We start from the raw sequence: 57671 nt of genomic DNA on the forward strand, positions 1-57671 counted from the left end.
CTAACTGCACCATCGGCCGCAAGTCGGGGGGAATCACCGGAATCACATTGAGCACCATCCAATCGGGTTGAGAACCCGTAGCGATGAAGTTGTCAATTACCCGCAAGCGTTTAATTAACTTTGCCCGTTTTTGACCTTTAGCATTGGCAATATCTTCCCGCAACTTTTCCGCTTCACTTTCTAGCGGAATATTTTGCAGCAAAACTTGCAAAGCTTCAGCACCAATCCCCACTTCTACACCTGTGAGTGTGGAATCTTCGCTGTAAAGTTCGTCTTCTATTTCCAGCCAAGCATCTTCTGTGAGCAATTGCTTGTATTGCAGCTTTTCTGCATTACCTGCATTTAGGACCACGTAGGCATTGAAATAAACGATTTGTTCGACATCTCGGAGCGGCATATCTAACAGAATTGCCATGTAACTCGGGATACCTTTGAGATACCAAACGTGAGCTACGGGAGCCGCTAATTTGATAAATCCCATGCGATGGCGGCGGACGCGAGATTCAGTGACTTCAACACCGCATCTTTCGCAAACAATGCCTCTATGGCGAACTCGTTTGTACTTCCCACAATGACATTCCCAATCTTTTGCAGGCCCAAAAATGCGCTCGCAAAACAAGCCATCCATTTCAGGTTTTAACGTGCGATAATTAATTGTTTCTGGTTTTGTCACCTCTCCAGTTATCTGACCGTTGGGTAAAGTCCTCTCTCCCCACTGTCGAATTCTTTCGGGTGAAGCTAACCCGATCTTGACGTAATCAAAGCGTTGTTCTATTTTAGCCATTCTTGACTCCAATTGATAATTTACAGTAGATTATTTGGGGTGGTTTATCTTTTTTCTGTGCTTGTTTTAGGTTTAAATCACTCTTCTACTCCTTTATATGTGATATTATTTTTAATATCATAGATAACACTTGAGGATACTTTTAAGTCATCAGCTATTTTAGAGATTGATTCTCTATCTCTAATCCTTTTTCGTACCTCAAGAGCTTGCTCGAAAGTCAATTTTCGATCAAGATATCCACCCATGCGAGGAACTGGAACCTCTTCGCCTGCTTCCTTCCAAGTGACGTGATATTTAATATCGTGTATGGTTTTGCGGCCGACACTGTATTCCTGTGCTACATCCTTCATCCTCTCTCCTGCTGCTAGCTTTTGTCGAATTTCTCGCACCTTTTCCCAATCTAATTTGGCATTGGAAAGAGGATGACTTTTTCCTTGAGTGCGTCCTTTCTTAGAAGCATCTAACAAATTTTGAGTGCGAGTACCTGCCCAAAGGTGTTCTGGATTGATGCAACTGGGATTGTCGCAGGTATGACAAGCATCCATCGAAGTCGGAAGTTCATATCCTAATTTCTCGGCTAAAACAGCACGGGTAACTGATTTTAATTTCCCATTTTTCCAGTATCTGCCATAACCTTGACCATCCTTTCCACCTGAGAAAATGATGCAGCCGCTGTCTTGAATTTCTCCTAAAAAATTGGGTGAAACTGTAGTGAAGTTATCGGGAATATTTGTCTGAAGTATCTTAGTAATAGTTTCATGTTGTACTCCATACTCTTTTGCTAGGTGGTTCTTGATGGTTCCAGATAAATATTTAGTCTGAATTTCCCGTAGTTGTGCGATCGATAGTTTACCAATACCGGGAATACTTTTGCGTCTGGGAGTTTTGCGATCGCGCCCAATCATCTGCCCGGTATTCTCAGCAGCAGTACCTACTACCAGATGTGCCGGGTTGATGCAGCTTCGATTGTCGCAGGTATGGCAACCAAAATAACCGGAACCGAGGAACCCTGCTATTTTCGATTCGAGGACTAAACGGTGGACTAATACTGTTTTGCCATCGATCCACTTGCGCGCGTAACCGTTGCCAAACTTGCTCCCTTGCCAATTAATACAGCCCGTCGCCCGGTCAACTTCTCCTTGAATTCCTGGGACAACTGTTACAATATTCATGTTCAGCGTCTCTCCTGTTTAGAGCGTTGATTCGCCTCAGCAGTGTTCGTACCACTGCTGAGGCATTTTAATTTGAGATTGCCGATTAAAGATTAAAGAATTGAATGCTGTCAAAAAATCTTTAATCTTTAATCTAAAATCTTTAATGCCTAATCCTCGTCCAGTTCGTCACGAGAAAGCGATTCGTAAGTAGGCCGGGAGGGCGATCGCTTGCCCCCAGCATCTGCCATCAAATCCACCTCAACGTGCTCGCTGCCCTCGTCGGACGTATTCACCTTGTGCACAGCAATATCCAAGCACAAAGACTGCAACTCCCGCATCAGCACCTTGAAAGATTCCGGCGTACCGGGGCGCGGAATAGCTTTGCCTTTGACGATCGCATTCAGCGCTTCATTCCGCCCCTGCATATCGTCCGACTTCACAGTCAGCAACTCTTGCAAAGTATAAGCGGCGCCGAACGCTTCCAGCGCCCAGACTTCCATTTCTCCGAACCGCTGACCCCCCTGCTGCGCTTTGCCGCCCAAAGGCTGCTGCGTTACCAGCGAGTAAGGGCCTGTGCTACGGGCGTGGATCTTATCGTCTACCAAGTGAACCAGCTTCAGCATATAGGCGATGCCGACTGTGATCGGGCGATCGAACGGTTCCCCAGTTCGGCCATCGTAGACAATAGTCTTACCGGGGTGCTTTTCATTAAACACCCAAGGCTTGCCGGTTTTTTCGCGTGCCTCCTGTAGCTTGCCGTGTACGGTTTCGCGCGACTTTTCAGCGCCGTGCATTTCATCAAAAGGCACCATCTTGAACCGCATCGACAGATTTTCGCCCGCCCATCCCAGCAAGCACTCAAAAATCTGACCCACGTTCATCCGCGACGGCACGCCCAAGGGATTGAGCACTATGTCAACGGGAGTTCCGTCGGGCAAATAAGGCATATCCTCCATCGGCAAAATCCGGGACACAATACCCTTATTTCCGTGGCGGCCGGCCATTTTGTCGCCGACTTGAATCTTGCGCTTTTGAGCTACGTAGACGCGGACGACCATGTTGGCGCCGGGGGGCAGTTCGTCGCCCTGTTCGCGGGTAAACACCCGCACATCCACCACGCGGCCTTTTTCGCCGTTAGGGACGCGGAGGGAATTGTCGCGCACGTCGCGGGCTTTTTCGCCGAAGATTGCCCTCAGCAGTTTTTCTTCCGGCGGTTGGTCGGATTCGCCCTTGGGGGTGACTTTGCCGACTAGGATGTCGCTGGCTTCTACCCAAGCACCTTTGCGGATAATCCCCTGTTCGTCTAGCTGACGCAGCGCGTCTTCGCCGACGTTAGGAATTTCGCGGGTGATTTCTTCGGGGCCGAGTTTAGTTTGACGGGCTTCGATTTCGTATTTTTCAATGTGGATCGAAGTGTAGACATCTTCGTACACCAAACGCTCGCTAATTAGCATCGCGTCTTCGTAGTTGTAGCCTTCCCAAGGCATATAAGCTACGAGGATGTTGTGGCCCAGAGCGAGTTCTGCCCCTTCGGTGGAGGAACCGTCGGCGAGCACTTGACCTGCTACAACTCGATCGCCCTCATAAATCAGCGGACGCTGGTTTAAACAAGTATCTTGGTTAGAGCGCTGATATTTTTGCAGTTCGTGTTCGATGCAGCCAGCATATTTTTGCTTCCAAACCGAGGGCTGTTTGACTTTGAGATCGTCGTATTCCTTAATCAGGAAATGTTCTTCGCTGGAATTCGATTCGGCATCTACAGCCAGGGGTTTGACAATAATCCGGGTAGCGTCGATGTAAATCACCTCGCCGTCGATCCGGGAAACCACAACCATCCCGGAATCTCGGGCGGCCTGAGCTTCTAAGCCCGTACCGACGAGGGGCCGTTCTGGTTTCAGTAGCGGCACAGCTTGCCGCTGCATATTCGATCCCATCAGAGCTCGGTTGGCGTCGTCGTGTTCCAAGAACGGAATCAGCGATGTCGCTACGGAGACGATTTGCACGGGCGAAATCGCCATGTAGTCCACCTGCATCGGAGTGGTGGTAGTAAACTCTTGGCGGTAGCGGACGGCTACTGTTTCGCCCAAGAGGTTGTTGTTTTCGTCGAGGCTGATGTCTCCGGGCGCCACGCGCAAATCGTCTTCTTCGTCGGCTGTCATGTAAACAGGGGCTTTGTCGCGCAGCACCCGTCCTTTTTCTACTGGATAAAAAGGAGTTTCGATGAAGCCGTAGGGGTTGACGCGGGCGTGGGTTGCCAAGGAACCGATCAGACCGGCGTTGGGGCCTTCTGGTGTTTCGATCGGGCAAATCCGGCCGTAGTGGGACGGGTGAATGTCCCGTACTGCAAACCCGGCGCGCTCGCGAGTCAGACCTCCAGGGCCCAAGGCCGAAAGCCGACGTTTGTGAGTCAGTTCTGCCAGAGGGTTGGTTTGATCCATGAACTGCGATAGCTGGGAGGAACCGAAGAATTCCTTGATTGCTGCTACCAGCGGTTTGGGGTTGACCAGAGAAGCGGGGCTGAGGGAGTCGGCATCCGAGACGGTCATTCTTTCGCGGATGATCCGTTCTAAGCGGTTGAGTCCGACGCGCACTTGGTTTTGCAGCAGTTCTCCGACACTGCGGACGCGACGGTTGCCTAAGTGGTCGATGTCGTCGGTGGAGCCGATGTCGAATTCGAGGTTAATTAAGTAGTCGATCGCCGTCAAGATATCTTGCGATGTCAGCACCCGCGTGGTATCGGGGACTGTCAAGCGCAATTTTTTGTTGAGTTTGTACCGGCCGACTCGGCCCAAATCGTAGCGTTTGGGGTCGAAAAAGCGCGAGTTGAGGAGCTGTTCGCCGCCCGCCACGGTGGGGGGTTCACCGGGACGTAGTTTGCGGTAGAGCTCCATCAAAGCTTCTTCTTCGCCGAATTGTCCTTCTTTCTCGATCGTTTTTTGGAAGTATTCCGGGTGGCGGAGTGAGTCGTAGATTTCGCCGTCTGTGAGTCCGAGGGCTTTGAGCAGCACTTGGGCTGAGAGTTTGCGGGTTTTGTCGATTCTGACCCAGACTAAATCGTTTTTGTCTGTCTCGAACTTGAGCCACGCGCCACGGTTAGGGATGAGCGAGGCGTTATAGGAACGGCGACCGTTTTTGTCGGTTTCCGATTTGTAGTACACGCCGGGGGAACGCACGATTTGGTTAACAATCACCCGTTCGGCGCCGTTGATAATGAAAGTGCCGCGCTCGGTCATCAGGGGCAAGTCGCCGATGAAGACTTCTTGTTCTTTGATTTCCCCTGTTTCTTTGTTAATTAGGCGGGTGGGGACGTACATTTGCACCGAGTAGGTGCTGTCCCTGCGCTTTGCTTCGTCCACATCATATTTGGGGCGCTTGAGTTTGAAGTCTTTGCCCATGAAGTGGAGTTCCAGCTTGCCCGTGTAGTCTGTAATCGGGGAGAAGCTGTCGAGTTCTTCGATCAGCCCGGCTTCTAGAAACCAGCGAAAACTTGCCCGCTGGATTTCGATCAAATCGGGCAAGGTGAAGGCGAATTCTGTGTAATCTTTAGTGGTCATGGGTGTCCTTTTTCCGCAGTGGCTCTAGCTTTTTACATGGCGCCAAGGCTGGGCTTTTTTACCTTGTTGCGTTTTTTTGATGGATTGTGTGAGAGAATTTATATGATGTTTTCGATCGCCTGCCAACTGATGCAACGGTTATTTTTGCTGGTGGCTCGCAGTATTTTTGTGCGGATTTTAGTTTCGATCGAGATGCTTTTAGCTCTGATCTCGTGGTATCCCGGGGTTAATTCCCTACACTTTTGACTCCTAAAATTGACTTGACAGCTATTGCCAAATTGCTGAGGTTCCAAGTTTCTTCTGATGTGTAAGTTTGAGTGTGTAAGTTTGAGGTATTGCGTGAAGTTTTGACCGATCCCGAAGGTTAGCGTACTCGCGTTGTGTTGGTAGTTTCCGGGCGACATCGCAGTCGTGGAGACTAAGCCAACGCCCGATCGGTCGGTTCTTTTTATTATAGGACGCAAATCCGATCGCAACAGGCAACGCCAAAAGAATCTCCAATAAAGGATGAATCCGGTTTTTCTGGCAGGATATAAATGGGATTGTCCCGATCGCTGGCTCCTAAATCAACCTGTTTTCCTCGTTTCTCTGTTCTGCTATAACTAAACAGAAAAGCCGAATAGCTGACAGGCATTTTCGGTTGTCTGCTGGGACAGAGTTAAGAGAGAAACTCCTCTCAATTTAGCAACTTGCTCGGCTACGTAGTAGACGTAGGCTGGTTCGTTGCGTTTTCCCCGCTGGGGTACGGGGGCGAGAAAAGGGCAATCTGTCTCGACTAGGATGCGATCGCTATTTACCATACAAGCTGATTCTTGTATTTGCAAGGCTTTTTTAAAGGTGACTGTTCCGCTAAAACTAATGTAGAAACCTAGGTCTAAAAACCACTGGGTTTCTTCGGGTGTGCCTCCCCAGCAGTGCATGACCCCGCGCACTGGCCCGCGTGTTTGCCAAAAGTTCCTCAGCATTTCGGCCATTGGGGCGGCGGCGTCGCGACAGTGGATAATGACTGGTTTGTCAAGTTCCTGGGCGATTTCAAGCTGTGCCTCAAACACTTTAAACTGGTGTTCTCGATCGTCAGCTTTATAAAAGTCCAGTCCGGTTTCGCCGATCGCCACTACCCTAGAGTCCGAACTTGCTAATTCCCTAATCTTGCTGGCAGTCTCGTCTTTCCACTTCTCGGCATCTAGGGGGTGGAGTCCAACCGCAAACGACACTTCTGCAAACTGGTTGGCGATTGCTTGAATGCCGACAAACTCTTCTGGCTCTACACAAGAATGAACCAGCCGAACTACACCAGCTTCGCGCCAGCGTTCTCGAATGGCTTCTAACTCAGATTTGTAGATTTCAAAGTTGATATGAACGTGAGTGTCGATGAGCTGCATGGGGGAAGCAGATTAGAGGTGATACGGGAGAGTCCTGGTGGGATAGGGCGAGGGGGGAGTGAAAGAGTCTGGGAGTGGGAGTGGCAGAGAGTGTGCGGGAAAAATCTTCCGTCTTCTTTCTTCCTTCTTCCTTCTTCACGCTTGACTTCTTCACGCTTGACTTCTTCCCTCAACATCCATCCCTTCAATCTTGTACACTGCTTCGTTGCAGAACTTTCTGCTTCCTTAAGACGCTACCGAGGATGTTTCGTGTGGCTTGAGGGTTCTTGCCAAGCGGGACTTTTTACGAGCGCCGTTGTTGCGGTGGAGTACACCTTTTTTGACAGCTTTGTCAATTTTGCTGTATGCCTCAGACATTCGCTGCTGGACTTCTTGCATTAATTCCGGGCTCGGAGCTGCGGCGTACTTGTCTACGGCCGCGAAATACTTCTTCATCAAAGTTTTGACCGCTGACTTGTAAGATTTGTTGTACAAGCGGTTACGTTCGGCGATTTTGACTCGTTTGACGGCGGACTTAATATTTGCCATAGTTCAGTTGCTGGAAGTAGGTATTCATTGATACACCCTAGTCTCAAGACAGTCCCAAGACACGGGGATTTTGAAGGACAACCTTTTCGGGAGCTATCCGCAAAAAGCTTGATTTTTAATGGCGGAGTGAGACAGCCACTCTCCCTTGGCTCAGATTGAGCTGAGTCTGTGGCTACTTTTTGGCGACGCCCGCGCAATAATTTTTTATTGACTCATTTAACTGCCTGTTCTTTACCCCTGACAATACCCAAAGGTATGACACGGGTTTTACAGAGGCGTTTTGCGGTGTTTCCACCGTCACGAGTTAAAGTCACGGTTTCTTGCGCGCAATTTTCAAGTATACAATAATTTGGCGTTTTTTTATAAAAAAATTATCAGGTGTTGGAAAAACTAATATAGCACCTATTTTGCTTAAAATCCAATTCTCTGAAAAATCCAAGTTAAGCTATAACAAAGAATACGGGTTATTTGGGCTTCGGCAAGAAGCACTTACCGAAGGTAGAAGGTAAAAAGCTGAAGGTAGAAGGTAGAAGGTAGAAGACAGCCGGATCAGAAGGTAGAAGGTAGAAGGCAGAATCAAAATTCTCCCCCTCGAACACTCTCCCTCTCGGATATTATCGGGGTCGGACACTCTCCCCCTCTGCGTTCGAGCCCTCTCCCTCCGCAACCGGTTCTCTGGCGGGCAATTCCTAGAGTTGGACTTGCATAGCCAAAAAGTTTACTAAAATTAGTCATACTTAACTTGAATGGTTAACATTCGGGGCGGTATGATTACATCAGTGCCGAAAACAAAGGCTTAATTATCTGGGAGAGTAAACCAGCGTGCAAGTCAAAACTGACCAGCCTATTACAAGGTCGAACGGGAGTCCGCGTTTCGTTAAATGGGTTGAAAATATTGGATGACTCATGGCTAAAAGCTTCAACTAAAATTAACTCAATTAGGGTGGGCTACACCCGAATTAACGCCTGTGGACAAGAAGGAGCCGACTCCCTTGGGTGAAACAGGAAGCAGACCCTTCAGGAGCAATCCTGATTGAATGGTGAGACTTAAATAAGTTTAGCCAAGTTTTGTGTAGCAGAAGGTTGTGACTTGTCCTCAGTGTTGCAAAATCCTCGACAGAGATTTAAACGCTGCACTGAAGCCTTGGAAAATGCCGCGGCTATCGCGGTTTAAGCTTGTGGACTGGTGGTGGCCTACTTCTCTAGGAGATAGCCACAAAAATCCCCAATTGTCAAGCAAATGTTAGTGAAGTTATAGACGGCATTCCTAATCTCCATGCTGCGAATCATTACTCAGTGGGTTGAGGCACAAGCTGAACTGCGACGGATCTGCGATCGCACCCATGACGAACTTGTCGTTCACAAAGAAGCCACCGTGCGGGAGGTGCTGCAAGCTGTAAGGCGCAGAGGCGATCAGGCTGTGCTGCACTACACTGCTGAATTTGACCGCATGACCCTAAATGTGGAAGATTTACGGGTGACAGGCGCCGAATTGGATGCTGCTTACCAGCAGGTGTCAAAAGAATTATTAAATGCCATCCGGCTGGCTTGCAAACAGGTAGAGGCGTTTCACCGACAGCGCGTACCCAAGTCTTGGGTGCAGTTTGGTGATGACGAGATTGTTTTGGGCAAGCGCTACACGCCGGTCGATCGAGCGGGAATCTACATTCCTGGCGGTCAGGCGTCCTATCCAAGCTCGGTGATCATGAATGCGGTTCCTGCGAAGGTCGCCAAGGTGCCGAGACTGGTGATGTGTACTCCCCCCGGACAGGAGAAGAAAATGAATCCTGCGGTGCTGGTAGCGGCTCAGGAAGCGGGAGTTGATGAGATTTATCGGGTAGGCGGGGCGCAGGCGATCGCGGCTTTGGCCTACGGTACGGAAACTATTCCGAAGGTGGATTTAATTACTGGGCCGGGGAATATTTACGTCACCCTGGCTAAAAAACTGGTTTACGGGACTGTGGGAATTGATTCTCTGGCTGGCCCGTCGGAAGTGTTGATTATTGCGGATGGTTCGGCAAATTCTGTACACGTGGCTGCGGATATGTTGGCTCAAGCTGAGCACGATTCGATGGCGTCGGCAATTTTGCTGACGGCGGATTCGGTGCTGGCTAGGAAGGTGGTGGCTGAGGTAGACAGACAGTTGGCAAATCACCCGCGCCGAACTTTAACAGAAAAGGCGATCGCCAACTATGGTTTAGTCGTGGTAGTTGACTCGCTCAAAGCGGCGGCGGAACTCTCTAACGAGTTTGCGCCCGAACACTTGGAATTGCAAGTTGCAGATCCCTGGGCTTTGCTCGACCAAATTCGCCACGCTGGGGCGATTTTCTTGGGCTGCTCGACGCCGGAAGCTGTAGGTGATTATTTGGCTGGCCCGAATCACACTTTGCCGACTTCTGGGGCTCCGCGCTATGCGTCGCCGCTGGGTGTCGAAACTTTTATGAAGCATTCGAGTTTGATTCAATATTCGCCTGCAGCACTTAAGAAGGTGAGTAGGGCGATTAATGTTTTGGCCGAAGCAGAGGGGCTTCCTTCTCACGCTGATTCGGTGCGGCTACGGACTGAAAATGAGGGAAAGGGTGAGTTTTAGATGGTAAATTTGAGATGGGCGATCGGCAAAATACATAGGTAGTCAAAAGCGAGTGAAATGCAATGAAAGGAAGCAATTCTCTTGCGATTATGGTAGCTTTACATTCTGTGACAAGCGACCCAGTTTATTTGCACCTACCGAGTTACGCACTGCGGGCTTAAGAAACCCGGTTTCTTCCAGAATCTTGCTGAAATGACGCAATTATGTTAAGAAACCGGGTTTCGGGGTAGGTAATAATGATGTTGGTGGGAAGCGCGAAATTGTCGAAAGTAGGCGACAATCAACGAAAAATTTAAAGTCTAAATATCTGAAATTTAAAGGTGCATGGTATTGAATACTGTTTTGGTAGCGATCGACAATTCAGAGTTAGCGACTCAGGTATTGCAAGTTGTAGGACAATTTCAGCTAGAACCGGCGGCAAAGGTGATTCTAGTTCATGTTGTCAGTTCTGGTAGGTCGGATTTTGACGCGGTTGTCGATCGACCTCACGCTCAGGGAGATGAGATTGCTTACCGAGAGGTGGAGAAGTTACTGCAATCTTATCAGGAAAAGTTGCCTTGCCAGAGCGAATTGGAGATTGTTTCGGGACAACCTGCAGAAGAAATTGTCCGTTTGGCTCATATCTATAAGGCGGATTTAATTGCGATCGGCTGTCGGGGTTTGACTGGTTTAAAGCGCATTTTGGAGGGTTCGGTGAGTGCGGAGGTTGTGGCTGAGGCTCCTTGTTCGGTGTTGGTGGTGCGGGCGAAGTAAGTAGGCTGGTAAATGCGATCGACTATTGCATTTACATAAATCAAGATATAGCCTTTCGATCTCTCATATGAGGTACTATCCGGCATAGGGCATAGGGCATAGGGCATAGGGCATAGGGCATAGGGCATACCTCACTTTTTTGAGAAAGGCTATAGCTATTAATATCATTTGTTAGTTGAATGTAAAAATTAACGACTTATCAAATATATGCTATTTGGTCAATTTACCGACCAACGGAAAAATAAAAAACTTCCAGTAAGCGATCGCTTGTAACCGCAGATTAACGGGGCTACAAAAAGGGCGAGTCACGATCGGGATAGCTCCGCTTCAGGCTTCTTTGATGAATTGATATTATGATAGACAAAGAACCAATGGCTAAGCATTATCATCTATGCCTCCAACTGCGAATTGTCTAAAAATTCCTCTGCGCGGTGTTCTTGTTGTTCCATTTGTTCTACAAATCTTTACAGCAGTGAGCTTAACAGGTTGGCTTTCCTTACGTAATGGACAAAAAGCGGTTAACGATGTGGCGGCTCAACTTCGTCAGGAACTAATAGCACGCATTGAAGGAGAACTCAAGCAATATATCAACAAACCTCATGATATCAATCGTGTGAATTCAGTCGCTTTTGCACAGGGCCACATGGATCTGGCGAATGGCCGCAACGCTAAGCAACTTTTAACCCAAGTGCAAATCTCCCCTTTTGTTTTTTCATCCTATTGTGGCGATGCTCAAGGATATTATCTGGGTGCGACTCGTCGAGGGTCAAAAATCGCGATGACTGCGAGTAATAAAGAAACAAACTATCATTTTTCTTTTTATGAAATGGATAATTGGGGCGATCGGCAAAAATTCCTAGAACAGGTAAACTCTTCTTACGATCCTCGCCAACGCCCCTGGTATCTTTCTGCTGTGAAAGCAGGGAGGCCTACTTGGAGCAATATTTTTGTGAATATTGTCAACAATGGTAAGCCTGCAATTACTGCCAGCGAACCTGTCTATGACTCAGAAGGTAAACTTGTGGGTGTCTGTGCCACTCTTGTTGTCCTCTCAGAAAGTTTAAGGGAATTTCTGGGAAGTTTGTCTATTGGTAAAACAGGTAAGGCTTTTGTGATGGAGCGATCGGGTTCAATGATTTCTAGTTCCACCAAAGAGCCACTAATCAAAGGAAAAGGTCAAGCTCAGAAGATGATTGACGCCGTGGAAAGTAGCGAACCATTTGTGCGGGAGACAGCTAAATATTTGCAGAAATATTTTGGTAACTTTGACCAAATTCATAAATCAGAACAGTTAGAATTTACCCTCAACAGTGAAAGGCAGTTTGTTCAGTTGCTACCGCTGAATGATGGTAGAGGCATGGATTGGCTAATTGTAGTCGTCGTGCCTGAATCTGATTTTATGGAGCAAATAAATTATAATAGAAATACGACGATTATCCTTTGTCTGTTATCACTGGTAATCGCAACAGGATTAGCAATTATCACTTCACAATGGATAGCTAAACCTATTCGGCAATTGAGTCAAGCCAGTCAGGCGATCGCCGGTGGAAATTTCGAGCAAAATGTTTCCGACACTCTCGTAGAGGAATTGGTAAGTTTATCAGTATCTTTTAATCAAATGAGTCACGAATTAAAGAACTCTTACCAAACCCTTGAACAAAAAGTAGAAGAACGCACTCAAGAACTACGGGAGACTCAAGCCCAACTCATCCAAAGTGAGAAAATGTCATCTCTGGGGCAACTGGTAGCCGGGATTGCCCATGAAGTGAATAATCCCGCGAATTTTATTCACGGTAATTTATCTCATCTTAGCCAATATACCCAAGATTTACTAGAGCTAGTACAGCTTTATCAAAAGTATTATCCCCAGCCGGTATCGGAGATTCAAGCCAAGTCGGAAGATATTGAGATAGAATTTTTGAGCGAAGACTTATCAAAACTGCTCAAGTCTATGCAAGTAGGTTCTGAACGTATCCGCGATATTGTTAAATCTCTACGGAACTTTTCTCGATTGGACGAAGCAGATATCAAAGCAGTCGATATCCATGAAGGCATTGAAAGCACCCTGATGATTCTGCAAAATCGTCTCAAGGCCAGACACACACATCCAGAGATTGAAGTGATCAAAGAGTACGGTAATCTGCCGCCGATCGAATGTTATGCAGGACAGCTTAACCAGGTATTTATGAATATTCTGACAAATGCTCTGGATGCTTTAGATGAGCGAGATCGGGTGGAGAAAAAGACAATTCGGATTAGTACGAGTCTGTATAACTCAGAAGTGGTCAGAATTTGTATTGCTGATAATGGGTGTGGCATCACAGAAGAAGTCAAAAAACGGCTATTTGACCCATTTTTTACAACCAAACCCGTAGGAAAAGGTACGGGGATGGGGATGTCTATTAGTTATCAAATTGTGATCCAAAAGCATAAAGGTAAACTGTGGTGTACATCAGAACCCGGAGAAAGAACAGAGTTTTGGATCGAAATTCCCCTCAATCAAAGTGTTATTTAGTTGAGGATATTCGCGAAGTGTGGCATTATCTTGCCGAACCCCATGAATCGGGTCTATCGATTTTAGATTTTAGATTTTAGATTTTAGATTGAAGCATGGACCCCACGGATAAATTCGGGGGCAAGTTTATCGGATAAGCTGTCGCGCATTTAAATTGTAGGTTCAGGGCGGGCGGGACGCTAGGGCCCCTACTCCCCACAATAGTTTGATTATTTTTTGACATACAATTTAAATGCAGAACAGCTTACAGGTTTTTTATTTCTCCGTCCTGAGTCGGCGAAGGAATGAATCCGGGGGCTTGTATCCTGGATGCTTTCGGTCACTTCAAAGCTGTGGAACCTTCAATTTTGATTTTTGATGGCCCGTTTGCCGATATCACCGAACCGCGCGAGATGAGCGGGAAAACCGCACAACCGCTGCAATCTGTAGAGTAGATATTAACCCTATTGCTGCAATCCCTTACTGTGCAAATTCTGCTCGATGTGGTGCATATCCTTCATATCCTCACCCGCAACTATCCCGTAAATTTCCGTGTAGATTTTCCCGTATTTAACCTTCTCTAAAGCCGACAGGATTATCAAGTCCTTGCGATCGAGTTCTGGTTTCAGGGTGACAAGAATCGATTCCAAAGTCCCATCCATTCGCCAGTCACTGGAATATTTAGCCACCTCCTTTCCCAGCCCCAGTAAGGTATGGCGCTGCACACAAAGCGGAGTCGAGCCATTAACTCGGAAATTGGCATCAATGGCATACAACTCTCCCTCCGAGTCTTCCAGCACGTCGAAGCCAATAACGCCGAAATAACCCTGTTGGTGAGCATATTTACCAATAGCGGCAATCATCTCAAAAAACCTACTCATGTCGGTTTCGCGGTAGTGAATTAGTCCCCCTAAATAGCTGCCCTCTGGAGTGACAAGTTGGCCGGTAGTGCCGATAAGCGTGATATTTCCCGTTTTGCTTACATAGAACTGCACGCAATAGTTCTGCACTTCATTCTTGACGAATTCCGAGACAATAATCGTATCCAGCAACTTAATATCGAGATATTTCCTCACTTCCTGCAAGCAGTAGTTCAGATCGCTGGCGCTTTTGATAATATAAGTGCCTTCTCCAGAAAGTCCGTGGGATGTTTTAATCAAGTAGGGGAATTGCTCTGGTAACTGAATGCTTTCGAGATTGACTTCGTGCAGATTGTAGCTTTCGTATTTCGGACATTGCACGCCTAATTCTGCTAGCGTGGCTTTGCTGAGCAAGTGGTAGTGGATGTCGGGATGGACGGCGTGTTTTTCTGGTTTGAGATTGTCGAAGGGAAATAGAGTCAGGAGTTTGTCAAAGCGATCGCTTACGCTGAGATCTTCGAGATAAGTTGAGCAGTCTATCATCTCCATACTGCTGTTGCTGAAGCCCAAATGCTCCCGCCAATAGTCCATCAGCGAGTTCGGCGGCTGATTAATCACAATTCCTGGGATGGCATCGCCTAACACAGCCAGATTTTTCCAAGGTTCCTTCTGACCAATCTTGTCGAAAGAAGTTTTGGTGGCTTCACTGCTGCCGTCTTGAATAAAGTATTTTTCCCTGTTGGGGTAAGCAGCCCAACTGGCAGTTGCAGGATAATTTAGGATGAACGCATAACGTCCATCTGTGATGTCGGGACCAAACAAATCGGAAAGAGAATTACCCTGAAAGTAAGGAAAGTCGTATGTTGAGTTCATAGAAACATCCAAGTCTAGTTTGAATTGAACTGTTTTTCCGGCCACTAAGTAGCTCGACATAATTAAAAGTAGGGTGGGCAATGCCCGCCCTACAAATTGAAAAAATGTTTATTGATGTCCAGCTAGTTAATACCTAGGAAACAAGATATTAGTTGCGGAATTTTAACTCTCTGCAACTAGAGAGACTTTAACCTCAATAATTTCAACGATGGGCGAGTTGTTTTTTCTTAGTGAACACAGCCACCTTGTCCATTTCTGAGGTTCTATAAGCACAAGCCATGTCGGTTGAGTTATGCGCCCAGCCAACCCGCCCTTGAGGGTCTATGATGACGCACCCAGCTTCTCCTGCTACCTTAGATGCCAGAGTCTCAATTGCCATCTGCGCTGCTTCGTCTGGGTGCTTGCCGGACGCTAGAATGTCGATCGCCGTCTTAGCTAGAACTACTGGCATAATGGACTCGCCATCGCCTGTTGTCGAGCAAGCGCCCTGTACATTTTCAGCAAACAAGCCTGAGCCAATAATGGCGCTGTCGCCGACGCGACCGGCGGGCTTATTCATAGTGCCGCCTGTTGAGGTACCGGCAACTAAAGTGCCACTACTATCCAAAGCTACACAACCAACGGTATTGGGGCGGTCAATAACTTCTTTTTCCTCCTCCCACTCTTCCTGTTGCTCATCTGCGATTAAGTCTTCTTTTGTACACATCTCGGCTCCACTTTCTGCAGCAAAATGTTCTGCATGATCCGCTACTAAGAACATGGGTTTTTTATCCATAATCTTTCGCGCCACAGATATGGGATGGCGCACGCCTTGAACATTTGCGATCGCTCCCCAAGCTAATGAACCGCCTTCCATCATCGCTGCGTCTAGCTCTACTTCTCCCTGGTTGTTGAGAACCGATCCAAAGCCTGCGTTAAATGTCTGGTCAGTTTCCAGAACCCGGATAGCTGCCTCAACAGCTTCTGCTGCCGTACCCCCGCTTGTGAGCACTGACCAACCGGCTTCTGCTGCTGCGGTACAGCCTGCATTGTTGGCTGCAACCTTCTCTTCTGTGATGGTTTTTGCTCCACCGTGAACAATAATACTCAATACCATAAGTGGCCTTTTTTTTATCTTAATATCTACTTAAAAACTTATTACATTAATCAAGTTTTAAGTAGTTTTTTCTCGCTCATAGTTTTATAGATTAGCGGTGTTTAATTGGGGGTTCTTCTATCTTCAGAGATAATTATTTGTGTCGAGGTTTGTGTTCCTTCAGACTTAGCTCTTTACGAATTCTTAATAGACATCTGACCCAAGTTATGTCAATAGTGTGAGGCAATTTGGCTGCGAGTTAGTTAAGGAAATTGAAAGATTTAGGGAGTAAAGAGGGGGTAAAATTTAAGACGATGCACTACACATTAACAGGCAAAATGGGTAAGCCTGAAGAATGAGACTTTGAGAGAAAATAAGTGCGATCGGGCTTCACATCACTCTGAGCCTTTCTGCTTACCCGCCAAAAACCCCCGCAGCCGCAACAAACTAGCCGTTTCACCCAAATTCAGCCGTAGCAGCGGCACTCCCGTGCGATCGCTAATTCGGCGGTACTGTTATTGCTGTGCGAAAATCGCTACTTTTACGGTTAACAAAAATTGCAATCTTTTTTTTTAAACCCCAAGTAAAAGCAGATAAACGCATAGGCAAATTACCCTTAATTCAGTTAGCTTACTTTCCTGAAAGTCAGGTTAATTCTTGGTTCAGTAACTTTGGCTGCTTTCGGGATTTGGTGTTGCCAAAAATGCTGGGTTACTCCTTTCATCAGCAGGAAACTTCCAGGAGTTAACTGAATATCTAATTTCATTTGTTTTTGGTATTTGTGCCTGAGCATAAAACGACGAGTAGCCCCAAAACTTACAGAACCGATCGCGGGGTTTTCACCAAGTTCTGATTCATCATCACTGTGCCAAGCTACACTATCTTTGCCGTCGCGATATAGATTAAGCAACACGCTGTTAAACAATGTACCTGCTATTGCTTCTATTTTAGATTTGATTGTTATAAGTGTAGGTGTCCATAGATTAGGCTCCATTTTTATTTGGGAGTAAGTGTAAGATTTACCTGCATCTCCGTACCATGCGCTAAGTCGCGGTATAGCGACTTGCTTGCCAAAAAGCAGGGCCACCTCTTGCTTCCAATTAATAGTGCTGTACAATTCCGCAAATATCTGGTTGCTCTCATTGTTATTGAAGAAGTCGCGGTACATGATTATTTCGGCATCAGGCAGAGATAATTGCTGACCATGCTTCTGGTTTTCTGCTTTTGGCTCTTCCCACAATGAAAGTTGACTATACATAAATCTCCTCGCTGATTACCTGTTACTGAAATTTATAAATATACAGTTGTTGACACAAGCACGGTTCCGCTTTACTATTAATCATGTAAAGCTAATTTTAGCATTTTAACAAGACAAGGATAATTACTTTTTGTAACCTACATAAGTTTTTATGTGTTCACCAACCCAATCCTGAATCGGGATTAAAGATTTGGTTGGTGTCAATTAGCTATAGCAATCCTAAATCAGTTTCAATAACTGGTTAACTGGTTCCCAAGCTCTGCCTGGGAACCGATGTCCAGAGGCTCTGCCTCGGCTGCGACAATCGAGGCAGAGCCTCCGGATATGCGTTACCAGGCAGAGCCTGGTAACGAGTATAATCATTTAGGATTGCTATATGTACTATGAATTGCTTTCAAATAATTAAATCTGTTCTTGATGAAGCTTATGTCCAAATTCCAGGAGATGAAGCTAAAAAGGATGAGGTAATTAATAACGCACTAGAATACCTGCGAGGAGAATATTCTCACCTATGGCAGGAATGTAACATAGATTCTAGCGACCCGATGTTGACGGGGTTGTCACCCCGTCAAATGAAAATGATCTCCCCCTGCAACAATGTAGCGATCGAGCTTTGGACTTTTATCATTAATCTAAATTGTGTAGCCTGTCTTTGATTTTTGTGCCATTTCTTAAAGTAGACTGACAGCGTTCCCAATAAATTTTAGCGACGGCATCGCCCGGATTCTGACGCCAACACTCTTCAAAAAGCCGCGCCGCTTTAGCTAACTTCCCTTCCGAGTAAATTTCCAAAGCTTCTGCAAACAATTCCAACGTAGCTAACTTGCCCTCTTTAATTTCTGGCGGATCAGCATCAAAGACCTCATAAACTGTTACTAATTCAGATTTTCCCTTGACTTTTACCGTATCGAGGGTGCGGATTGCGTACTCGGATGGATTTTCTAAGCGCGAGTAAGTTTCCTGGGTGATTAACAGCGACACCCCATAATTTTTCGTCAAACTTTCCACGCGAGAAGCTAAATTCACCGCATCGGAAATTACTGTGCCCTCCATGCGATTTTGACCGCCCACCGTTCCCAGCATCAAAGTTCCAGTATTAATTCCAATCCCAATCTGAATCGGGCCATAGCCAGAATTAGCGCGGTGTTGATTATATCCAACAAGGCACTGCAGCATAGCAATTCCCGCTTTCACCGCATGATCCGCCTCGCCGCTAAACAGCGCCATAATCGCATCGCCAATATATTTATCAATAAACCCGTTATTTTCATTAATAACGGGTTCCATGCGAGAAAGATAGGAATTGATAAATCTGAAATTGTCCTCCGGTGTCATACTTTCCGAAAGCGTGGTGAAGTCGCGAATGTCGGAAAATAGCACCGACATTTCTAACTGCACTTGGTCGCCCAATTCCACATCAATAATGCTTGATTTATCTAAAAACTGAAGGAATTGATTGGGAACGAAGCGCTCGAAAGCTTTGTTGAGTTGGAACAATTCATCGGTAAATCTGATGCGCTCTGTTTCGGCTTTTTTACGCTCTGTGATATCTTGAAAGGCTACAATTGCATAAGAAATCTTGTCCTTTTCATCATAGATGGGAGTACCCCAAGCCTCTATCGGAATAATCTTGTCGCCTTGGTGGATTTCCATATCCTCAGCGGTGGCACTTTCGCCCTTCAACGCTCGCACAATTGGCAAGTCACCATAGGGATATTCCTGCTCTGTTCCCGCTTGATATACTTGATAAACCTCTGGTATTTGCTCGCTGGCGACTTGAGGAATAACTCCTTTACCTAATAATTGAATAGCAACGCGATTACTATAGTAAAATTTGCCAGAAGCATCAAGCACTGACACCCCGACTGGAATTGCTTCTAAAAATTGAGCGAGTCTGTTCTCACTTTCGCGGACTTCTGTATAAAGCTTAGAATTTTGGATTGAGATAGCCGCCTGTCCAGATAACACTTTTAATAGTTCCAGTCTTTCTGGCGTAAAAGCTCCGGCTGTGAGATTGTTTTCTAGGTAAACAATACTAATGATTTGAGATTGATTAATCAGTGGCACACATAAAATTGATTTGGGCTGATGCTTTTGGATGTAGGGGTCGTTGGTAAATTGTCCCTCTCGGACAGCATCATCGAGTACCACGCTTTCTTGAGTGCGAGCCACATAATTGATAATTGCGGAGGAAAGTTCCTGACAATTTTCCACTGAGATTGACTGCAACACGGTGACTTGTTGGGAATTTATTGTGCCTTCAGCTTCAATTAATAGCTTTCCCTGGCTTGATAAAATTAAATAGCCTCTTTGCGCTCCTGCACTTTCCATCAAAATTTTCATCAATTTAGACAGTAATTTATCCAGCAGGATTTCGCCAGAAATGGCCTGAGAAGCTTTCATTACTGTGGTGATATCTAAGTGAGAACCAGAACCCTTGGTCGTCACTGAGGCCGTAGTTGTAGTTGTTTTTATTCCCGGTTGGATTGGCGCCAATAACTGCGGATATCGCGTTTCTAAATCCGTTACCTTAGCAGTTGCTCCCCATTGAACATAACAATAATATGCCTCAATCATGTAGGTTTGAGCAAGTTTTTCTTTGCCCCATTCCCAGTAGAATTTGGCTGCTAGTTCGTTAGCTAGTGCTTCTTCGTTGAGGAATTTATTTTCTTTGGCTCCAGAAATGGCGCGATCGTACATTTCAATCGCCTCAGCTTTATTGCCCAAAACGCGATGTTTTTCGGCCTCAACTAAATACCATTTATGCAGATAATTCATGGGAGCATTTTCCGCCCACTGTTGTAAAGTGGTTTGATGTGTTTGTACCTGAGCGAGAATTTCTACTTGCTCAATTTCTAGCTGTGTGGGAAATAGCGCCAAGTGTGTTAGGGCGGCATAGAAAGGGAAAATGGGAAAATAAACACTTCCCGATACTGCCATCAAATACGAATTAACTTGGCTAATGTGGTATGTGGCAGCCGAATAATTCCCAAACGAGTAAGCAAGAAGTAGTTTGTTGATGTAGATAAAAGCGAGCGCTGTGAATTCATTGTTCTGATAGCGCTTAGGAATAATTACAGTTTCATCGTATGCAGTTCCTATTAAGCAATCCGGTTGACTCACACATTCCGTCAAATTCTGCACCGTCTGCCGCATCATATCCAAATCATCCTGAGCAGAATATTGCTTCACCCGATCTAAGGCAGTGCTGTAATCTGCTAGTTCGGCTCCCCAATTGTCTAGTTCTACCCCACCGAAAAAGTTGGCATAAAAGTAAATAGTTATGTTGTAGCCAGCGTATAGAAAATCGCCCGTTTCCATGCCCGCCGTGTAGCCATCTTTCAGCGTCGGTACCGTTGCCCAGAGAGCTTCTTGGTGATGCTGAATAAAGCAACTAAACACAAACAGAATCATGGACTTTAATTCGGGCACATTGAACCGATCGAGCAATGAAAGTGCCAATTTACCAAAGGCATAACCCGTTTCCCCCTTTCCTAAAAAGGCACACAGAACCATCCCGTGCATGGCATACCCCACCGTCGATGCGGGTGCATTCCCAAAGGAGAGCGATAAACTCACCATCGTGGAGGTAACTAGGGGCAGCAAACCGGGCATTGCTTGAAAAACGGGTGCACCTAACATTCTTAAGAGTTGCATAGCTGCCCGATTCTGTGGATTTGTCATCAAAGGCAAGTCAAGCAGTTGCTCGATCTGTCGGCCCTGAAGTTGGCTAGCCAGGGCTTGCAGCGCTTTACCAATCGTGGCTTTGTCAGGTTCGCTGGGGAGATCGATCCCCAGTAGTCGCAGGGCATCTCTACCCACTGCGATCGCTTCTAGCATCTGGCTCTGGGCTGTATGGGCGACGATTTGAATTTCGTAAATTTTAACTTTGTCTACAATTGTTTGGGCTTCTTGTAAAACCTTTGCTGCCATCTGTTCCATGCCATCAAAGTCACCATTCAAATAGGCAGCTTCGGTAGCAGCAATATAGAGATTCAGCGTCAATTTATACTGACTTTCCCAGCAGTTGGCCCTCAGTAGCTCAATCCCTGTTTGCAGATAGATATTTGCGGCTGCGTAGGCGGTAGAATTTCTAGCCTTACGTCCAGCTTCTAAGTTTAGTTGGGCTAAGGCTTCTCGTTCGCTTAATTGATTGATAAACTCAATTCCTTGATTCAAATGCCCCACAATATCAAATAGTTTTTCTTCTCTTTCTATCTCCGAATAATTTTGTAGCAGTAACTGTCCTATTTTGAGATGAGTGGCTGGTTTTTGGTTGTCAGGAATCAAGGAATAAGCCGCTTGCTGGACGCGATCGTGCAGGAACTTATAAGTGGGATTGGTAATAGACTCAGTATTGGATTGAGCATCTGTTGGAATGAAGCATTTATAGCCTTCTGTAATGGGTAAAATGAGTCCTTCTTGCAAGGCTTTCCATAGTGCTGATGCTGTTTGTTCGGGTAATTCTTCACTGACTATTGCCAAGGTATCTAAATCAAACTGCGCCCCAATGCAGGCGGCAAGTTTGAGAACATCCTGAGTTTGGGCAGGCAATTTCTGCAATTGCGCCGCCATAAACTCCACCACATCCGAGGCGTGGGTAAGTCTAGCTTGAGCAATATCGCACTGCCAATGCCCTACATCCCAGTCAAAGATAATTTGACCATCTTCATACAGCGACTTGAGGAATTGAGTAGAGAAAAAGGGATTACCTTTGGTTTTTTGATAAACCAGTTCTGTCAATGGCCCGGCAAAGGATAAATTACAAATCAGTGTATCTGCTACCAACTGATTGAGATATGCTAAACTCAACGGTTGCAAGGTAATCGTATTCACTACTGCCCCAGACTTCACAATCTCATCCACAGTCAACATAAACGGATGAGCCGGTGATACCTCATTATCCCGATAAGCACCCAATACTAACAGATGCCCCGTATCTTCCATCAATAGTTGTAATAACTTCAAAGATGCTGAATCTGCCCACTGCAAATCGTCCAGAAACATCACTAAGGGATGTTCTGCTTGGGTAAATACTTGCACAAATTTCTGCATCAGCAGATTGAAGCGATTTTGGGCGGCACTCCCGGACAATTCTAGTGCAGGACTTTGAGCGCCAATGATGTGTTCTAACTCAGGAATCACCTCAATCAGCACTTGCCCACTCTCGCCTACTGCGGTGAGAATCATGGTTTTCCATCTGTGTAACTGAGCGTCACTTTCTGATAATAATTGTCCCATCAATTCGCGAAAAGCTTGTACAAATGCAGAGAAGGGAATATTGCGCTGAAATTGGTCGTATTTGCCTTTGATAAAATAGCCACGCTGTCTGGCGATCGGCTTGTGGACTTCATTTACTACTGCGGTTTTACCAATCCCTGAAAACCCAGCTACCAGCATCATTTCGGCGCTACCTGTACTGACTCGTTCAAACGACGCTAATAGTTTATAAACTTCACTTTCTCTGCCGTAGAGTTTTTCGGGAATCAGGAAACGGTCTGTAATATCTCGCCTTCCCAAGTCAAATTCTTCTATGCTGTCGGTTTGTTGTAATTGCAGCAGACACATTTCTAAATCATGCTTGAGCCCCAAGGCAGTTTGATAGCGGTTTTCGGCATTCTTCGCCATCAATTTACTGACAATTTGCGAGACAATTAGGGGGATTTCTGGGTCGATTTCGTGCGGGGGAACTGGCTGTCTGGCAATGTGGCAGTGAACTAGCTCTAAAGGGTCTTCTGTTTCAAAAGGCAGTGTTCCTGTCAGTAGTTCGTAGAAGGTGATGCCGAGGGAGTAAAAGTCAGTCCGGTAATCGAGAGTGCGATTCATTCTCCCCGTTTGTTCCGGCGAGATATAAGCAAGGGTTCCTTCCAGAACGCCGGGGTTTTTCAGGGTTGGCGTTTCTCGCGTTAACTGAGTAGAAATACCAAAGTCGATAATTTTTAATTGTTTTGTTTCGGGGTTGTAAACAATATTCGAGGGGTTAATATCTTTGTGGATGATGTTGGCGCTGTGAATTTGCCCTAAAATTTCTGTAGTTGCGATCGCAATTTGCAAAAATTCCTCCAGAGTAAACTTTCGCTGCTGCATCCAAATTGTCAAGGATTCCCCGCCAAAGTCCTCGACAAACATCACGAGGCTGTTTTGGTATTTTTGCAAGTCATAGACTCGCACGACTCCCGCCTCTTTCAACTCTTGGGTGATGCGGTATTCGGTGCGGTAGCGCACCAATTCTTGAGGTGTGGGGTAGTTTTCTTTAAGCAGTTTGAGGATAATGGGCTGGCGAGCCGCTTCCCGAATCGCCCGGTAAATCAGAGAGTTGACACTTTCGTAAAGCAGCGTCTCGACAGCAACGCCTGGAAGAGAGAGCATATTGATTTTTTTTCTAAAAATTAACGCTAAGTCAAAAGGCACCAGCTTTGTGTATAGAATAGCACGTTAGAAAGGTAATTTTTTTTTGTAACAAATGTTTAGTTTTTCATGTAGCGATCGAGCTTTGGACTTTTATGATTAATCTAAATTGTGTGGCCTGTCTTTGATTTTTGTGCGATTTCTTAAAGTAGACTGACAGCGTTCCCAATAAATTTTAGCGACGGCATCGCCCGGATTCTGACGCCAACACTCGGCAAACAGCCGGGCCGCCTCAGCTAACTTCCTTTCCCAGTAAATTGCCCTCGCTTCTGCAAACAATTCCAGCGTAGCTAACTTGCCCGCTTTGATTTCTGGCGGGTCAGCATCAAACACCTCATAAAGGTCACATAACTCCCATGCCATCAATCATAGCTGACTGAATAATTGTATAAGCCTCTACCCAAGCTTTCTCAGTTTCAGGTGTCCACTCTAAACCCATCTGCGCTTTCAGGGATTGAATGAGTGCATTGGCCACAACAGGAAAATGTTCTACTGAAACGCCATATTTGGCATGAGTTGCACCTAATCCTTTAGCAAAAACATTAATTAACTTAGGTTTCCGTAAATTTTCAATAATGATTTCTAAGCTTTGCCAAAGCTTTTCTTTTTGCTGTGCCATTCTTGTATTCATAAAAAGAGCTTTAATCTGAGAAGACTCATTAAAAAGTATTTCATAAAAGTTACTTACAAATTCATCAGAGTGAGGTTTTATTAATGCTAAACTTCTCTCTAAGAGTTCGATGTTTAAACTGATAGTTTTTTGTTCACACCAATCCCAATAAATTTGAGCAACTTGATCCGAAGGGCAGAGCTCTAAACATTGAGCAAATAATGCTGTGGCTTCGATAAATTTCTGTTGCCGATATAAGCTCAAAGCTTGATTAAATAAATCTTTTGTTGCTAATTTTCCTCGCTTTGTTTCAGGAATATCTGCCTCAAAGACTTCATAAATTGTAGATAAGTCTACTTTTCCCTTCACACTAATTTGAGCAATCATGCGAATAGCATAGTTGCTAGGATTAGCTAACTTATTAAAAGTCTGCTGTGTAATCAGTAAAGCAACACCATAATTTTTTGTTAATCCTTCCACACGAGAAGCTAAATTCACTGCATCACTAATTACCGTCGTATCCATGCGATTTTGCCCGCCCACCGTGCCTAACATTAAATTCCCAGTATTAATGCCAATGCCAATCTTAATCGGGGCATAACCAGAATCAACCCGCTCTTGATTGTATACTTGAAGTTGATGCAGCATGGCAATACTGGCGTTTACTGCATTATCAGCATTACCGCTAAATAGCGCCATAATCGCATCACCAATATATTTATCAATAAAGCCATGATTTTCAATAATCGCTGATTCCATCCGAGATAAATAAGCATTAATGAACTGAAAATTATCCTCCGGAGTCATACTTTCCGAAAGCGTGGTGAAGTCGCGAATATCAGAAAATAGCACCGACATTTCTAACTGCACTTGGTCGCCCAACTCGACATCTACAATGCTTGGTCTCTCTAAAAAATGGAGGAACTGATTGGGGACGAAGCGCTCGTAAGCTTTGTTGAGTTGAAAAAGTTCATTGGTGAACCTGATCTGCTCTGTTTCGGCTTTTTTGCGATCTGTGATATCTTGAAAGGCTACAATTGCATAAGAAATATTGTCATTTTCATCATAGATGGGAGTAGCCCAAGCCTCTATCGGAATAATCTTATTACCTTGGTGAATTTCCATATCCTCAGCGGTGGCACTTTCGCCCCTCAGCGCTCGCACAATTGGCAATTCAGCAGAGGAATATTCCTGATCTGTACCAGCTTTATACACTTGATAAACCTCGGATATTTGTTCGCTGGTGCCCTTACAAATAACTCCTTTACCTACTAATTGAATAGCTGCGCGATTACTATAGTAAGGTTTGCCAGAAGCATCCAGCACTGACACCCCCACTGGAATTGCTTCTAAAAATTGAGCGAGTCTGTTCTCGCTTTCGCGTACTTCTGTATAGAGTTTAGAATTTTGGATCGAGATCGCCGCCTGTCCAGATAACACTTTTAATAGTTCCACTCTTTCTGGGGTAAAAGCTCCGGCTGTCAGATTGTTTTCTAGGTAAACAATACTGACGATTTGAGCTTGGTTAATCAGCGGCACGCATAAAATTGATTTGGGCTGATTTTTGTGGATGTAGGGGTCGTTGGTAAATTGTCCCTCTCGGCAAGCATTATCTAGTACCACGCTTTCTTGAGTGCGGGCCACATAGTTAACAATTGCGGAGGAAAGTTCTTGACAATTTTCAACCGGGATTGACTGCAACACGGTGACTTGTTGGGAATTTATTGTCCCTTCAGCTTCAATTAACAGCTTTTCCTGGCTGGACAAAATCAGATATCCTCTTTGCGCCCCTGCACTTTCCATCAAAATTTTTATCAAGCTGGACAGTAGGTTATCTAGTAAGATTTCGCCGGAAATCGCACTCGTGGCTTTCATGACTGTGGTGATATCTAAGTTAGATTCCGACGAACCTGTTGTCGTCACTTTTGCCGTAGTTTTAGTGGTTTTATTTTTCCGTTGTATTGGTTTTAATAACTGTGGATATCGCGTTTCTAAATCCGTTACCTTAGCAGTGGCTCCCCATTGAATATAACAATAATACGCCTCAATCATGTAGAGTTGGGCAAATTTTTCTTTATCCCATTCTAGGTAAAATTTGGCTGCTAGTTCATTAGCTAATGCTTCTTCGTTGAGGAATTTATTTTCTTTGGCTCCAGAAATGGCGCGCTCGTACATTTCAATCGCCTCAACTTTATTACCCAAAACGCGATGTTTTTCGGCCTCAACCAAATACCATTTATGCAAATGATTCATGGGAGCATTTTGCGCCCACTGTTGCAGAGTCGTTTGATGGGCTTTGGCCTGAGTAATAATTTCAGCTTGCTCGGTTTCTGGCTGTGTGGGAAATAGCGCCAAGTGTGTTAGGGCTGCATAAAAATGGAAAGCGGGAACAACAACCAATCCCGATAATGCCATCAAATACGGCTTGACTTGGCAAATATGGTTTAAGGCAGCCGGATAATTGCCGCCTAAGTAGGCAAGCAGCAGTTTGTAAATGTAGACAAGAGCGATCGCCGAGAGTTCATTATCCTGATGGTGCTTAGGAAGCATCACTGTTTCATCGTAGACAGTTCCCATTAAGCAATCCGGTTGACTAACGGCTTCAGTCAAGTTCTGCACCGTCTGCCGTGTCATATCCAAAGAATCCTGAGCAGAATACTGCTTCACCAGAGCCAAGGCAGTGCTGTAATCTGCTAGTTCTGGTTCCCAAGTCTCTAGTTCTACTCCACCCCAAAAGTTGGTGTGAAAGTAATTGATTATGCTGTAGCCAGCGTTACCAAAATCGCCAATTTCCATCCCAACCGTATAGCCATCTTTCAGCGTTAATATCGCGGCTCTCATAGCTTCCTGATGATGCTGTATCAAAGCCCCAAAAATCATCAGAATGATGGAATTGAATTCCCGTGAAGTGAACCCCTCCAGCAAGCTTAGTGCCAATCGACCAAAGCCATAGCCTGTTTCTACCTCTCCCAAAAAACCACACAATGCCATCCCATGAATTGCATACCCCACGCTTGATGCGGGTGCATTCCCAAAGGAGATCGATAAACTAACCATCGTGGAGCTAAGTAGGGGCAGCAAACCGGGCATTCCCATGAAAATCGGTGCCGGTAACATTCTTAACAGTTGCATGGCTGCTTGAGTCTGGAGATTTGTCATCAAAGGCATATCCGCCAGTTCATCAATTCTTCGGCTCTGAAGTTGGCGGGCAAGAGTTTGTAGCGCTTTGCCAATCAAGGCTTCGTTGGGTTCAGTGGGGAGTTCAACCCCCAGTTGTAAGAGTGCATTTCTGCCGACTGCGATCGCCTCCAACAGCTTGCCCAGGCCTGTCTGGGCGGCGATTGAAATTTCGTAAATTTTAACTTTTTCTAAAATCGTCTGAGCATTCTGCAATACCTGTGCTGCCATCTGTTCCATGCCATCAATATCAGCATTCAAATAGGCAGCTTCGGCGGCAGCAACATAGAGATTCAGGGTCAATTCATACTGACTTTGCCAGCAGTTGACTGTCAGTAGCTCAATTCCTGTTTGCAGATAGACCATTGCCGCAGCGTAGGCGGTAGAACTTCTTGCCTTACCTCCGGCTTCTAAGTTGAGTTTGGCTAAGGCTTCTCGTTCGCTTAATTGATTGATTAACTCAATTGCTTGATTAAAATGCCCCACAATATCAAAGAGTTTTTCTTCTTTTTCAATATCCGAGGATTTTTGTAGCAGTAACTGCCCAATTTTGAGATGAGTGGCTTGTTTTTGGTCGTTGGGAATCAATGAATAAGCCGCTTGCTGAACGCGATCGTGCAGGAACTTATAAGTTGGATTAGCAACAGACCCAGGAGGGGATTGAGTATCTGCTTGAATGAAGTTATAGCCTTCGGAAATCACTAAAATAAGTCCTTCTTGCAAGGCATTCCACAGCGCTGATGCCGTTTGTTCGGGTAGTTCTTCGTTGACTATTGCCAATGTCTCTAAATCAAATTGCGCCCCAATGCAAGCCGCCAACTTGAGAACATCCTGAGTTTCTTTGGGCAACTTCTGCAATTGCGCTGCCATCAACTCCACCACATCCGAGGCGTGGGCAAATGTAACTTGAGCAATATCGTATTGCCACCCCCTTTTACTTCCCCCCTTAGTAAGGGGGGACACAGGGGGGTCAAAAATAATTTGACCATCTTCATGCAACGCCTTGAGGAATTGAGTCGAGAAAAAGGGATTACCTTTGGTTTTTTGATAAACCAATTCTGTCAAGGGCCCGGCTAAGGATAAATCGCAAATCAGCGTATCTGCCACTAACTGATTAATATCTCCTAAACTCAACGGTTGCAGCGTCATAGTGTTCACCACTGCGCCAGACTTAACAATCTCATCCACCGTCAGCATAAATGGATGAGCAGCGGACACCTCATTATCTCGATAAGCACCCAATACTAACAGATGCCCCGTATCCTCCATCAATACTTGTAGCAACTTCAGAGATGCCGAGTCCACCCACTGCAAATCGTCCAAAAATATCACTAAGGGATGTTCGGCTTGGGTAAATACTTGCACAAATTTCTGCATCAGCAGATTAAAGCGATTTTGTGCTGCACTCCCCGACAGTTCTAGTACAGCCGGTTGAGCGCCAATGATGCGTTCTAACTCAGGAATCACCTCAATCAAGACTTGCCCGCTCTCGCCTACTGCGATCAGAATCTGGGTTTTCCAGGTTTGTAACTGAGCATCGGATTCTGATAATAACTGTCCCATCAATTCCCGAAATGCTTGCACAAATGCACTGAAGGGAATATTTCGCTGGAATTGGTCGTATTTGCCTTTAATAAAATAGCCCCTAACTCGGGCGATCGGCTTAGGGACTTCGTTCACTACTGCGGTTTTACCAATACCAGAGAAGCCAGCCACCAGCATCATTTCGGCGCTCCCTGTACTAACTCGTTCAAAGGCGGCTAATAGATGAGAAATTTCAGTTTCCCTACCGTATAACTTTTCGGAAATTAGGAAACGGTCGGTAATATCCCGCGTTCCCAAGGCAAACTGCTCAATGTTAGCCGTTGCTTGTAATTGAAACAGACAAGTTTCTAAATCCTGCTTCAATCCTAATGCAGTTTGATAGCGGTTTTCCGCATTTTTCGCCATCAGTTTACTGACAATTTGCGAGACAATTAGGGAAATTTCTGGCTCAATTTCGTGCGGCGGAACTGGCTGTCTAGCAATGTGGCAGTGAACTAGCTCTAAAGCATCGTCTGTCTCAAAAGGCAGTTTTCCTGTCAGCAATTCGTAGAAGGTGACGCCAAGCGAGTAAAAGTCAGTACGGTAATCGAGAGTGCGATTCATCCTGCCAGTTTGTTCCGGCGAGATGTAAGCGAGGGTGCCTTCAATAACGTTGGGGTTTTTCAGTATCGGTGTTTCTCTGGTTAGCTGGGTGGAAATGCCAAAGTCAATAATTTTTAATTGTTTGGTTTCCGGGTTGTAAACAATATTCGAGGGGTTAATATCTTTGTGGATAATATTGGCTCTGTGAATTTGCCCTAATGCTTCCGTGGTGGCGATCGCAATTTGCAAAAATTCCTCTAGAGTAAAGGAGGGCTGCTGCATCCAAATTGTCAAGGATTCGCCGCCAAAGTCCTCCACAAACATCACGAGGCTATTTTGGTATTTTTGCAAGTCATAAACTTGTATGACTCCCGGCTCTTTTAGCTCTTGGGTGATGCGGTATTCGGTGCGGTAGCGCACCAATTCTTGAGGTGTGGGGTAGTTTTCTTTGAGAAGTTTGAGGATAATCGGCCCTTTATCTGCTTCCCGAATCGCCCGGTAAACCAGAGAGTTGACACTTTCGTAAAGAACCGCCACAATGGCAACGCCTGGAATAGAGAGCATATTGATTTTTTTGGTAAAAATTAAAGCTAACTCAAAACGCACCAGCTTTCTGTATACAATAGCGCGTTAGAAAGGAAAAAAAATTCTTTTTGTAACAAATGTTTAGTTTGTCCGGTAACAGCCTGCAAATACTTTGTGGTAGCCCCGATCGCGATCGCCTAATTTGTATGGTGCACCAACAGTCGATCGTACTTTTGCTTTGATTTTCAGCCCACATTACGCAGCCTGGGCTGTGACACAGCATAATTACGCAGAAAACTCTATTTTTAAACTAATAAATTATGGCTTTAAAACGTTTTTTATCAGTCAATATACGGTATAAAACTATAAATTATAGCTTTATTGCTGGCTAAGAATAAGTAAAAACCGATCGTGATATTTGAGGGTGCAGAATTTGGGTTTTAGCTATAGCAACCGCCCTGATGGTGACGAGGTTCTTAATCGCTAAGTCTACGCCGCAGTTGACCGCACTGAGCCGCCAATAGCTTAAAGTTATAATTGTCCGATACGTGCTCTGCCAGCTCAAAGCGAATGAAACTAGCCTTCTTTTCTATACAGGGTGCTGCAATGCTAGCGAGCGCAGCCACTATTGTCAGTACAGCGGTGGTACAAGCACAACCCATTGTTCCTGCACCCAATGACACTGGCACTACTGTCACGCCCGACGGCGATCGCTTGAATATTACAGGCGGCCAAACTTCTAGAGATGGAGCGAATCTTTTCCACAGTTTTCAACAGTTTGGGCTTAGCGAAGGGCAGATTGCTAATTTTATCTCTAATCCCGCTATTCGCAACATTCTGGGTCGGGTAGTAGGCGGAAATCCTTCTATTATTAATGGTTTAATTCAAGTAAGTGGCGGCAATTCCAACCTGTTTTTAATAAATCCTTCGGGCATTATCTTTGGCCCTAATGCTAGCTTGAATCTTCCGGCGGGTTTTACAGCTACTACTGCTACTAACATCGGTTTTGATTCCGGTTTATTCAATGTGGCTGGAGCGAATGATTACAGTAAGCTGATAGGAACTCCGAACACTTTTTACTTTAATCTCAGCCAACCGGGAAGTATCCTCAATGCAGGTAATTTAGCTGTTGTGCCGGGACAAAGTATAACTTTAATCGGCGGTACTGTCGTCAGCACTGGTTCCCTCAATGCTCCCCAAGGTAATATTACTGTCGCTGCTGTACCCGGTAAAAATGCTGTTCGTATTAGTCAAGAAGGACATTTATTAAGTTTAGAAATTGGGGTTGTTGACGGGGGATTGTTGGCACAGAATGGGCTATTATCTCTGCCTTTGTCTCTTCCGCAATTGCTTGCGGGCGCAGGTGGGAACTCTGCTACTGGTATCTCCGTTAACGGTGCAGGAGAAGTGGTTTTGACGGCGGGTTTGAGGGTGGAAAGCGGGGATGTGGCGATCGCTAGTTCTAGTGTTAATAGTCAGAATGCTACACTCTCGGCTGCACGTAATCTCACTTTGGTAGAAAGCCAGCTACTTACTGAGAACAATTTGTTTCTGTTGGCAGGAGATACGGTGCGGGTGAGGGATGGCAGTTATCCTTTCAGGGCGATCGCAGGTGGCAATCTTACTATACAAGGTAATCAAAATATTGATATCTTCGCGCTAAATTACCCTAACCCTGCATTCCAATCCGCAGGGGATATCACATTATTGAGCAATGGCAATGTTTCGGGTGATGCTCACTTCGCTGCGCGTGGTAATTTTTCTATTCTCACATTGTCTGGCAACGGCGGCAGTTTTCTGAGTTTGTACGACCCGATTATTAGCTCCGAGGGAGATGTGAGATTTGGGGATTATACTGGAACCTCACTTAAGGTAGAAGCAAAAGGCGCGATCGCGGCGGGAGATATTACCATCAATGGGCCAGATACTACTTTGTCAGGTTCCGCCGATCCAGATGCGGCGGTGCTTTCAGGTAGTGCAGCTTTAATTCTGCGATCGGGGGTTTCGACTCTGGCGAATGCTGCCAATTTGCCGCCGAATGTCACCGAAGGGGAGACATTTTTTGCTTCACCGGGTGTTGCTTCGGGCAATAGCATCGGAGTGGGAGCGATTTCGACAGTAGGCGGGCCTGTGATTTTGGAATCAGCAGGGGACATTGCGCTGGATGCGATCGCCACTTCTGGGGGTAATATTACTCTCAAAGCTGGTAGCGACATCGCCGTTACAGGCACTCTTCAGTCTACTGGCGGCAGTATTGACCTCACGGCCGGCAATTTGTTCACAGTCAGCGGCACTTTTACAGATAGTAACGGTGTAAATGCGAGCATTTCCAGCGCTAATGGCACGGGTGGCGGCGCGATTACTATTCGCCACGCGGGGAGCACGACTACACCTTTTATTGTCGGCGATTCGACAACGAATGGGACGGCGGGAGCCATTACATCAGGTTCCCAGACAATTTCGCCACAGTTTGCGGTGCCGGTGCCACCTAGCACTTACACTCAGGGCAATATTGCGATCGTTACTTCCGCGCTATCTCCAACGCCGGAACCACCAACACCAACGCCGGAACCACCAACACCAACGCCGGAACCACCCACACCAACGCCGGAACCACCCACACCAACGCCGGAACCATCTCTAACACCACTACCGGATATCTCAATTACCAATACGATCGCTCAATCTGACAACCTGAATATCATTAATAGAATTGAATCTCTTTTTAACTACAGATCCGATTGGGTAAGCGAAGTTGTCCAAACGGCATCGCCTCTAAATATAGTTAGCCCCAGCGATATCACAGGGCTAATCGATAGAGGCGATATCTCTCAAGCCACTTTGTTTATGGATATCTTCTATAGCCAACAAGTGGGGTCATACATTAACCAGGAAATCAGGGGCGATTTACAATCTTTTACGGCCATACAGGAAAGAATTAGAGGGATCGCCAGCCAAACTGGTAAAAAAACAGCCATTATCTACGTCTTATCCCGCCCTGAACAATTAGACCTGATCATCGTCCCCCCTACTGGCCTCCCCATTCATAAAGCCATCCCCGCCGCCCGGCGCGAAACTTTGATGCAAGTCGCCGCCAACTTCAGGTCTGAACTCCTTAATCCCAGAAACATTAATACTGACAGCTATTTGCCAGCATCCCAACAACTTTACCAGTGGATGATTGCCCCCTTGGAAGCTGAGTTGAAAGCTCAGGGCATCGATACGCTAGTTTTTAGTATGGATGCGGGGTTGCGAACACTCCCCTTAGCCGCCCTCCATGACGGTTTCCAATTTCTAGTAGAAAAATACAGCATCGGACTCATTCCCAGTGTCAACTTGACCGATACCAATTATGAAAGCGTTAAAAATGCTGAAGTTTTAGCAATGGGAGCCTCGCAATTTACCAATAACCAACCCTTGCTAGCAGTGCCCGCAGAACTTAACGCTATTGCCTCCGAATGGAAAGGCGAATCTTTTCTTAATCAAACCTTTACTCTCAATAATCTGAGGTCGCAACGCCGCGCCCAAGCCTATCGAATTATTCACCTCGCCACTCACGGAGAGTTTAAGTCAGGAGTACCGAGCAATTCTTACATTCAGTTATCAGACACCAGGCTAACACTCGATCGCGTGCGCGAACTAGGGTGGAATCAGCCGCCTAAAGTTGAACTATTGGTGTTGAGCGCTTGTAAAACTGCTGTGGGTGATGAAGGCGTCGAATTAGGCTTTGCGGGGCTAGCTGTGCAAGCGGGGGTGAAGTCAGTTTTGGCGAGTCTTTGGTACGTCAGCGATGAAGGTACTTTAGGGTTAATGGCTGAATTTTACCATCACTTGAAGGTCGCGCCGATTAAAGCTGAAGCCTTACGGCAGGCTCAAATTGCTATGATTAAAGGTCAAGTTCGCATTGAAAATGGCCGTTTAATTTTGTCAAATTTAAATAAGGAGTTAGAATTGCCACCAGAATTAGCTAAACTAGGTAATGAAAACCTCTCCCATCCTTATTATTGGTCGGCATTTACAATGATTGGGAGTCCTTGGTAAGGTATAAAGGTGATGGCGGTTGCTTCTTGACTCGCGACAGAAATTTGCTTTGTTCCTGGTAATGACATAGTAGTAAGTGCATAAATACTAACAATATCATTGCGAACGAAGCGAAGCAATCGCAAAGACTGATGGAATCCCTAGCAATCAGATGCTAGTGATTCCATCAGTCCTATTTGAATGGGAAATCAAAAAATTGAAAATTAAATAGGATGCAAATGATACACCAAAAGTTGGTTTCAACTCTAGTTTTTATTGACTCAAATGTTGAAGATTATCAGAGTTTAATTAGTGGCGTTTCCCAAAATGCTGAAGTAATTATCCTAGATGAAACGCGGGATGGCATTGAGCAAATCACCGAAAGGTTAGCAATTGAACAAAATATAGAAGCAATCCACATCATCTCTCACGGCAGTCCTGGTGCAGTACAACTCGGTGCAAATACACTCAACAGCAGCAACATAGAAAGCTTCGCCCCTCAACTCCAACACTGGCGCAAAGCATTAATTCCCGGTGCCGATATTCTCCTCTACGGGTGTAATGTCGCGGCTTTTAATCAGCCCCGGCGAATAGAATTCGCGGCTATACAAACAAAGTCCGCCTACGCGGACTATGGAATTTCAACCGACGCAGGCGGGTTTAGTTTGTGTAGTAGCGGTTTTAACCGCCCAGTTGAAAATAGTCCTACAAAACCTACAAAACCTAACCAATTCCTCCAACGCCTGAGTGAATTAACTGGTGCTGACATCGCCGCCTCTGCCAATCCCATCGGCAATGCGGCACTGGGAGGAGACTGGGAACTGGAAGTACAAATCGGCTCGATCGAAGCTACACCCATTAAGGCTTTAGCCTACAGTCACATCCTAGCAGCCGCTAGCCCCGACAGCAAAGCCATCTCCGTCGGCTCGCCCCAAATTAGCATAGATAGCCTCGCCAACGACGCAGGTATCACCCGACTCTCAGTGCAGGGTATCACCACCGCCCCCACTAACGGCACCGCCACCATCAACGACTGGATTTATGCAGGTGGCGATTTCACCACCGTCAACGGCACAACTCGCAACCGCATTGCTAGATTGAATAGCAACGGTACTCTGGATACTACATTCAACCCCAGTACCGGGATGAATAATACTGTCAATGCGATCGCCATAGACAGTAGTGGCAAACCCATATTCGGTGGCTTGTTCACCACAGTCAATGGCACAGGTCGCAATTACATTGCCCGATTGAATACCGACGGTAGCCTGGATACCACCTTCAACAACCCACTAATGAATAATGCTGTCTATGCGATTGCCCTAGACAGCAGTGACCAACCCTTAGTCGGTGGCGATTTCACCCTCATCAATGCTATACCTCGCAACCGGATTGCCCGATTGAATACCGACGGCACTCTGGATAATACCTTCAACCCCAGTACCGGGATGGATAGCAATGTCAATGCGATCGCCCTAGACAGCAGTGGCAAACCAGTAGTCGGCGGCGGTTTCACCCGTGTCAATGGTACATCTCGCAATTACATTGCCCGCTTGAATAGCGACGGCACCTTGGATACCACCTTCGACCCCGGTACGCGGATTAATAACAACGTCAACGCGATTGCCCTAGACAGCAGTGGCAAACCAGTAGTCGGGGGCAATTTCACCACGGTCAACAGCACTCCTATCAACCGGATTGCCCGATTGAATACCGAGGGCATCCTGGATACCACCTTCGACCCCGGTACCGGGATGAATATCACCGTCAATGCGATCGCCCTAGATGGCAGTGGCAAACCACTTGTCGGTGGGAGTTTCTCGACAGTCAATGGTACAAGTCGCAGCCGCATTGCCCGATTGAATACCGACGGCACCCTGGATACCACCTTCAACCCCGTTCTGACTGGCGCAGTCAATGCGATTGCCCTAGACAGCAGTAACAAACCAGTAGTCGGCGGCACTTTCAACACCGTCAATGGCACAAGTCGCAGCAGTATCGCCCGATTAAATGCCGACGGCAGTGTGGATACTACCTTCAACCCTGGTACCGGGATGAATATCAACGTTAATGCGATCGCCCTTGACAAAGGACGTAGCATATACTACACCCCCAACGCCGGATTCAACGGTATAGACACCTTCCAATACACCGCCACTGACGGCGTAGTTTCCACTCCCACCACAGTCACTGTCTTAGTCAACGACTCCCCCATCCTCGATAACACCGGCATCCCTACCCTCAACGCCCAAAACCAAGACGACAGCGCCAGCACAGGTACATTAATTAGCACCATCATCGCCAACCTCGGCGGTACAAAAATCACCGATCCCAACGCCAGCGCCTTACAAGGTATTGCCATCACCAACCTCGACACCACTAACGGCACTTGGCAATACACCACCGACGGCACTATCTGGAATAACGCCCCAGCCGTTTCTCCCGCTAACGCCTTACTATTAGCTAGTAATGCCAACACCAGCCTTCGATTTGTTCCTAATGCAGGTTATAACGGCACTCTCACCAACGCCCTTACCTTTGCCGCCTGGGATCAAATTACCGGCACTAACGGCGGTGTAGCCGACTACACCACAGACCTAGCAAATAACACTACATCCAGTGTTTTCAGTATCGCTACTGAAACTGCCGATATTGCAATTAATCCCGTTCCCACTGTTACCAGTGTTAGTGGCACCACACCAGACGGGACTTACGGTATTGGTACAGCCATTGATATCACCGTTCAATTCTCTCAAATAGTCAATGTCACAGGCACGCCACAACTTAGCTTAGCGGGTGTAACTCCTTTCGCCAGCTATCTTTCAGGCAGCGGCAGCAACACCTTGACATTCCGGTATGCAGTAGCCTCCGGCGATATCAGCCCAGACTTAGACTATGTTTCCACAACTGCTTTATCCCTAAGCGGGGGTACTATTAAGAATGCGACCAATGGTGATGCCATCTTAACTTTAGTAACTCCGGGTGTACTCAATTCTTTGGGTGCTTCCAAAGCAATAGTTATTGATGGCATTGCACCAACAGTTGCCTTAACACCCGCATCAGCAACAACAGTAAATGGTTTATTTAGCGTCACAGCAACATTCAGTGAAAATGTCGCTGGGTTTGATGCTACTGATATTACCGTCACCAATGCGATTGTCGGTAACTTTATCCCAGTTAATGCCACAACCTACACCTTTGATGTCACCCCGAATGCTGATGGTAATGTCACCGTTGATGTACTTGCGGCTAAAGCCACTGATACTGCGGGTAATAATAATATCGCTGCCACTCAACTGGTTCGTACTGCTAATATTACCGCACCTAATGTTACCTTAAGCTCAACTTCAGCCAGCACAGTCAACGCCGCATTTACCGTCACAGCAACCTTCAGTGAAAATGTCACTGGGTTTGATAATACTGATATTACCGTCGCCAATGCGATTGTCGGTAACTTTGTCCCAGTTAATGCCACAACCTACACCTTTGATGTCACTCCCACCGCTGATGGTAATGTCACCGTTGATGTACTTGCGAATAAAGCGAATGATACTGCGGGTAATAATAATATCGCTGCCACTCAACTGGTTCGTACTGCTGATATTACTCCGCCAACAGTTGCCTTAACATCAACTTCAGCAACAACAGTCAACGCACCATTTTTAGTCACAGCAACTTTCAGCGAAAATGTGACAGGATTTAGTTCGAGCGGCGTTAATGTTACTAATGGTACGGTTAGCAGTTTTACAGGTAGCGGCACGACTTATAATTTTACCGTTACTCCGAATGGTGATGGTAATGTCACAGTTGATGTACCGGAGGCTAAAGCTACTGATACTGCGAGTAATAACAATACCGCTGCAACTCAACTGAGTCGTACTGCTAATATCACCGCACCTCCTGCTAGCTTGAGTTCCGTTTCTAACATTACTATAGCGGGTGGTACAAGTCAAATATTGACAGTTACTTTCAGTGATAGTAGTGGAGTTGATGTTAGCAGTTTAGATAATTCTGACCTGGTAGTAAATTGGTCTGCTGGTGCTATTCCTGCTGCGTTTGTCAGCGTCGATACTAATAGTAACGGCACAGCTCGCACGGCAACTTATTCGCTGACTCCGCCTGGGGGAAGTTGGGATGATACAGATAATGGCAGTTACGCTGTTAATTTGCAAGCATCGCAAGTAAAAGATACTTTTGGCAATCAATTTGTAGGTAGCAATTTAGGCAGTTTTACTGTTAACATTCCCACGCCAACACCGATTCCCACGCCAACACCGACTCCCACGCCAACACCGACTCCCACGCCGACGCCGACTCCCACGCCGACGCCGACTCCGACTCCCACGCCAACTCCGACTCCCACGCCAACTCCGACTCCCACGCCAACTCCGACTCCCACGCCAACGCCAACACCGACTCCCACGCCAACGCCAACTCCCACGCCAACGCCAACTCCCACGCCAACGCCAACTCCCACGCCAACGCCAACTCCCACGCCAACGCCAACACCGACTCCCACGCCAACACCGACTTTCACGCCAACACCGACTTTCACGCCAACACCGACTCCGACAACAACTCCGACTCCGACAACAACACCGACTCCGACAACAACTCCGACTCCGACAACAACTCCGACTCCGACAACAACTCCGACTCCGACAACAACTCCGACTCCGACAACAACACCGACTCCGACAACAACACCGACTCCGACAACAACACCGACTCCGACAACAACACCGACTCCGACAACAACTCCGACTCCGACAACAACTCCGACTCCAACGCCAACTCCGACTCCGACAACAACACCGACTCCGACAACAACACCGACTCCGACAACAACTCCGACTCCAACGCCAACTCCAGGTACTCCCGCTGTCATTTTCCTTGAACCACTTGGCAGTACCGACGTACTCGAAAGCTTGGGCAGCGATATATACAAAGTGCGACTAAATACTCAGCCAACTGCTAATGTCACCGTCGCCATTACCCCTGAAACTCAAGTTACTGTCAGCCTACCTGCCCTTACTTTTACTCCCGCCAATTGGAATGTCGCTCAAACGGTAACGGTGACTGCGGTTGACGATGCGGTTGTTGAGGGCGATCATCTAAGCCCAATTAGCCACGCCACTACCAGCAATGACACATTGTATAATAATCTCGTCGCCCCTCTCACAGTCAATATCAGCGATAACGATAACTTAGGCGATGTCACAACCTTGTTGAAAAAGTCAGTAATCGGTTTGACACAGAAGGACGATCGCCTCACAGGATCGGCATTAAACGACATGATCCACGCACGCCCCGGCAATGACTATCTTCATGGCAAAGCAGGAGATGACTTGCTTTACGGACAAAAAGGGGATGACGGCATCAGGGGCGGTGATGGCAATGACATTATTTTTGGCGGCCAAGGGAGTGAATTTATTCAGGGTGACGGCGGTACTGACTTGATTTACGCAGGTAAGGAAAACGATCGCATTTACGGAGGCGATGGCGACGATATATTGTTTGGCGACGGGGGCAATGACTACTTATTTGGAGAAATGGGTGCCGACACTCTCACAGGCGGATTGGGTTTTGATGTGTTTGCGATCGCGATCGATACTGGTGGAACAGACTTAGCCGCCGCCGATGTGATTACTGATTTTACCCTCAATCAAGATAAAATTGATTTAATTAGCCCCCTTGCTTTTAGCCAGTTAAATATTTATCAAGGGACGGGCGCTTTTGTTAGCGATACTATAATTCAGTATCAGGTAACAGGGGAATATTTAGCTGTCTTGAAAGGAGTCACTGCCAGCAGTATAGTTCAGGCAGTAACTTTTTAGACTTCGTATGTTGTTGCGCTTTAGCGCTAAAGCGCAACAACATACCTAAGCTGTTCTGCCTTTAAATTGTATGTCAAAAAAATTTAAAGTCTTGTGGGGTGGGCGTCCCGCCCGCCCTGAATATACAGTTTAAATGCGCGACAGCTTACCCGATCGCGATCGCCTAATTTGTAGGATGCCTCAACAGTCGATCGCCCTTTTGCTGTGATTTTCACGTATAGCAACCGTTTAATGTAAATTGTGTAGCCGGTCTTTGATTTTTGTGCGAGTCAACAATGCAGACTCACAGCGTTCCCAGTACATTTTAGCAACGCGATCGCCCTGATTCTGACGCCAACACTCTTCAAAAAGCCGCGCCGCTTCAAATAACTTCCCTCCCAAGTAAAGTGCCCTAGCTTCTGCAAACAATTCCAGCCTAGCTAACTTGCCATCTTTAATTGCTAGCGGGTCAGCATCAAACACCTCATAAATCGTCACAGCTTCGGATTTTCCCTTGACTTTTACCGTATCGATAGTGCGGATTGCATACTGGGATGGATTTTTCAGGCGCGCATAAGTTGGCTGGGTAATTAATAGCGCCACCCCATAATTTTTAGTCAAACTTTCTACGCGAGAAGCTAAATTCACCGCATCGCTGATTACCGTCCCGTCCATGCGATTTGGTCCTCCCACAGTTCCCAGCATCAAAGAACCCGTATTAATCCCAATCCCAATCTGAATCCGGGCACAGCCCAAGTCCGTGCAGTATTGATTGTATTCAACGAGACGGTGCAGCATAGCAATTCCCGCTTTCACCGCATTATCCGCCTCGCCGCTAAACAGCGCCATAATCGCATCGCCAATATATTTATCAATAAACCCCTTATTTTCATTAATAACGGGTTCCATGCGACTGAGATAGGAATTGATAAATTTGAAATTATCCTCCGGCGTCATAGTTTCCGAAAGCGTGGTGAAGTCGCGAATGTCGGAAAACAACACCGACATTTCTAACTGCACTTGGTCGCCCAATTCCACATCAATGATGCTTGATTTATCTAAAAATTGGAGGAATTGATGGGGAACAAATCGCTCGTAAGCTTTGTTGAGTTGAGCCAGCCTGCTTTCATTTTCGCGTACTTCTGTATAAAGCTTAGAATTTTGAATCGAGATCGCCGCCTGTCCCGATAACACTTTTAATAGTTCCACTCTTTCAGGGGTAAAAGCTCCCGCTGTCAGATTATTTTCTAAGTAAACAATACTAATGATTTGAGATTGGTTAATCAGCGGCACACATAAAATTGATTTGGGCTGATGCTTTCGGATGTGGCGGTCGTTAGTAAATTGTCCCGATCGCGCAGCATCATCTAGTACCACGCTTTCTTGAGTGCGACTCACATAATTGACAATTGCAGAGGAAAGTTCTTGACAGGTTCCAACGGGGATTGACTGCAACACGGTGACGAGTTCGTCATCGATTTTCCCTTCAGCTTCAATGAACAGTTGTCCCTCGCTTAACAAAATCAGATAGCCTCGTTGCGCCCCTGCATTTTCCATCAAAATTTTCATCAAGCTAGACAGTAGCTTATCTAGCATAATTTCTCCAGAAATCGCCTGAGAAGCCTTCATGACTGCGGTGATATCTAGGTGATTACCCGAACCAGTCGTTGTCATTGCTACGGTAGTTTGAGTGTTTTTCCTTCCCGGTTGAGTTACCGTGAATAAGTGGGGATATCGCGTTTCTAAATCCGTTACCTTAGCAGTGGCTCCCCATTCAACATAACAATAATACGCCTCAAATATGTAGGGTTGAGCAACTTTTGTTTTGCCCCATTCCCCGTAGAATTTGGCTGCTAGTTCGTTGGCCAGGGCTTCGTCATTAACATATTTGTTTTCTTTGGCTCCTGAAATTGCGCGATCGTACATTTCAATCGCCTCGGCTTTATTGCCCAACACCCGTTGCCGTTCTGCTTCCACTAAATACCATTTATGCAGATAATTCATCGGAGCATTTTGCGCCCACTTTTGCAGCGTGCTTTGATGGGTTTCCACTAAGGCAATAATTTCAGTTTGCTGGGTTTCTGGCTGTGCCCGAAAAAGTGCCAGGTGCGTCAGGGCGGCATAAAAATGAAAAATTGGAACAAAAGCCGATCCAGATACTCCCATCAAATACTGTTTGACTTGGGTAATGTGGTCTAGGGCAGCCGTGTAATTGCCATAGCAGTAAGCAAGCAGCAGTTTGTAGATGCAGGCACCAGCGATCGCCGTGAATTCATTATCCTGATAGTGCTTGGGAATCATCACCGTTTCATCGTAGGCAGAGCCTATTAACAAATCCGGCCGAATACGGGTTTCCCTCAAGTTCTGCACCGTCTGCTGAATCATATCCAAATAAATCTGAGCAGAATATTGTTTCAACTGCGCCATAACAGCCCTGTAACCTGCTATTTCTGGTTCCCAAGTGTCTAGTTCTACCCCAGCGAATAAATGCGTATAAAAATAAATATATATGTTGTAGCCAGCGTCTACAAAGTCGCCTGTTTCCATACCAAACCTATAGCCATCTTTCAGCGTCGGTATCGTTGCCAAAAGAGATTCTTGATGATGCTGAATCCAGCCACCAAACAAAAGTAGAACTGTGGACTTGAGTTCGGGCACATTGAACCTATCGAGCAATGAGAGTGCCAATTGCCCAAAGCCATAGCCCGTTTCCACCTCTTGTAAAAAGGCACACAACACCATCCCGTGCATCGCATAACCCACCGTCGATGCAGGCGCATTCCCAAATTGAAGCGATAAACTCACCATCGTTGAGCTCAGCAGGGGCAGCAAACCGGGCATTCCCTGGAAAATGGGTGGAAACAACATACCAGACAGTTGCATAGCTGCCTGAGTCTGTGGATTTGTCATCACAGGTAGATCAACCAATTCCTCAATCTTTCTGCCGCTTATTTGGCCAGCAAGGGCTTGTAGCGCTTTGCCAATCTTGGCTTGATCGGGTTCGGCAGGGAGTTCAATCCCCAATTGTAAGAGTGCGTCTCTTGCTACGGCGATCGTTTCTAACACCTTGCTCTGCGCTGTCTGAGCGGCAATTTTAATTTCGTAAATTTTAACTCGATCTAAAATCGTCTGAGCTTCTTGCAAAACAAGTGCTGCCATCTGTTCCATACCATCAAAGTCACCATTCAAATAGGCAATTTCCGCAGCCGCAACATAAAGATTTAGCGCCAATTCATATTGAGTTTGCCAGCATTGAGGTGTCAGTAGATCAATTCCCGTTTGTAGATATATATTTGCTGCAGCGTAGGCGGTAGAATTTCTAGCCTTACGTCCAGCTTCTAAGTTGAGTTGGGCTAAGGCTGAGCGTTCACTTAATTGATGGATTAACTCAATTCCTTGATTTAAATGCCCCACAAGATCAAATATTTTTTCTTCTGTTTCTATCTCGGAAGAACTTTGTAGGAGTAACTGTCCTATTTTCAGATGAGTCGCTTGTTTTTGGCCGTCGGGAATCAATGAATAAGCCGCTTGCTGGACGCGATCGTGCAGGAACTTATAAGTGGGATTAGCAACAGACTGATTGGGGGATTGAGCCTCGGATTTAATGAAGTTATAGCCTTCTGAAATCACTAAAATGAGTCCTTCTTGCAAGGCTTTCCACAGCGCTGATTCCGTTTGTTCTGGTAATTCTTCGCTGACTACTGCCAATGTATCTAAATCAAACTGCGCCCCAATGCACGAGGCAAGTTTGAGAACATCCTGAGTTTCTTTCGGCAACTTTTGCAATTGCGCCGCCATAAAATCCACCACATCCGAGGCGTCGGCAAATTTAACTTGATTAATATCGCACTGCCACCCCCCTTGTACCCCCCTCTGTCCCCCCTTGGTAAGGGGGGATGAAAGGGGGGTGGGGGATTGAGGGGGGTTAAAAATAATTTGACCATCTTCATGCAACGCCTTGAGGAATTGAGTCGAGAAAAAGGGATTACCTTGGGTTTTTTGATAAACCAATTCTGTCAAGGGCCCGGCCAAGGATAAATCGCAAATCAGCGTATCTGCTACCAACTGATTTAGATATGCTAAACTCAACGGTTGCAGGGTAATCGTATTCACCACTGCCCCAGACTTCACAATCTCATCCACAGTCAACATAAACGGATGAGCCGGTGATACCTCATTATCTCGATAAGCACCCAATACTAACAGATGCCCTGTATCCTGCATTAACACTTGTAGCAATTTCAGCGATGCTGAATCTGCCCACTGCAAATCGTCCAGAAACATCACTAAGGGATGTTCTGCTTGGGTAAATACTTGCACAAATTTCTGCATCAGCAGATTGAAGCGATTTTGGGCCGCACTCCCCGACAATTCTAGTGCAGGACTTTGAGGGCCAATGATGTGTTCTAATTCAGGAATTACGTCAATCAAGACTTGACCACTCTCGCCTACTGCGGTGAGAATCATGGTTTTCCATCTGTGTAACTGAGCGTCACTTTCTGATAATAATTGTCCCATCAATTCCCGAAATGCTTGCACAAATGCACTAAAGGGAATATTGCGTTGAAATTGGTCGTATTTGCCTTTGATAAAATAGCCAGCCTGTCGGGCTATCGGCTTATGCACTTCATTCACTACTGCGGTTTTACCAATCCCAGAAAAACCAGCTACTAGCATCATTTCGGCACTAGCATTACGAACTCTTTCAAATGCCGCTAATAGATTAAAAACTTCTGTTTCTCTGCCGTATAACTTTTCGGGAATCAGGAAATGGTCTGTAAGATCCATCGTTCCCAAGTCAAATTCTTTTATGCTATCGGTTTCTTGTAGTTGAACCAGACACATTTCTAAATCCTGCTTAATACCCAATGCAGTTTGATAGCGATTTTCCGCATTTTTAGCCATCAATTTACTGACAATTTGCGAGACAATTAGGGGAATTTCTGGCTTGATTTCGTGCGGGGGAACTGGTTGTCTGGCAATGTGGCAGTGAACTAGCTCTAAAGCGTCTTCTGTCTCAAAAGGCAGTTTTCCTGTCAGCAATTCGTAGAAGGTGACGCCGAGCGAGTAAAAGTCAGTGCGGTAATCGATAGAGCGATTCATCCTACCAGTTTGTTCCGGCGAGATGTAAGCGAGGGTTCCTTCTAAAACGTTGGGATTTTTCAGGGTTGGCATTTCTCGCGTTAGCTGAGTGGAAATGCCAAAGTCGATAATTTTGAGCTGTCCGGTCGCTGGATTGAATACTATATTAGAAGGGTTAATATCTTTGTGGATAATATTTGCGCTGTGAATTTGCCCTAAAGTTTCAGTGGTGGCGATCGCAATTTGCAGAAATTCCTTGAGGCTAAACTTTCGCTGGTGCATCCATATTTTCAAGGATTCCCCGCCAAAGTCCTCCACAAAAATCACGAGGCTGTTTTGGTATTTTTGCAATTCATAAACTTGCACGACTCCCGCCTCTTTCAGCTCCCGCGTGATGCGGTATTCGGTGCGGTAGCGTAGCAATTCTTGAGGTGTGGGGTAGCTTTCTTTGAGCAGTTTGAGGATGAGCGGTTGGCGATCCGCTTCCCGAATCGCCCGGTACACCAGAGAGTTGGCACTTTCGTAAAGCAGCTTCTGGATGGCAATGCCTGGAATGGAGAGCATATTTATTTTTCTTGTAAAAATTAAAGCTAACTCAAAACGCACCGGGTTCGTTGTGTCGAGAATAGCGCTTTAGAAAGGAACAAATTATGTTTTTATAACACAATCTTAATTTTTCGGCAGCGAAGTGGCTTTCAGGTGGTCTGGCAGAGTAAGGGTAAGGAGTTATGATGCGACGTACCTAAGCCTTGTTAATTCTCAACTCCATGAATTGTCACCGTTTCTGTTATCCAAACATCGTTAAAAATTGTCCCACCCCCAGCGCTAAGCAAAACTTTAAATGTATATATTGTCACAGGCAGTTTTTTCAAAACCTGAGACATTAACCAATTTCAGAAGAAACAAAAAAATTGAGAGATCAGCTTTTATTAGAAAAAATATCTTGAGTCGCGATTGTCAAAGTCACGAGGGTGTCCCCCCGCTGGTTCCAATACTATGTGTGTTTCAACAATTAGCATCAGTCCCCCGGAAAGTTCAAGTAAAGTCAAAAAAACCAGGCAAGCTAACGATCCAACGTGATGAAATGTAGTCTTTCGTAGAGCATCAGGGTAACAAGCAGTGGAAAGAGCTGCCAATTGATGCCTTAACTAAAAAAATTCTAGGGGTGTATATAGGAAGCCGAGTTGAAATGGGTGCTCAAGGTTTTTGGGATTCCCTCCCAGCAGTTTACAGACAATGTGCCGTCTATTATACAGATTTTTGGGGAGGTTCAAAAAAAAATCTTCCCCAGCGACACAAATCTCTGGGGAAAGATACTGGCAAAACTTCTGATATCGAAAGATTCAATAACACCCTTCAGCAAAGGATATCTCGTTTGATAAGAAAGACTTTGTTCTCATCTATCTATAAAGAGCTCCAATCATGTGGGTGCATTCTGGTATTTTATCCATGATTACAACGCTTCTTTATTCCTAAAATGATTAAGAATTTTTCGTTGCTATCCAGGACTACCAGACTTTGTTCTGATGATTTTGGAGAGTCATTTATCTACTTCCGCTTACCCTTCCCGGCTACAAACTCCCGCAGCCGGAGTAAACTAGCCGTTTGCCCCAAATTCAGTGGCAGCAGCGACACTCCCTCCAACCGAGACTGCACCCAACCATCGCCCCAATACCACTCGTGAAATCCGTCAATTCCCTGACTCAATAACAGCCGCAGACAATTGTGCTCAACAATATCAACGTGATGCTGAACTGCCACGGGGCCCAGCCAACTTGTAAAGGTCAAACCTTGAGCAAATTCTTCCGGCAAACCGCTAGACAACTGCTGCGGCCACAGCCACTGCTGCAATTGAGTTGGACGCAACAAGCTGTCTCTAATCGCTGTTTCGGAAGCTTCAAGCTCAATCCGCAGGTTGCTTTGTTGAAAATTACCGAGCATAAGAATTTTAGATATAACTGCAAGTAACTTTAATGTAACTTATTGGACTGGTTCTAACCTATTCCGGGCGGGCAAGATGCCCAACCCCTACACCCCACAAGCAGAAAATTTATCTGTTGTGGAACAGGCTAGGGAAGCTTGTTCATGTCCGGGCGGGCAAGATGCCCAACCCCTACTCCCCACAAGCAGAAAATTTATCTGTTGTGGAACAGGCATCTTGCCTGTTCATGTCCGGGCGGGCAAGAAGCCCAACCCCTACTCCCCACAAGCAGAAAATTCACTCTTTGTGGAACAGGCATCTTGCCTGTTCTTAGAAAATAGGGCAAAATGTTCGATCGCACATCACCGTCCATCCACCTTCATCTACACTAAAAAATTTAAGATATTCGATCGCACCTACTGCCCGAAACTCGATTTTCGTATCGAACTGTTAAGCTCTGTTTCATTTCATTGAAATCTCCCCTGCTTCACGCCACCGCATCCCAAGTCCGTGATACCATCACACCTGAGTAATGCCTATAGAAAAAAACTGGAGAGAAAAGCTTTGACACTAAGGGTTGCAGTAGTAGGTTCAGGCCCTGCGGGTTCTTCCGCCGCCGAAACACTGGTAAAAGCAGGCATCGAAACATACCTATTCGAGCGTAAATTAGACAACGCCAAACCCTGCGGTGGGGCGATTCCCCTGTGCATGGTCAGCGAATTTGACTTGCCGCAAAGTATTATTGACCGCCAAGTCAGAAAAATGAAAATGATCTCCCCCTCCAACGTCGAGGTGGACATCAATATTGAAAACGCACACGAATACATCGGTATGTGCCGCCGCGAAGTGCTCGATGGCTTCATGCGCGATCGCGCCGCTTCCTTGGGTGCAAAACTGATTAACGGCACCGTTCACAAATTAGAAATTCCCGGCAACAATACAGACCCCTACACTCTCCACTATGCCGACCACTCCGACGGCAGCGCAATGGGTATTCAGAAAACTCTGAAAGTGGATTTGGTAATTGGGGCTGACGGCGCTAACTCCCGCGTAGCAAAGGCGATCGACGCTGGCGACTACAATTATGCGATCGCCTTCCAAGAGCGCATCCGCCTGCCGGAAGATAAAATGGCTTACTACGAAGACTTAGCCGAAATGTACGTCGGCGACGACGTATCTACCGACTTCTACGCTTGGGTGTTCCCCAAATACGACCACGTAGCCGTCGGTACCGGCACGATGAAAGTCAATCAAGCCAGCATCAAAAAGCTGCAAGCAGGAGTCCGCGCCCGCGCTGCCAAAAAACTGATGGGCGGTGAGATTATTAAAGTGGAAGCTCACCCCATCCCGGAACATCCGCGTCCCCGCCGGGTTGTCGGCCGAGTTGCTCTCGTAGGCGACGCCGCAGGTTACGTTACCAAGTCTTCTGGCGAAGGTATCTATTTTGCCGCCAAGTCTGGCCGGATGTGCGCCGAAACTATTGTTGAGATTTCCAATAAAGGCGCGCGCATTCCGACTGAAGAGGAAATCAAGCTTTACCTGAAGCGGTGGGATAAAGCCTACGGCATTACTTACAAAGTTCTTGACATTTTGCAGCGCGTGTTCTACCGTTCCGACGCTACCCGCGAAGCTTTTGTGGAAATGTGTGCCGATCGCGATGTGCAGAAGCTCACATTCGATAGCTACTTGTATAAAACCGTGGTACCCGCTAATCCTTTCATTCAGATGAAAATTACTGCGAAAACCATTGGTAGCTTGTTGCGTGGGAATGCTTTAGCGCCTTAATTCCCAGCGGTTCAAACGCACTTTGTATAAAAAAAGCGAGCAGTCACAAAACTGCTCGCTTTTTTTTCGATCTAAGATAATGAACTGTCAAAATTCACAGGCGAGACGCCTGTGCCACGTGTGCTAAGGAAGAGGAAGAAGAAGAATTGTTAGTTCAAGTTCAACTGCACTAAGGTATCGGGGGCGAGGAAGTGGGAAATGTGATAAGCTCGCTCTTCTGTTTTTAGCAGGATTTTTTCGTAGAGGTAGCGGGTAGCTCGATCGCCCAAACTTTCTGCTTGTCCTGCTTGACGGCGCAGCAAACCGAGGATAGCTTGCTCCGCAATTAAATCGTGTTCTAGCATTTGGCGGCAGGAATATACGCCGTCGGCTTCCGGCTCAAAACAGCACAACTCGGCTAACTTGCTAAAGCTAGCTGCTGGTATGCCGCCCAATCCGTTTAACCGTTCGCCCAGCTCGTGGACGCTATCTTGAGCTTCTCCGTAGCTTTCTTCAAAGAATTTGTGCAAGGAGTAAAATTCTGCCCCTTCCACCACAAAATGATGTTTTTGATATTGCAGGTATAGAGCCTGAAAACTGGCCAGCAGCGCGTTCATTCCTTCACAAATCGGTGCTGTGACTGAATGTTCCAGTAGAACTGGGTTTTCGGCTATGTGGCCAAACGGTCTTAATGCACTCTGAGTCTCAGCCATGTGTGTTCTCCTCTCAATAGGCAGTTTTGTTGCCAATAGAGTCAGTTTAGCACCGTAAATTTACCAGTCAAGCAGAGTCTGCCTCAATAGTGGAATATTTTGTAGAGTAGGAAAATTTTTTTCTAAACCTATTGAGAATAATTAGCAGTTGGGTTATGCTTAAAAAGATTCTCGTTCTGAACGCTTCCTGAAAATGGGGCGAACCTCCTGAAGGCAGAAGGTAGAAGGGAAAAGGCAGAATTTTTCAGGCAGGGCTTTTGATAATCCTTGATTTTCTTGGGAAATCTAGCTTTTAACTTCTGCTGGCGATCGGTCAGGAGCAAAAATTAATGCAAATTATTACTGTTGTTAAAAAATGAATCCAGCAGATCCAGAATTAGAAGTTTGTGACATTGTGCAAGTGAGTTGGCTAGATAGGTGGCAAGTTTACAAACGCTTGCAAGAGCTAGAAATTCCCTGCTGGTGTGCGGTAGACCAACCTTTGCGGGCAAAAGTCAACACTGCTAAACAAGCGGCTCAGTTAATGAGCGTGTTGAGGCAAGTCAGTGCCCCTCGGGGCGAACTGGTGCAGTGGCTGGAATGCTGCTGGCAAAGGGGCTAAAGGTAGAAGGAAGTTCGGCAACGAGCAGCGTACAAGATGTAATGGATGTAACGGATTTAAAGGAGTCATAACAATGTATAAATCTGGCAAGCAAGTTTCCGAATTCAGTTTAGAAGGAGAAATCGTCAGTCTGATTATTGAAGATGGCTGCAAACTTAAATATTTGCGAATTAGCAATGCTCGGGGAGTAGAATATCTTGTTAAACTGTGCAAGGAATTGCGGTCATTTCTGTTACCTGTTTTGACGCCCGGGTTGAAAGTTGAAGTGGTAGGTGAGAAAGAACTCAACTTGAAAAACGGTAAAATAAAACTTAAAGCTCGCAGCCTCAAGCTGGCTCAAGGTCAAAATGCTCGATCGCCAGAACTGCTCGACTCCACCAATCTGCCTGTTGCAGTATTGACATCGGACGATCGCGCGATCGCTAAAACCGAAGTCAGCTCTCCCACAGCAGCTAAAACTGTAAAAGCTCCGGCAAAAACCCAAACCAAAATATTAGTATGTCAAAAATCCGACTGCCTGAAGCGGGGCGCTGGAGGAGTCTGTAAAGCTTTAGAAAATGCTTTGAATGCGCGCGGTTTAGAAGACGAAGTGACAGTACAGGGAACCGGATGTCTCAAACAGTGTAAAGCAGGCCCAAATATAGTTGTGATGCCGGACAAAACTCGCTACACTCGCATTGCACCGGCAGAAGTTCCAGCAATCATTGACAAACATTTTGCAGTTGTTAAAGCTTAGGCGATCGCACGGATACCGAAACAGTGCGTTAGAGATCGGGAAAAATTATTTTAATAGGACTCTGGGCGAAAAACTCACGTCTGTAGGGCGATCGCAGGCGCATCTTACGCCTTAATTTGAGTTCGGGTTGTAGTTCGATCGCGCCACTCGATTCAGACGCTATTGTCCGAAAAAACAGAAAAAATGACAACAACTATCACTGAGGGGCTTCCTTCTGTAGAATCTCTAAGGATAGACTGTATCTGAGACCCTGTGAGTATTGGGATAAAAAGCCATGTCAGAAGCTGATCTTCGAGCCCATCAGCACCAACCGCACCCTGCTGTTCCATCCGATACCGAACCATTTCATTCAGATTTTGCTGCTACTGGGGGTTTTGAGCCGATCGCCCCCGATGCGACAGACACTCCCGCAACGGTTCCCCAACAGCCAGAAGAAGACTGGCAAACAGTAGATTTTCCCAACGCCATCAGCGTAGATGCAATTCCCACAAAACCTGAAACAAAAAATTCGCAATCTCCGACACAGCCGACTGAGGCGGGCTCGCCCCCGATGTCAGAGAATCTAAAAAATCTGCTTGGGAATGCCGAACAGGCCAAGGGCAAAGGATCGACCCCAGTCACCCTTATGCAAGCGCTGCACGAATGCAACCGCGACCTTTTACAGCGCATCGCGCAGCTAGAAACAGCTCTGGAAGAGTCCCAAAAAACCTTGCAGAATCGCGAAACTTTGCTAGAACAGCGGACTGCAGAACTCGAAAATACTCAAGAACAATTGACGCGGTTGTTTGGCAAAGTGGAAGTTTCCCATCAAACCCTCCAAAGTCAAGAAATTTTAGTCGAAAGTTTAAGAAGTCAGTTGGCAACCAGCCAAGTCAGGCTAGCGACTGTTGAGCGAGAATGTGCGTCTACTGTGCAGCGCTACAACGAACAGTTACACCAGTTAGTAGCCACAGAAAATATTTGCAGGGAATTGCGAGCCCGCTTGCACCGCCAGCAGCGCCACACTCTGCAATTCAAAGCTGCCTTGGAAAGAAGTTTGGACAGGCCACAGGTAAAGTCGCCGAGGATCGAGCAGCCTGACAATAATCTGGAAACCGCCAGCGCACAATTAGAATCTTTGCTCGCGGCGGTCAAAAGCTCTCAGATGCCAGTGCCGCCAGCCTTCAACGCTTCCCCTGTCCAACCTTGGTCGGAACCAGAAGGGCTTCTAGAGGTAGCCGCTGCTGCCGAGGCGATCGAGCCTGAATCCCCAGCCAATCTGGAACTCAACAAATTAGCCGAAGTGTCCGGCATTCAATTGCACAAGAGCGAAACCAACCAGCCTGATGAGCCGGCAACTGACTCGGCCGAACCGGTTGCGGAACCTGAACTGCCGATGGCTGAGTCTGAACCCGCCGAAACTGCTACCAAAGTGGAGGCTCAAGAATTGGCTAGGGCTTTTCAAATTTTGAACTCTGTTGAAACCTTTGGCATTCAAGAAGTGCGATCGAGTGTGGCAAAACCTACAGCAGTCGCCCAACCAGACTGGCTGAGCTTGATTGCCAGTCCGCTGCGGGCTTCTAAAAAACGTCGATCGCTAGCTGAAATTGAATTGCCGAGTTTTCGATAGCGAACTGAAGTTGCTAGTTTTGAGTCAACACTCAAAACTCAACACTGCTTTGTAAAACTTATCTAAACTTACCTAAAGCCATCTTTAGACACAATTCGGAGTTTACTTCCTACGCTGTTGGGTAGACGGCTAATCCCAAGATAAGTAGGCTATCCCCCTCAAGCCGAGGGTTCCCAGTTTAAAATGTTGATGCTGGCGTTGAAATCACGATCTAAAGATATGCCACAAGCGGGACAGTCAAAAGTCCGAATGCTTAGTGGCATATCTTTTTTAGTGCCACAATTAGAACAAGTTTTAGTGCTGGGGAACCATTGGTCTACCAGCACTAAATTTGCCCCATACATTTTACACTTATAATCGAGTTGACGTTTGAACTCGTAAAAACCTATATCCGATATTGCCCCGGACAGCTTGTGGTTCGCCATCATTCCTTGAACGTTCAAGTTTTCAATCTTAATTAGCTTAAAAGTTTGGGCTAAATAAGTTGTTAGCTTGTGAAGAAAATCTAAGCGAATACGAGCTATCCGTGCATGGAGCCGACGGATTTTATGGTAGGTTTTGCGCTGATTTTGGGAGCCTATTACCTGTTTTGATGCTTGGCGCTGCAAGGTAGCAAGCTTGGTTTTCGCTTTTTTTAACGGCTTCGGCGCCTCAAAGACCTGCTGAGTTGACAGCGTGGCCGCATACTTGATGCCTAAATCGATTCCTACAGCATTCTCAGGTTGTTGAACTGGCAAACGTTCGGCATCAACGCCAAAGGAAACAAACCAACGACTTCCTTCTTTTGAAATCGTAAAAGTTTGAGACACATAACCGCATTAAGCGGGCTTCGTAGAGTCGAAAAGTTCCCAATGTAGGAATCTTGATCGTGCTGCCAGCATTTAGTAAAACTTTGCCGTTAGACGAATCAACTGTAAAAGATTGACCGTCTCGGCGACTAGCAAATCTTGGATGACCTGCTTTTCCAGAGCGATACCGACTAAAAGCATCTTTCAAGTCAATCAAAGCATTTTGATAAACTCGACTAGATAATTGATTCATCCAAGCGAATTCAGGCTGTTTCTTGACGTAGTGGGTGAGAACTTTTTTGACTTCGTTAAGTACCTGTGAGTCCGTGAATTGTCCCCCGCTATACATTTGAGTCCGCAAGCTCAACCCCATGTTAAACACTACCCGCCGAAATCCTGCGTGTTTTGCCATCAAGGTCGCTTCCCGGTTATTCAATTTGAGCGCTCGCTTGACGGCAAACACAAAACTTCTCCTCAACGATTAACTATGGATATTTTTAGCGAACTATTTGGTACTTAAGTCTTGCTCTTTTCTCCCCTTTCCCATGCCGTAGGTGAGAGCATAGCTGGTAGCCAACAGCCACAGCCAAACAGCCGGATACCGGGGCTCCAACCAAGGTTGTACCCTGCGGGCGAAGCTGGGAAGCCATCCGAACAGCAAACTGGCCAAAGCCAGCAGAGTAAAATTCAAGTAACTTCCCAGCCAGCGCCAAATATCCCCCAAGGTGACAAAATCTAAAATCCACAAGAGGAGAGAAGGGTTTTTTCCGGCTGCTTCGAGCGCCAGTCGATTGAAAGTTAGCCAGTCGGTTCTGTCTTTAATAAAAGTTTCGGCGACGGCGAGTTTTTGTGCTGCCAAAATACCGAAAAAGGTATTGAGCATTGAATTAATTCTTTGGGGTGGCAAACTGCTGCCGGTAGGAACCATCATGCCTTTAGAAAATAGCCAAGTTACTGAAACATTGCTCTGGTAGGCGCGAATTTGGTTTAAGTGATTTGCCGTCAACAAATTGTGCTTTAATGCTGTATCCAAAAGGTCTGTTAAGCGAAAAAGATTGCGGACAAGAGAGCCGAAGCCGGTGAAAACGAGGGGAGATTGCAAGGATGCTGCGTCGCCGATCGAGACTAGGCGATCGATCGCCACGGAGCGATCGCTGCTGTTGCTGCTAAAATGCCCCGGAATATAACCAAAGGTCGGTTTTTTCCACACCAATTTATCGACATCGCAGCGGCGGTATTCCGGCAAAATTGCGAAAAAATCCTCGTACATTTCCAGCAAAGAACCGGGGTTCTCTGGATGTACTTGGTGGTAGTGAAATAGATAAACTGTCAGTTCTGTGCCGGCGCCGGGAAACAACTCCCAAATGAGCTGGCGTCCGCGGGAAATGTCCCCGTGAGTGTGGAGTACATCCCCGTACTCGGAATCCCATATTCCCGGCTCAAATCCTCCGTCGATGACTGCTCCCACTGTCGGACAAACGCTGTCAAAAGTCCGCCCTTCGTTCAATTGCCAAGCGATGGGAGAAGCCGAACCCATTGCATCCACCAGCAGCCGTCCTAATGCAGTGCGATCGGCTTTTGTCGGCAAGTGGCGGCCCTGAACTACTACTTTTTCCGCTTCAACATCGGCTCTGATAAACTCAGTTTCGTCCCAGATTTCCCCGCCAGCTTCTGTTAGCTTCACTCCCGCTAAATTCAGCAATTTCTCTCCGTCCAAAGCTACATTTAGTACCTTGGGTGTGTGCAGAACTGGCGCTTTAGCCACGAGCGGATTGTTAGCATCAAAAAACTTGTTGTAGCCATCTTTGTATTCTCTGGCAATCAAAGTTTCGATTTCTGCCGCAGTAAATAAACCCAAATCAATTAAGCTTTGAATTTCATCCCGCGAAATATTCCACTCGCGATTCATCCGCCCGAAAGGCATTCGCTCAACTAGCAGCACCCGGTAGCCCAATCTCGCCATGACTGCGGCGTGAATCACTCCCAAGGCCCCGCCAATATAAATTAAGTCGTAAAAAGTATCGCCAGAATCAGACACCAAAATCGTGTCTTCTGCCTTCTTCCCTCTTGCTTCTGCCTTCTTCCCTCTTGCTTCTGCCTTCTTCCCTGTTGCCTCTTCCTTCAAAAACACTACTTGTTTTGGCTTTTGAGGATTGCGAGTGCTTTCGCGCCAACGCTGTTCCCACCAGTAGACGCGCTTGAGGTCGTATTCGCCATTCGGCATTTTTTGGAAGTATTTGACGGTCAATGGGTAATAGGGGGCAAGATCGTCAAAAATTGACTGTTTGGAGAGGTCTATGACAGGGGGTTCCCGGTAGCGATCGGGAAACTTGTTTCTCACAGCAAGATTCAGAGCTTCCAGGAACTTTCTTTCTCCAGCGGGGGCGTCTTCTAGACGAAAGACTTTTAAATAAGTTGTGCGTTGCAGTGACCAGACAAAGGTGGAAAGTTCTGTCGATCGCCAATTTTGGTTTCCTGAATTGGTGTCAGCCAAGGCGGGTTTTGGATTGGCCTTTTGAGTTCCAGACTTGAGAACCTCGGCTGTTGTGCCTGGTGAAAGCAGGCGAAAACCGTCAGGAGTAATAATTTTTTCTCCGATTCCGGGATCGAATTCGTGCTGCAACCAAGTGCAGACGGCTGCTGTATCTGGTGTCGGGACTTCTAGATAAAGAATTTCTTGCATGATTAGGCTCTCAATGCTGAATAAATTAATAAAGATGGGGGAGTTGACAAGGGAGCAAAGTAGGCTATACTCCCGAATACTTATTGAGTTTTAACTGTCAGCCGAGAAGTCTCTCGGTATATTTAGAGGGGAAACATCTGAGCGCAAGCGCGAAGTACCCCAAATAAATTACCGAGCGTGATGAAAGGCGCGTCGGTCGTCGCGGACGAAGACCGACAATTATACACCGTGAACACATTGAGTGATAATGTACCTCATGATTGTTGAAAAAGTTATAAACTCTCGCAGGAAATCTGTTTTTAAATTAACAACTTGCCAGAGACTTATATTGTTTACGAAGCTTGATTATTTCTTATTATCAGTATTGTCTTCGTGACCGACACCAACTATACTGTAAAAAGGTCGAAAAAGGAAGTTTCTTATGCAGCTAACTTACAAATACCGCCTTAAACCTACAAAAGCTCAACTAACAACCATTACAACACACCTAGAGCTTTGTCGCAGGCAATATAACTACCGACTAAGTGAAAGATTTAGATGGTGGGAGTCAACGAGAACGACTATTAACGCTTGCCCTCTGACTGCATCTATAGTTCCAATTGAAGAAGTCTATAAAAATATCCCTTTGACCAGGGTACAAACTAGAGATGGTAGAAAAAAAGATGAATTGGGTAATCCTTTAACGAAAACAGGTGATGTTTTCTCAAACGTTGAAGGCGGTTATGTGCAATGGCAAACCATACAGTTAGCTGACTTAAAAAACACCAAGAAGCTATTTTCTGATTATAAAAACCTAGATTCTCAGGTTTTGCAGGATGTGGTCAACCGAGTGGAAACTTCCTTTTCAAATTTTACAACACCGGACAAAAACGGCAATCGTAGAGGTCAACCCAAATTCAAGGGTTTCCATTACTACAAATCTTTTACTTACCCTCAATTGGATAATCTCGATATTATCAAGGATGAGCAAAATAGGATTTGTATTGACCTCAAAAAAATAGGTCAAGTACCGATGGTTTTTCATCGTCGAATACCGACAGGTTTCAAGGTTAAGACTGGAAGTGTTATCAAAGAAGCAGATGGGTGGTATATTTCCCTGACGCTAGAAGATACAACAGTTCCCGTAACGGTTGTAGAAATTCAACCGACCGAAGAAAACAGTCTCGGTATTGACTTGGGAATCACCAATTATGTCTATCTTTCCACTGGCGACAGAATTGAAAACCCTAGGTTCTTAAGGAAATCTGCTGAGAAATTAGCAAGACTTCAAGCGAAGCTAGCTAATAGAGTCAAGAATTCTAAACCTTGGCAAATTATCAAGGGTAAAATTTCTAAACTCCACCAATTTGTAGCCAGGGCAAGGCTGGATTTTCAATTCAAAGCAGCACATGAGTTATTTAGCAAATGTGATGTTTTAATAGTTGAAGGTTTGAGTATCAAGAATCTGACTAGACGCGCCAAGCCTAAGACTGATATTGAGAATGGTAACTTGGTTTATTTACCAAATGGGCAAGCTGCTAAAAGTGGTTTGAATAAATCAATGCTTGATGCGGCTCACGGTCAATTTGTGACCGTCCTCAAATATGTTGCTGGGAAATTAGGTAAGAGCGTTTTGTTTATAGATCCCAATGGAACTTCTCAACACTGCTGGAATTGCCTCAATAAAGTACCGAAAGAATTGTCTGCGCGGTGGCATTCCTGTCAGTGTGGAGAATCTTTGGATCGAGACGAAAATTCAGCTAAGCTGATCAAAAAGATTGGCCTGAATTACAAAAGTGGCGGGGGA

32 protein-coding genes and 1 pseudogene (2 of these 33 running past the window's edge) are annotated in these 57671 nt (G+C 46.1%); 14 read left to right on the plus strand and 19 right to left on the minus strand.

What is annotated here, in order from left to right:
- The 6 genes from QUB04_RS09255 to rpsT all read right to left on the minus strand — a co-directional run.
- Window positions 1-784, minus strand: the start of a protein-coding gene (locus QUB04_RS09255; RefSeq protein ID WP_333142354.1) for a DNA-directed RNA polymerase subunit gamma. 1091 nt of this gene lie to the left of the window's left edge; the window shows 784 of its 1875 coding nt (coding positions 1-784); its start codon is at window positions 782-784; the stop codon falls past the left edge of the window.
- Window positions 785-861: 77 nt separating this feature from the next.
- The gene (locus QUB04_RS09260) at window positions 862-1956 is read right to left on the minus strand and encodes an HNH endonuclease (protein ID WP_333283529.1); all 1095 of its coding nucleotides are present in this window, start codon (window positions 1954-1956) and stop codon (window positions 862-864) included.
- Between the two features lie 149 nt (window positions 1957-2105).
- Window positions 2106-5492 (minus strand): DNA-directed RNA polymerase subunit beta, encoded by a 3387-nt coding sequence (gene rpoB, locus QUB04_RS09265; RefSeq protein WP_333054817.1) that lies wholly within the window; start codon window positions 5490-5492, stop codon window positions 2106-2108.
- Window positions 5493-5943: 451 nt separating this feature from the next.
- The gene (locus QUB04_RS09270) at window positions 5944-6126 is read right to left on the minus strand and encodes a hypothetical protein (protein ID WP_333283531.1); all 183 of its coding nucleotides are present in this window, start codon (window positions 6124-6126) and stop codon (window positions 5944-5946) included.
- The gene (locus QUB04_RS09275) at window positions 6095-6874 is read right to left on the minus strand and encodes a TatD family hydrolase (protein ID WP_333283533.1); all 780 of its coding nucleotides are present in this window, start codon (window positions 6872-6874) and stop codon (window positions 6095-6097) included. The genes QUB04_RS09270 and QUB04_RS09275 overlap by 32 nt, the downstream gene beginning before the upstream one ends.
- 225 nt (window positions 6875-7099) lie before the next feature.
- Complete coding sequence (gene rpsT / locus QUB04_RS09280) at window positions 7100-7402, minus strand: 30S ribosomal protein S20 (protein WP_333066838.1); 303 nt, start codon at window positions 7400-7402, stop codon at window positions 7100-7102.
- A 1276-nt stretch (window positions 7403-8678) separates the two neighbouring features.
- Between rpsT and hisD the strand changes: the two genes are divergently transcribed.
- From hisD to QUB04_RS09300, 4 genes are all read left to right on the plus strand, one after another.
- Window positions 8679-9992 carry a histidinol dehydrogenase gene (gene hisD, locus QUB04_RS09285; protein WP_333283534.1) on the plus strand — a complete coding sequence of 438 codons (1314 nt, stop codon included), beginning with the start codon at window positions 8679-8681 and terminating at the stop codon, window positions 9990-9992.
- Window positions 9993-10316: 324 nt separating this feature from the next.
- Window positions 10317-10745 (plus strand): universal stress protein, encoded by a 429-nt coding sequence (locus tag QUB04_RS09290; protein WP_333283536.1) that lies wholly within the window; start codon window positions 10317-10319, stop codon window positions 10743-10745.
- Window positions 10746-11217: 472 nt separating this feature from the next.
- Complete coding sequence (locus tag QUB04_RS09295; RefSeq protein WP_333283538.1) at window positions 11218-13260, plus strand: ATP-binding protein; 2043 nt, start codon at window positions 11218-11220, stop codon at window positions 13258-13260.
- 284 nt (window positions 13261-13544) lie between these two features.
- A complete protein-coding gene (locus QUB04_RS09300) occupies window positions 13545-13694 on the plus strand; it encodes a hypothetical protein (protein ID WP_333283540.1) in 150 nt (49 codons plus the stop codon).
- 9 nt (window positions 13695-13703) lie between these two features.
- Here QUB04_RS09300 and QUB04_RS09305 read toward each other — a convergent pair whose 3' ends face one another.
- From QUB04_RS09305 to QUB04_RS09315, 3 genes are all read right to left on the minus strand, one after another.
- A complete protein-coding gene (locus QUB04_RS09305) occupies window positions 13704-14972 on the minus strand; it encodes a carbamoylphosphate synthase large subunit (RefSeq protein WP_333283542.1) in 1269 nt (422 codons plus the stop codon).
- A gap of 202 nt (window positions 14973-15174) precedes the next feature.
- Complete coding sequence (locus QUB04_RS09310; protein ID WP_333283544.1) at window positions 15175-16068, minus strand: isoaspartyl peptidase/L-asparaginase family protein; 894 nt, start codon at window positions 16066-16068, stop codon at window positions 15175-15177.
- Window positions 16069-16672: 604 nt separating this feature from the next.
- Window positions 16673-17305, minus strand: a complete 633-nt coding sequence (locus tag QUB04_RS09315; RefSeq protein ID WP_333283547.1) for an alpha-ketoglutarate-dependent dioxygenase AlkB — start codon at window positions 17303-17305, stop codon at window positions 16673-16675.
- Window positions 17306-17688: 383 nt separating this feature from the next.
- Between QUB04_RS09315 and QUB04_RS09320 the strand changes: the two genes are divergently transcribed.
- Window positions 17689-17961 (plus strand): hypothetical protein, encoded by a 273-nt coding sequence (locus tag QUB04_RS09320; protein WP_333283549.1) that lies wholly within the window; start codon window positions 17689-17691, stop codon window positions 17959-17961.
- Here the strand turns inward: QUB04_RS09320 and QUB04_RS09325 are convergent.
- From QUB04_RS09325 to QUB04_RS09335, 3 genes are all read right to left on the minus strand, one after another.
- Window positions 17933-23674 carry an AAA family ATPase gene (locus QUB04_RS09325; RefSeq protein ID WP_333283551.1) on the minus strand — a complete coding sequence of 1914 codons (5742 nt, stop codon included), beginning with the start codon at window positions 23672-23674 and terminating at the stop codon, window positions 17933-17935. The genes QUB04_RS09320 and QUB04_RS09325 overlap by 29 nt on opposite strands.
- 138 nt (window positions 23675-23812) lie before the next feature.
- On the minus strand, window positions 23813-24076 hold the full coding sequence (locus QUB04_RS09330) for a hypothetical protein (RefSeq protein WP_333283553.1): 264 nt from the start codon (window positions 24074-24076) through the stop codon (window positions 23813-23815).
- Entirely contained in the window at window positions 24057-30191 is a 6135-nt protein-coding gene (locus tag QUB04_RS09335) for an AAA family ATPase (RefSeq protein ID WP_333283555.1), read from the minus strand. The genes QUB04_RS09330 and QUB04_RS09335 overlap by 20 nt, the downstream gene beginning before the upstream one ends.
- Window positions 30192-30758: 567 nt before the next feature.
- Here QUB04_RS09335 and QUB04_RS09340 point away from each other — a divergent pair.
- Window positions 30759-34193, plus strand: coding sequence for a CHAT domain-containing protein (locus QUB04_RS09340; RefSeq protein ID WP_445301043.1), 3435 nt, complete (start codon window positions 30759-30761; stop codon window positions 34191-34193).
- Window positions 34194-34411: 218 nt separating this feature from the next.
- Window positions 34412-40009, plus strand: coding sequence for a DUF4347 domain-containing protein (locus QUB04_RS09345; RefSeq protein WP_333283559.1), 5598 nt, complete (start codon window positions 34412-34414; stop codon window positions 40007-40009).
- Between the two features lie 83 nt (window positions 40010-40092).
- Here the strand turns inward: QUB04_RS09345 and QUB04_RS09350 are convergent, their stop codons facing one another.
- Together QUB04_RS09350 and QUB04_RS09355 are read right to left on the minus strand one after the other, a co-directional pair.
- Window positions 40093-40224 carry a hypothetical protein gene (locus QUB04_RS09350; RefSeq protein WP_333283561.1) on the minus strand — a complete coding sequence of 44 codons (132 nt, stop codon included), beginning with the start codon at window positions 40222-40224 and terminating at the stop codon, window positions 40093-40095.
- A 13-nt stretch (window positions 40225-40237) separates the two neighbouring features.
- Window positions 40238-45634 carry an AAA family ATPase gene (locus tag QUB04_RS09355; RefSeq protein ID WP_333283564.1) on the minus strand — a complete coding sequence of 1799 codons (5397 nt, stop codon included), beginning with the start codon at window positions 45632-45634 and terminating at the stop codon, window positions 40238-40240.
- Window positions 45635-45837: 203 nt separating this feature from the next.
- Between QUB04_RS09355 and QUB04_RS09360 the strand changes: the two are divergent.
- A pseudogene (locus tag QUB04_RS09360) lies at window positions 45838-46551 on the plus strand (IS1 family transposase).
- A gap of 67 nt (window positions 46552-46618) precedes the next feature.
- Here QUB04_RS09360 and QUB04_RS09365 read toward each other — a convergent pair.
- The gene (locus QUB04_RS09365; RefSeq protein WP_333165791.1) at window positions 46619-47011 is read right to left on the minus strand and encodes a hypothetical protein; all 393 of its coding nucleotides are present in this window, start codon (window positions 47009-47011) and stop codon (window positions 46619-46621) included.
- 76 nt (window positions 47012-47087) lie between these two features.
- Here QUB04_RS09365 and QUB04_RS09370 point away from each other — a divergent pair, with 76 nt between their 5' ends.
- On the plus strand, window positions 47088-47465 hold the full coding sequence (locus QUB04_RS09370) for a hypothetical protein (protein WP_333283566.1): 378 nt from the start codon (window positions 47088-47090) through the stop codon (window positions 47463-47465).
- Between the two features lie 90 nt (window positions 47466-47555).
- Window positions 47556-48776 (plus strand): geranylgeranyl reductase, encoded by a 1221-nt coding sequence (gene chlP, locus QUB04_RS09375; RefSeq protein WP_333214679.1) that lies wholly within the window; start codon window positions 47556-47558, stop codon window positions 48774-48776.
- Between the two features lie 149 nt (window positions 48777-48925).
- Here chlP and QUB04_RS09380 read toward each other — a convergent pair whose 3' ends face one another.
- Window positions 48926-49468: a Dps family protein gene (locus QUB04_RS09380; RefSeq protein ID WP_006632871.1), complete on the minus strand. Its 543-nt coding sequence runs from the start codon at window positions 49466-49468 to the stop codon at window positions 48926-48928.
- 355 nt (window positions 49469-49823) lie between these two features.
- Between QUB04_RS09380 and QUB04_RS09385 the strand changes: the two genes are divergently transcribed.
- From QUB04_RS09385 to QUB04_RS09395, 3 genes are all read left to right on the plus strand, one after another.
- Window positions 49824-50069: an Asr1405/Asl0597 family protein gene (locus tag QUB04_RS09385; RefSeq protein WP_333283568.1), complete on the plus strand. Its 246-nt coding sequence runs from the start codon at window positions 49824-49826 to the stop codon at window positions 50067-50069.
- Window positions 50014-50805 (plus strand): (2Fe-2S) ferredoxin domain-containing protein, encoded by a 792-nt coding sequence (locus tag QUB04_RS09390; protein ID WP_333283571.1) that lies wholly within the window; start codon window positions 50014-50016, stop codon window positions 50803-50805. Before QUB04_RS09385 ends, QUB04_RS09390 begins: the two co-directional genes overlap by 56 nt.
- 274 nt (window positions 50806-51079) lie before the next feature.
- On the plus strand, window positions 51080-52414 hold the full coding sequence (locus QUB04_RS09395; RefSeq protein ID WP_333283573.1) for a hypothetical protein: 1335 nt from the start codon (window positions 51080-51082) through the stop codon (window positions 52412-52414).
- A gap of 158 nt (window positions 52415-52572) precedes the next feature.
- Here QUB04_RS09395 and QUB04_RS09400 read toward each other — a convergent pair whose 3' ends face one another.
- Genes QUB04_RS09400 through QUB04_RS09410 form a run of 3 tightly spaced genes read right to left on the minus strand, consistent with a single transcriptional unit; the run spans window position 52573 to window position 55885 of the window.
- Entirely contained in the window at window positions 52573-53223 is a 651-nt protein-coding gene (locus QUB04_RS09400) for an RNA-guided endonuclease TnpB family protein (protein WP_333283576.1), read from the minus strand.
- Window positions 53162-53665: a helix-turn-helix domain-containing protein gene (locus QUB04_RS09405; protein WP_333283578.1), complete on the minus strand. Its 504-nt coding sequence runs from the start codon at window positions 53663-53665 to the stop codon at window positions 53162-53164. Before QUB04_RS09405 ends, QUB04_RS09400 begins: the two co-directional genes overlap by 62 nt.
- A 42-nt stretch (window positions 53666-53707) precedes the next feature.
- Complete coding sequence (locus QUB04_RS09410) at window positions 53708-55885, minus strand: flavin-dependent dehydrogenase (protein ID WP_333283580.1); 2178 nt, start codon at window positions 55883-55885, stop codon at window positions 53708-53710.
- A 421-nt stretch (window positions 55886-56306) separates the two neighbouring features.
- On the opposite strand from QUB04_RS09410, the gene QUB04_RS09415 reads away from it, so the two are divergent.
- Window positions 56307-57671, plus strand: partial view of a transposase gene (locus tag QUB04_RS09415; protein WP_333283582.1) — the 5' portion only. The gene runs 69 nt beyond the window's last position; 1365 of the gene's 1434 nt are visible here — the first part of the coding sequence; the start codon lies at window positions 56307-56309; the stop codon falls past the right edge of the window.

It is taken from the genome of Microcoleus sp. D2_18a_B4 (assembly GCF_036702475.1).
Taxonomy (GTDB): Bacteria; Cyanobacteriota; Cyanobacteriia; order Cyanobacteriales; family Microcoleaceae; genus Microcoleus.

What these genes read in the sequence shown, in the direction of transcription:
- QUB04_RS09300 (WP_333283540.1), top strand. Translation starts at nt 13,545, where the DNA reads ATGAATCCGGGGGCTTGTATCCTGGATGCTTTCGGTCACTTCAAAGCT.
- QUB04_RS09395 (WP_333283573.1), top strand. Translation starts at nt 51,080, where the DNA reads ATGTCAGAAGCTGATCTTCGAGCCCATCAGCACCAACCGCACCCTGCT.
- QUB04_RS09380 (WP_006632871.1), bottom strand. Translation starts at nt 49,468, where the DNA reads ATGGCTGAGACTCAGAGTGCATTAAGACCGTTTGGCCACATAGCCGAA.
- QUB04_RS09260 (WP_333283529.1), bottom strand. Translation starts at nt 1,956, where the DNA reads ATGAATATTGTAACAGTTGTCCCAGGAATTCAAGGAGAAGTTGACCGG.
- rpoB (WP_333054817.1), bottom strand. Translation starts at nt 5,492, where the DNA reads ATGACCACTAAAGATTACACAGAATTCGCCTTCACCTTGCCCGATTTG.
- QUB04_RS09340 (WP_445301043.1), top strand. Translation starts at nt 30,759, where the DNA reads ATGCTAGCGAGCGCAGCCACTATTGTCAGTACAGCGGTGGTACAAGCA.
- QUB04_RS09320 (WP_333283549.1), top strand. Translation starts at nt 17,689, where the DNA reads ATGAATTGCTTTCAAATAATTAAATCTGTTCTTGATGAAGCTTATGTC.
- hisD (WP_333283534.1), top strand. Translation starts at nt 8,679, where the DNA reads ATGCTGCGAATCATTACTCAGTGGGTTGAGGCACAAGCTGAACTGCGA.
- QUB04_RS09325 (WP_333283551.1), bottom strand. Translation starts at nt 23,674, where the DNA reads ATGCTCTCTCTTCCAGGCGTTGCTGTCGAGACGCTGCTTTACGAAAGT.
- QUB04_RS09345 (WP_333283559.1), top strand. Translation starts at nt 34,412, where the DNA reads ATGATACACCAAAAGTTGGTTTCAACTCTAGTTTTTATTGACTCAAAT.
- QUB04_RS09355 (WP_333283564.1), bottom strand. Translation starts at nt 45,634, where the DNA reads ATGCTCTCCATTCCAGGCATTGCCATCCAGAAGCTGCTTTACGAAAGT.
- rpsT (WP_333066838.1), bottom strand. Translation starts at nt 7,402, where the DNA reads ATGGCAAATATTAAGTCCGCCGTCAAACGAGTCAAAATCGCCGAACGT.
- QUB04_RS09330 (WP_333283553.1), bottom strand. Translation starts at nt 24,076, where the DNA reads ATGGCATGGGAGTTATGTGACCTTTATGAGGTGTTTGATGCTGACCCG.
- QUB04_RS09385 (WP_333283568.1), top strand. Translation starts at nt 49,824, where the DNA reads ATGAATCCAGCAGATCCAGAATTAGAAGTTTGTGACATTGTGCAAGTG.
- QUB04_RS09410 (WP_333283580.1), bottom strand. Translation starts at nt 55,885, where the DNA reads ATGCAAGAAATTCTTTATCTAGAAGTCCCGACACCAGATACAGCAGCC.
- QUB04_RS09270 (WP_333283531.1), bottom strand. Translation starts at nt 6,126, where the DNA reads ATGCCTGTCAGCTATTCGGCTTTTCTGTTTAGTTATAGCAGAACAGAG.
- QUB04_RS09315 (WP_333283547.1), bottom strand. Translation starts at nt 17,305, where the DNA reads ATGTATAGTCAACTTTCATTGTGGGAAGAGCCAAAAGCAGAAAACCAG.
- QUB04_RS09365 (WP_333165791.1), bottom strand. Translation starts at nt 47,011, where the DNA reads ATGCTCGGTAATTTTCAACAAAGCAACCTGCGGATTGAGCTTGAAGCT.
- QUB04_RS09305 (WP_333283542.1), bottom strand. Translation starts at nt 14,972, where the DNA reads ATGAACTCAACATACGACTTTCCTTACTTTCAGGGTAATTCTCTTTCC.
- QUB04_RS09335 (WP_333283555.1), bottom strand. Translation starts at nt 30,191, where the DNA reads ATGCTCTCTATTCCAGGCGTTGCCATTGTGGCGGTTCTTTACGAAAGT.
- QUB04_RS09370 (WP_333283566.1), top strand. Translation starts at nt 47,088, where the DNA reads ATGCCCAACCCCTACACCCCACAAGCAGAAAATTTATCTGTTGTGGAA.
- QUB04_RS09310 (WP_333283544.1), bottom strand. Translation starts at nt 16,068, where the DNA reads ATGGTATTGAGTATTATTGTTCACGGTGGAGCAAAAACCATCACAGAA.
- QUB04_RS09290 (WP_333283536.1), top strand. Translation starts at nt 10,317, where the DNA reads ATGGTATTGAATACTGTTTTGGTAGCGATCGACAATTCAGAGTTAGCG.
- QUB04_RS09275 (WP_333283533.1), bottom strand. Translation starts at nt 6,874, where the DNA reads ATGCAGCTCATCGACACTCACGTTCATATCAACTTTGAAATCTACAAA.